This window comes from Parasphingorhabdus marina DSM 22363 (assembly GCF_900128895.1).
Taxonomy (GTDB): domain Bacteria; phylum Pseudomonadota; class Alphaproteobacteria; order Sphingomonadales; family Sphingomonadaceae; genus Parasphingorhabdus; species Parasphingorhabdus marina.
The window spans coordinates 1,542,502-1,585,200 of record NZ_FSQW01000002.1 but is presented as its reverse complement, the minus strand read 5'-3'; the positions used below and the strand labels follow the sequence as shown (position 1 = coordinate 1,585,200).

Sequence of the window (42,699 nt, the reverse complement as noted above, 5' to 3'; positions counted from 1 at the left end):
ACCCTATCGAAAGATCACCGAACCGAGCGCAGCGAGGCAAGGCCGACCGGCCGCCGCGCCTTATGGCGCGTAGCCAAGGCGACGGATGTCGCCGCCCGGCGTTTGAGGTTAAAAAAAATTCAATCCCCCGAAATTGCATCAATCTCGGCATTGGCCCGCGCGCGGAACTGGCGCTTGCAGGCCTTGAAGCCAGGCTGAGCACTCATTTCCTGGGCCTTGGTCACCGACATATCGATCAGGTCATCTGCCATGACCGTGGCTTCAACCATGCCGGCGCCGATCGCCTCGTTCGGAGCCAGCAACATGCTCGACAGAGCGAGGCGCCGCCGCCACGAGGGCTCGAGCCCATAGTCCAGCACCACTTGCGGCACCGGCGGAAACGGCAGGCCAGCTTTGGCCTCGGGCAGGCCGATCTTGTAATTGCCGGTGGCAGCATAGACCCAGTCGGCACAGAGCATCATGATGCCGCCCGCGCCGATCGAATTGCCGTTGACCGCCGCCACGAGGACACAGGGCAGCCGGTGGAGACCGGCGCAAAAGGCGTTGATTCCGGCGACGGCGCGTTTCTGCCCAGCCTCATCCAGAGCAGCGGCGACCTTGGTGTCCATCCCGCAAGTGAAATGTTCGCCGGCGCCGGTCAGCACCACGCCTTGCTTCGGCGGGTTTTGCGCCAGACCTTCCAGCAGGGCTGCACCTTCTTCCAGCAGCTCCGGATTCAGCGTGTTGCGTTCGCCATTGGTCAGCGTGATGATGATCGTGCCGTCACGATCTTCGGTTGTGAAATAAGTCATGTTCGTTCCTTTTCGTCACCCCAGCGAACGCTGGGGTCCAGAGCGTTTATGCACTGGCTATGAGTCTGTTCGCCAGAGATGCCAGCCTGCGCTGGCATGACGGCCCTATTCCTCGCTTTTTGTCCATTTGGCCATCCAGTCGAACACATTGCGATGCCATTGCACACTGTTCTTGCCTTTCAGTACCCAGTGATTTTCGTCCGGAAAGATCAGCAGCCGCGAGGGAATGTTCCGTTCCTGCGCATAGGTGAAGGGCATCAGCGACTGGGTATAGGGAATGCGGAAATCCTTTTCGCCATGGATGAACAGGGTCGGCGTTTTCCACTTTTCGATATGGTTGACAGGATTCCACTTTTCCGCATCGGGCCGGCTCCACCACGGACCGCCATGATCCCACTGGTCAAACCATAATTCCTCGGTGCTGAAGGCGAAGCTGCGCAGATCGAAAATGCCGGCATGATTGATGATACAGTCAAACTGGTCGGGCCAGTTGCCGGAGATCCAGTTCATCATGTAGCCGCCATAGCTCGCGCCCAGCGCGCAGGACCGGGTGCCGTCAATCTGCCGGTCAAGCTTGAGCGCCGCGGCATGTCCCAGTTTCAGGTCGGTCAGCGGTTTGCCGCCCCAGTCCTGATTGATCGAGTCCATGAATTCCTGCCCATATCCGGCACTGCCGTGGAAATCGATGGTGACAACCGCATAGCCCTGCGACGCCATCACCTTGGGATTCCAGCGCGACGACCAGCTATTGCCGAAGCTGCCCTGCGGTCCGCCATGGACCAGAAAGGCCATGGGCAGTTTTTTCTTGCCGGTTTTGGGCTTGATTATCTGGCCCCAGACCTGGGCGCCATTGGCGCCCTTGAAATCAAACCGGCGGATATCGACTTCGTCAATCGCGGCCAGTTCGGATCCGTTGACATTGGTGAGCTGACGCACTGTTCCGTCTGGCGTACGCCGATAGAGATCGGACGGCGCCTGCAGGCTGTTGAGCGTGTAGATGATTGACCCGTCTGCCAGCGGAATGACATTATTGGCATTGCCGCCACCGGTCAGCCGCGTGACCGCACCGCTTTCGAAATCGACCTGGAAGACCGGATGATCGAGCACGTCCTGCGCCGTGACATAGAGGCTCTTGCCATCGGCGGCCCAGGCAATGGAGCCGACCGAACGATCCCAGTCGGCGGTCAGCAGGCGGTCTTCCGAGCCATCGGATTTGTCGCTCTTGCCGCGGACCTTGAGCACCAGCCGGTCGGATTCATAACCGGGACGCTCCATCGCGGCCCAGGCGAGCCACAGTCCGTCGGGAGAGAAAACCGGCATCGTGTCTGTTGCCCGGTTGGCCTCGGTGAAATTTTTGGTCCGGCTGCCATCGGCCATGGTGCCGTAGATGTCCAGATTGGTCGATTTCGGCTCGTTGCGATCCGCGATCCGCATGGCGAAGAACACGCCTTCATCTTCCGGTGTCCAGGCGATCTCCTCACCCCCGCCAAAGGGTTTGGACGGGCTGTCGCCGACCAGATCCCCGTCGAGCGCGGCGCCATTGCCGGCAATTTTTCCGTTCATCAGGTCAAAAGCAAAAATCCGGCTGTAATTTCCTGGTGTTTCCCAGCTCGACCAGTGACGAACGAACAGCTCGTCATATTCCCGGCCGGTCCCCGGTCCCGGTTCGGCGCGATTGCCGTCATCTGCGCAGCCGAATGTCTCGCAATCTCGTGCAATATCGCCCCAAAGAGCGATTTTCTTGCCGGATCGAGAAATGTGGAAACCGGCAATGTCGGCGGTCAGGTCGCTGGCCTGAACCGGTTCGCCAGTCTGTCCGTCGGGGGATATATCTACCCGCCAGAGTTGTTCCTTGCCGCTGGCGTCGCTGAGAAAATAGAGAGACTTTCCATCCGGCGAAAATGACGGACTATGTTCGCTGGCATCGGCACGGTCGGCCAGTCGCCGGGGCAAAGCATTGCTCGAATTGAGATCCAGCAGATACAGCCCGGTGTTGCGCTGATAGCTTTCCGGATCGGTTTCGGTCACCTGATAAGCCGCCCAGTTTCCGTCAGGAGAAACTGCGGGAGAACCCAGCCGATTCAAAGTGGCCAGATCTTCTGCGGTCATCGGCCGTGCGGAAACAATGGAGGCGGAAAGAAGCGTCCCGGTCAGAAACAGGGCCGCCAGCGATGCGGGGATTTTTCTCTTCATCGGGCGGGTTTAGCATGGCTGCCCCCAAGATCAATTGGCCTGATCAGCCAGATCGGAAAACCGGAAGGGCGGGATCTATTTCTGGCTGATCCGGCGGATCTCTTCGGCGACCATTTCTTCCACCAGCTGCGGGAGATTGTCGTTGAGCCACTGCTCCAGCATCGGCCGCATCATTTCCCGCGTCAGGTCTTCCAGCGAAGTGCCGTTGACCGGCTTGACCGGTGCGGGGCTGCTGGCATTGTCCATCGCCACCAGAGCCGACAGGGACTGACGCATGGAATCGAGCTTTTGGTCATCGATCAGCCGTGCCTTTTTCCGGCGGTCACCAAAAACACCCCGAGCGGATGATGGGGTGGAGGCCTGAGGCGCGTCGGTCACTTCGTTGGTGAGCTCGAGAATCTCTTCCTCTTCCTCCAAATCGGCAGCGTCGTCCAAGGCAGATTCAGATTCTGTTGCCGATTGTTCGGGCTCGCGCTGGCGAACCGGAGTCTGACTCTCCTCTGCCGGGGCACGATCCATTTCGATCGCCTTGTCTTCTGCGATGATGCGTTTGATTGAGGAGAGAATCTCCTCCATCGACGATTCCTTGTTTTGATCTGTCATCTCGCAGAAACTCCCCGATACTCCGTCCGACACCCCTGTGCAGCGGCGATCTTTAGACCATTAACCATGTTTTGGGCAACCGGGACAATAGTGATTTATACCCTATTCGGGTTCGACCGGTCCTGGCAGGGGCGGGATATCTGCCGTTTGCGCCGGTGTATCGACAGTCCGGGTCGCCTTGGGCTCCGGATTCGGGTCGCTGTGAAAGTCATAGAAAATGTTCTTCACGCGCTTGTAATTGACTTCCGGATCATAAAGTGGCCCGCCTTCCAGGCCCAGATCCCGGGCTTCGGCCCGACCCATTGCTGCCAGCAAGGCAAAACCTGCGACATAACTGTTGCGCCGTGCCGTCACCAGATTAACCTGGGCATTGAGCAGTTCCTGTTCGGCATTCAGTATATCCAGGATGGTCCGGTTTCCGACACTGTTTTCTGCCCTGACTCCTTCCAGCGAAAGCGCACTCGCGGCGACGGCGCGTTCCGACGACTGGATGACACGCTCGGATGCGCGCCAGCTGGAATAGGCCGCTCGTGTCTGGGCGATAATATTGCGTTCGACCGCAATCTCCTGCTCGTAGCTTTGACCCGACCGGGCCTGTGCCTGACGGATCTGCGCCGCTGGGCGGCCGCCCTGGTAGATGGGCACCGTTGCCCGCACCCCGACTTCGGCCGAAGACTGCTCCTGGACAAAACTCGCACCCGGGACATTTCCGCCGAGCGTGTCGAAGAAATTCACATAATTGCCCTGGGCAAACGCCGTGATTCGCGGCTTGGTTGCGGCTCTGGCGGCCTTGATGTCAAATTCCGCCGCATCGCTCCGTTCCTTTGCCGCGAGCAGGTCCGGGTTGTATTGCAGGGCGAATTCGACCGCCTTGTCCGGGCTGTCCGGAAGATTGGGCAGGGGAGGCGGTGGTTCCAGTTCGCCCGGTGCCTTGCCGACCAGAGCGATATAGTTTTCCTTGCTCGTGATCAGATTGGCACGGGCGGTTTCCAGCTGGCCCTTTGCGACTTCCAGCCGGGATTCAGACTGGGCCACATCGGTCCGGGTCAGATCGCCGATCTCGAAGCGATCGCTGGTCGCCTCGAGATTGACCGACAAGACGCCGACATTGGCGCGATTGAGCCGGACAATGGCTTCGTCACGGATGACATCCATATAGACGGCGACGACATTGCTGAACAGGCTGGCTTCGGTACCGCGCAGGTCATACTGACCGGCTGAAACCCGCACCTTGGCAGCCCGAACGGCATTTTTGACCGCCCCGCCCGAATAGATCGGAACGTTGATATCACCTGCGGCAACACCTTGCCGCAGAGGGGCGGTGAAACTGTTGGAATTTCGGAGAAAATTCTCCTGATAAGTGAATTGTGACCCCGCATTGGGCAAGCCATCGGCCTTGGCGATCGGAACGGTTTCATCGAGCGCCCGCTGCCCTGCCTGTGCACCGGACAATGTCGGATTGGTCTGATAGGCGGCAACAAATGCCTCCCGCAACGTATCGGCGGAAGCCGGCACGGACAGGGTCGCCAGGATGGCGCCGCCAGCAAGCAGCAACGATCTGTTCAAGGGGAGCCTTTCCTTCCTGCGCTGTGTTGTCATGGCCTAAAATTCAAAACCTTGTGCCGTTTCAAATCCCGGCAGGACGATTCCTCCGCAGTCCGCGAAATACTGGTATCCCACGATATTGCCGGCCTTGCGTCCAAGTGCCAGTCGGGCGACACCGCGGTCGGCAATCGCCGCCACAAGACGGCCTTCCGGTTCAAGCTGCGCGACTAGTGCATCCGGCACCTGTTCAATGACGCCATCAACGACAATGACCGAATAGGGTGCACTGTCGGCACAGCCTGCATCCAGTTCACCCTTGTGCACGGTCACATTGGCAAGTCCCTCGAGATTTTCCTCGGCCTTCGTGACCAACCGCGCCGACTGCTCAACGGCGGTCACCTGTCCAACGATTCTGGACAAAACCGCAGCTGTGTAGCCTGTTGCAGCTCCGATCAGGAGCACCCGGTCGTCCGGACGCAATTCCGCGGCGGTCAGCAACCGGCCTGTCGAAAGTGGCGCGTTCAGAGATCGATTGTTCCCGACGCTGACCCCGCGATCCGAATAGGCCACGTTGCGAGATGCCGCCGGAACAAAGTCTTCGCGGGGCACTTCGCTCATCGCGGCGATGACTAGCGGGTCGCTGACATCTGTCGTCCGCAGCTGACTGACCACCATTGCCTTGCGCATTTCCCGGAAATTTTCCTGACCCACCGTGAATCCCTTGTGATTGAACTTCTACCCTATGCCACCTCTGTATTATTTAGGCAATACACTATGGCGGCTTATCGGGTGCTTCTAGCGCCAGTTCGCAGTATCGCCAAGACAGATTGCGGCGAAATCCGGCAGATAACTTCATTTCGGGCTGGTTGTGCCGGTGCCGAAACAGACAATAACCGGATCTGCGGCATGGATACGGGGTTGACATTGGCCCCAAAGAAAAGCAATTGCGCCCCCTCTCCGGCCCGATGGCGGAGTGGTGACGCAGCGGATTGCAAATCCGTGTACGCCGGTTCGATTCCGGCTCGGGCCTCCAGGAGACTTTCTTTTTCCGCCATAACACCAGCTGGACGCCCAGGCGTCTTGCCGCGCTTCTATATGAGGCCGATTTCCTTCGCCGCCTGAACAATTTTCCGGTTGTGCGATACCCCCAGCTTTCTTCGCATTTCGGCGATATGAAAGGAAACCGTCGGCATCGCAATTCCGAGTTTCGCGCCGATTTCCTTGTTGGTTTCTCCGTTCGCCATATAGTGCAATATGGCGGCCTGACGGGGTGACAGCTGTACCGGCGGTGCGCCGAGTCGTTGCAGCTGGCTGGCGATGGAGGGAGAGAGATAGGGGGTTTCGCCGTCAATCGCATTCAGCGCGGCGAGGATTTCGTCTCCTGGATCGGATTTCTGGACAATCCCGCTCGCGCCCATGTCCAGGGCAAACCGGAACTGTCTGGCGTCATTTTGCCCGGTCAGGATGATGACGCGCGTGTCCGGAATGGCGGCCAATTCTGCCAGCAAACTCAGACCGCTCATGTCTTCCAATATGATGTCCAGAAGGATGACATCCACGTCATGGTCTTTGAGCCAGGGCAGAACATCCCTGCCCTTGCCCAATGCGTGGACCAGTTCATACCGGTCTTGACTGGCGAGAACGAGCGCACAGCCAGCGCGCGTCAGTTCGTGATCGTCAACATGCAGAACCTTCTTCGTCATTTGCCGTACGCCCGGTTTTGCACATTCTGGACGGCGGGATGATCCAGCATGTCGGACCAGACCGGCTTGACCAGGCCAAGATCCGAGAAAGACCCGATCCAGCTGCGCATACTTGCCGAATTGTCGTGGGTTACAGGGATAATCTGTGTGTTGTCCTGCTTGCGGTCGCCACAAGACATGCACAAATGCTGATCCTCGAATTCCCGGCGACTGATTTCGTCAACATCCACCAATGCGATCTGCGAAACGATATTCTTCATGCCGTTCGCGGGGACAGGTTCCGCCCGTTTTGCATCGGACAGCGGCAAGCTGACCGTGATCGTGGTTCCTGATCCCTTGCGACTGTCTATTTCCAGTGTGCCGAAGAGCCTGGAGATGATCGTCCGGGAAGACAGGAGGCCAAAGCCGGACCCTTCTCCGTCCCGGATCTTCACCCGTCCTTCCTGTGGACCTCCCAGTCTGCTCAACAAGTCCGGGTCCATGCCGATGCCTGTGTCCCGGACCTCAAGAACTGCCTTGCGATGCTCGGTCCATGCCGTCAGCGTCACCTCACCCCGTTGCGTGAATTTGAGGCTGTTGCTCAGCAGGTTGGACAAGACCCGTGCGAGCAAGGCGCGATCGCTCACGATCCAGTGATCCGACCGGATATCGACTTTGAGCTCTATCTGCTTTTTGATGAATAACGGCCGATAAATCATCTCGATGGGCTGGATCAGTTCGGCGAACCGGAAACGGGTCAATGCGATGAAACTGGAGTTTTCGAACCCCGATATGGCACCGGATGTTGTCGTGGAAACAATATCCTGAAGGTAGGAGGCGGAAGATTTGAGCAGGTCTCCAAGATTGCTTGGCAAAGCGTCCGACGGCATTTTTTCCGTGACATTGGCGATGCTGTTCAGCGCCATCAGCACTTGCTGGCTGTCATGCCCGGAGGCATGAATAAGGTTGTCCTGGTCGTTGATCGTTGCAATGGCCGATGCCTTTTCCCGTTCGAGACGTATGGCATCTTCCTGGATTTCGATCTGTTTCTGCAGGCTCTTGTTGAGGCCCCGTTCGTAAACCAGCTTGTCAATATGCACGCGGCGGATGTGCAGCGCCAGAGCCAGGGTCGCGAACAGCGCTGAAAGCAGGGCGGCAATTCCGACATAGTGCCAGTTGAAAGGCAGTCCGGGGACAAGGGCAATTGTGGAAGACAGTGCATAGATGTTGAACAGCGCCCACCCGCCCCATGCGACGATCAGCGGCCAATATTGGCTGCCCATCCTGATGACGGCCAGAATCGCTATGCTGGGGAGCATGATTTGCGACATGGCAATCGACAAAACGGTGACCGTGTCCAGCCAGGCTGTATCGGTGGCCAGGTCATTCAGGGCCAGATATGTGCGCCGCAAGGATACAAATGCCCATAACAGCATCAGACCGATCAGCACCTTGTTGACGACGGGAAAATTGACAGAGGTTTTCAGGAAAACCCGTGCGAACTGGGCGCAGAAAAAAGCGTGAGCGCTTGGCAGAATAAGGCCGATGGCAAAAATCCAGATGCTTTTGTCATAGAGAAAGTAGAATGTTGTGTAGCCGGGAATATGCAGAATATAGGCGGTGAGCATCAGATCGGCGAGGCCCAGCCAGAGAAATTCTGGCCGACCCGTGGTGGAGTAGAAAATGACCATGATGATCGCCAGCGACAACAGGCCCAAAACACCGCCTGCGATCAGGGCAATGTTCCAGTATCGCTGTTCAATAAACGTCTCGTTTGTCTGGATCGCGAGCGGCAGCAAGGTCGAGTGCACACCCTGAAAACTCAGCGCAAACTCGCGTTCTTCTCCGGGCGCCAGTTCCAGGACATGCGTGAAAGAATGATAGAGGTGCAACAGCTCCCGGACCTGCTCCAGATTGGTGCCATCAATGAGCAGCCGTGTCTGGCCATTGACCCGCTCGGCAAGCTTGAAATCCTTCATCGCACCCCGACCGGTTGTCAGCAGCCAGGTGCCTTGCTTTGCGCTTGCATTCTGCACCCGAAAACGCACCAGGATGGTATTGGGTCCGCCAGGCCCGAACTGGATCTTTGACACGTTGAGTTCCAGCAGGTCGGGCGCCAGATTATCCCAGTTTTCGGAAGCGGCGTCCCCCGCAACATGTCGGGCATATCTGATATAAGGCGCGAGCGGAGGACCATCCGATCCTGCGTATAGCGGGATAACGGGAATCGCGATGGTGGATGTCGAGCGCAGTGTTGGGCTTGACTGAATCCCATTACGGTCAGGTGACGAGATTTGGGCAATCGCCTGACCGGGGCAGAGCAGCGCGGCAAGCATGAGTAAACCCAGGCAAAAATCCCACATTGCTTTCATAAATGACCCTCAGACATGACCCAATGCCTGCCTCTACCTCGATCCGACCCTAAACTAATTTGGGCTTCCCCGAAATCCCAATGTCCGTCAATTAGCCGGGGTGGAGGGGAGGATTTCCTCCCTGGAGGGTACAAATGGCAGTCTGTTTTTTCGAAATCAAAAACCCTGGCAGCGCTGCTGACCGGAGGAATCCGGCGGCGGATAAATATTCTTCAAAGGACATTTGCCAGCGTCCGTCAAAGGATCGGCACCACCCGTCGCGACCGATTTTATCAATCATTGCTTGTGCACTTCCGCTGACGACTTGTGATAACATCGTCCAGGGAACAGCAGGGGGCTTACGATGCTGATCCAGGCAAATCATCACTTTCATCCGGTTTACCGGTTCGAAGGGTTTGAACTTGATCTGCGACTTCAGGAATTGCGCCGGAATGGCGCTCCCGTGCATGTGGAACCGCAAGTCTTCGCATTGCTGGCGCTTTTGATTGCCAATGGCGATCGGATGATTTCCAAACAGGAATTGCTGGATCATGTCTGGGATGGCCGCACCGTGTCGGATTCCGCCGTGAACAGCCGGATCCGGTCGGCGCGAACAATTTTGGGTGATGACGGGAAAGCGCAGCGCCTGATCCGGACGGTGCACAATCGCGGATTTCGATTTGCCGGAAAACTGAGTGAGGATGTGCCATTGACGGACAGGCCATCAACCCGGCTACCGGAGCATATTGGCGGGCGGCGTCAGGTCTCTTCTTTGCGACCGGCAGTACCAGCAGCAGCGCGAGAAACCGCGCTGACGATCGCGGTCAAGCCCTTCCAGTCCTGTGCCGACAATGCCGATCAGAACAAATTTGCGGACGGGATAGAGGAAAGCATCATTGTTGCGCTGGCCAAGCTTCGGCGGTTACGCACAATTGTCTGGAATGCCGAACCCGCTGCAGAAAAATGCCAGGGCTTGTCGGTTGCCAATGATACCATCCCCTGTTTTCACTATTTGCTGGAAGGCACAATTCAGTATTCCGGTAATCGCATGCGACTGACCGCGAGGCTGATCGATGGAGCAACCGGACAACATGTCTGGGCAGATCGCTATAGTCGGCAAAAAAGCGATATCTTCGCTCTGCAGGATGAGCTGACGCGTCAAATAGTATCGGCCTTGCAATATCATGTGGCCTTCGGTGAACAATCGAAAATGTGGGCAACTGGCACCGAAAATTTCACGGCATGGGAAGCATTGATACGCGCAAGAGAATTGTGTCTGACACACCGCAGAAAGCTGGTGCTGGAGGGAAGAGAACTGGCGCAAAGGGCTCTCTCGATCGATCCCGGCTATACTGCGGCGAGTCACTGGTTAGCCTATTCCTTCTGGGCCGAAGCACAATATGGCGGCGGGTCTCGCCGGGAAATATTGCTGCAGGAAGCCAGGGTTGCAATCCATACCGGATTGGAGACAGAACCGAGTGACGCCAACCTGTTGTCGCTGTTAGCTCTGGTTCACACGAGCGCAGGTGATTATGACAGGGCGCTGTCGCTGGCGTGTCGTGCAATGGCTCTTGGACCCGGCAATGCGCATGTATTTTCCAATGCAGGGCTCGTTTTTCTTTATTGTGATCGTCCGGAAGATTCGGTGATGGCGCTGCGGAAATCGATGGAATTTGCCCCTCTGCATTGTGCCGGGACATCGGCCATTCTGGTGATGGCGCTCTGGTTATGCGACGAAACGGATGCGGCTCTTGCGGAGGCAAATTATGGGCTGCAAATCGCTCCGGACTATTTTGCCATACATTCAACCATGGCGGCGATATTGGCAGATCGCGGACAGATCGCCGAAGCCGGTGCGGTGGCGGATGAACTTTTGGGGATCAATCCGCATTTCACAATCTCCGGCTATGCGGCCAGCCAGTCCTACAAAAATCCTGAGACGCTTGAACATATTGTGGCCGCAATGGAAAAATCCGGACTCCCGTTGCGCCCCGGAACGAGGGGTCGGTGGACCATTTAGCGTATTTCTCGACCTCTTGTGCAGCTCTTCTGCAAGCATGGGACGTGGATATGTGCACAACTGACCACCAGGTTTGAAACTTGCAGGGTATTTGCATTGCCGGGGAGCCAGTCATGTTGTGAGGGGTTAGTTGGCACAACGCGAAAGTCTGGGATCAGCAACTGGAAAATGTGATATGACATTCAAACTTTTGGCATTCTTGCTTCTGTACCTCGCGCTGAATTTCGTGCTCGCTGCTCTGTATGTGCGGTTTTGGAGCGACGACCAGCTCTCCCATTTCTATCGAAAGCGGTTTGGTTTTTTTCCCTTCTTTCCGGTACTTCTATTGATGCGGGTGTGTCAGATCACCTTCCATTTGCTGGCCCGGACTATCCGGTTTTTTTTTGAACTTTTGTCCGGAAAACCAACATATCATCGCAGAAAATTTGGCTATTATGGCCCGGTGCGAAGCCCGTCACGTCCGCGTGTTGCAACAAAAAAAGTGATCAACCTGAAAACTGTCTTTCGCGCGAAACCTGCTGAAAAGCCGAGGCGCGTCAACGACAATGAAACCATCCGCCCCGTTATCCCGGCAAAGATGTCGAAATACTGATCCGGTATCTCCCCATGTGTTTCGGCCGAAGGGAACCGGCATGGCACGGACTCCTCCAATCTGATGCAATTTGCTATTCTGACAAGTGCCGTTCCGAGCGTGCGCCAGAATCTTTCGACGCCGATTTGGCAAGAGGCATAGAGGCGCACTGAAGATGATTTATCGATTTGAAGATTTTGAACTGAATACAAAGTTGCAGGAGCTTTTTCGGAACGGTGTTCCGGTGCAAATGCAGCCACAGGTTTATGCACTTCTTGAATTGCTGTTGTCTCACCATGACCGTGTTGTTTCAAAAGATGAAATCAATGCGGGGGTCTGGAACGGACGGATTGTATCGGAAGCCGTCGTAAACAGCCGGATTCGATCAGTCCGCCTGGCCGTGTCGGACAATGGCAAGGAGCAGCGGCTGATAAAGACCATGCATAATCGGGGGTTCCGATTTGTCGGGAATCCCGTCGTCATCAACCCCGATTCTGCTGATGCTCGTGATGGATTACAGACTATCGGCAAAACCGGCCCCTCCGCTTCGCTTGCTGTTTCGGCGCCCGACCACAGACTGGACGCTGAACCTTTGAAAACGGGTGGTGGCGGTCATGCTGCGATCGCGATCCTGCCATTCAAAAATATGTCCGATGACCCGGAACACAGCTTTTTTGCCGATGGGATATGCGAAGATATTATTACGGCGCTGACCAAAGTTCCAAGGCTGTTTGTTATTGGACGGCTGGCGCGTGCGGATGACCCGGAAGGGCAGGCGGCCACAGACTCTAACGGGCCGGACCTGTCCGACATTCAGGCGCTCGGCAGAGAGCTGGATGTCCAGCATGTCCTGGATGGCAGCGTGCGTCGATTTAATGATCGCTTCCGGATTTCGGTGCAACTGATTGATGCCATCACCGGCGATCATGTCTGGGCGGAGAAATATGATCGCGAGATGCGTGATATATTCGAACTGCAGGACGAAATGACTCGCGAGATCATCACGGCATTGCAGGTGCAATTGACCGACGGAGATGATGCGAGACTCTGGTCCGAGGGGACAAATAGCTACGAGGCCTGGGAAGCGGTTTTGAAAGCGCGCGAACTTTGCCTGACCCATCGTCAGGCAAATGTCCTGGAGGGACGGCAGCATGCGCAGCGCGCGGTGGAACTGGATAGCCGATATGCCGGTGCATGGAGCTGGATCGGATATTCATGGTGGTCCGAGGCTTTGGGAGGCTGGTCCGGGAACCAGACCTTTGCTCTGAATGCGGCGCGTGAGGCGGCTCAGCAGGGATTGGAGATTGATCCTGAAAATGCGGGCATTGTTGGTCTGTTGTCTCTGATCCTGGTCTCGCTTCGTCAGTTTGAGGAGGCCGACAGAATGGCAAATCAGGCGATCGAGAAAGGCCCAAATAACAATTATGCGCTGGGATGTGCAGGCGCCGTCAAAATGTACCGCAATGATCTGGATACCGCCGAAATTCTGCTTCGAAAAGCGATGCGCATGGCGCCCTTGTACAAGGCCGGTAATCCGGAAGTTTTGGGAGCCATTCTGCTGTTCCAAAGGCGCTATGAAGAAGCCATTGCAGCGGCCCACGAATGTCTGGGCCTCGATCCGGAATATTTCTTTGCGCACTGCACGCTGGCGGTCATTCATGCGGAACTGGGCCAGCCGGACAAGTCGCGGGAAGCGGGGCGGAATATTCTGCGGATCAATCCGGACTTCGCCGTCCAAACCTTTGCCATGCGTCAGCCGTTCGAACATCCGGAGATGCTGAACAGGTGTCTGTCAGGACTGCGGGTTGCCGGAATTCCCGAAAACGCCCCGATATCGGGATGACACGGTAATCCGACCGAACTTTTGGCCGGGGCAGATCTGTCATCGCGGGCAAATAAGGGAGAGAGCGAACCACATGCTGGTGGCCGCTCTCTCCAAAATCAGCGATCGCCGGACCAGTGACGTCGATCTGATTTGATGCGCCAGGTGTTGGCCGACAATGTGGGTTATCGATTTGCGACCACAAACTGACTCTGTTCCCATCGGATGATGTTGCAATCGCTTGGCACAATTGCGGAACAGGACATCACTATAATCCGTAGCAGCAATCGATGCTTGCAGATTTCCTGCATTTTCGCGAATTTTTTGATGGATATTGTCGAGTATGGAATGTTCCAGTTTCGATAAAAAATACAGCTGATCTGCAAGATTCCAGTCCATATTGCGCTCAAACGGGTGAAGGTCATGGGCGGATTAGGGGCGGTCGCAGCGATGGCGAGACAATTTCCAGATTTTTCATATTCGACCTTTCCGGGGCCGGCGGCAGACCGGGAATTCCCGGCATGACCGAACACCGGGTTCCTGCTGATTCTCGGACAGAGGGAAGTCAGGATAGCAAGACCGCCGTTTCACGGCTGGCACACGGGCCAGTCGGTGCTGCTTCTTCCCGCTCGGACTCAACGCAAAAATGTTTTTCCTATTTGCCGTCAGTCCTGGACTCCCGGAATAGTAATACGGTCTTTTACTGGATCGATGTCCTTCTGCAAAAAGTGCGGGATCATCAGGTTCCTTTCCCCCGGTCAAGCTATTGTCTGGCAATGCCAATGGTGGCCGGCTACCTGGCGGCGCGAGCCGTCACACCGCGCGGACATGAGCGCTCGCGAAACCAGCCCGGACCCGGCCTTGAAGATTTCGCTTCGGGCTTTGGGGCAGATCTTGCGGCAGCACTCGCGCAGGCTCCGGCTGGTGCAGACCCGCAAGCAGCTTATGGCAAGGCCTTTGCGACGGTGACGGAATATCTGCTGGATTGTTCCTGTGCGGTTGCATTTGACCGGTTCATTGGAAATCTGCCGGACCGGTCCGGTGTCACGGAAGCTATCGTCTGGGGTGAAATTGCCGGGCAGGCTGTGATGCGCTCCCGATCCGGTGACGATAGCGAACCGGGTCTGTCCGGATATAATCTTGGACGGTACCCGCGACCGCACCATCCATTGAAATGGCAAGCTGCCTGGCGCGAAGAATCCCGGGTACCGGAACTGGCATCACGGACCAATGTGGGTGGCATATTTCCCGGATTTGGCAAAATTGCGCTCTGGACATCCTGTCGCCAAACGCCATTGCGGGCCGATTTTTTTCATAACCCGGCCGGCCCGGATTTTGCCGAAGACTTTGACTTGCTCCGCAGCGTGGGCGGGGCACAAAGCATGGTGAGGACGCCTGACCAGACGCAATCGGCCCTGTTCTGGTCCGGAATTCCCGGTGGCGTGACCATTGCGGGTCATTTTCTGTTGATCGCAATCCTGGCCTTGCGCGATCGCGGTCTGGACTTTCTCGGCCTCGCCCGCGTGTTTGCACTCATCGGGATGGTGCAGTCCGATGTTACGGTTCAGGCCTGGGATAGCAAATATCACTTTGACATCATGCGACCCGAGACGGCCATCCGTTGCAGGGGAGGGGCTCTGGGCAATTCCGATCCTCGGGTGACGCTCGACAAGGACTGGTGCAGTGCCATCCCCACTCCTGAATACCCCGCCTACACGTCCAGCCATTCTGCCATCGCTGCCGCAGGAACAGAAATCTTGCGCCATTTGCTTCAATCCGACCGGATTCAAATTGCGCAGACTGCCCCGGATGCCGAGCTTTGGCTGGATGGTGCTGCGCCACAACGGCAATGGGCGAGCCTGAGCGAGATACTGGAAGATTGCGGCATGAGCCGGATATTTGGAGGAGTAAACTGGTTGCTGGATCATGAGAAAGCCGTCGAGTTTGCCTGCATCACCGCCCGAAATGCTTTGAGCAGATTTCTGCCTGACGAATTATAAACCTTTGAAAAAGCACATAATATAACGAAAATATAGAGATAAAATGCAAGCTTTTATCGCGATTCCCGGGCAACAGTCTTTTCGTGGTCAGGGGGCGTTGCTCTCGCGATCATGCGAATGGGGCTGATGCCGCCGTACGGGAGTTTCCCGAACGTGGCGTTTCGTCAAGGGGTATGCGCGCGTCACCCCATTTGCAGGTCGGAGCATTGTGCTCATCGGGTGTCAACAATTGCAAGGGTGAAAAAAGTCCAGCTTCTGTCGGTCAATGTTCATTTCTTGCAGGTGGAGGGGACTCCTTTCGGTGTTCCCCATGACGGCCGCCCTGCGGTGAAGAATTTGCGCGGCATGCGCATCAGAAAATGGGAGCACAGGGTCGCTATCATGGTTGCCTCCATGTGCCGAATCGCTCCCATAGACAGAGAGTCCAGGTACCCTCAACACACCTGGACTCTCTGTCGATTTGGTTCAGCTTTTACCCAATGGGTTTGCACCCGATCCATATTCAGATCCCTATACACAAGGCGGGCATCCGCCTGGCTGCGAAGCTTGCGAGCAGCATCGGCGCCTGCACAATCCTCGCCGATGGGTCACCTGCGATCGATGGCGGAAGGATGCGGCGATGGCCCGCCGTCCGGCCACGGTTTTCGCAGGTCTGTTTCAGGGCCGGGCGATTTTGCCAATGACAATTCGCTGCGGACGGTTCGGCCTGACGCCGTAAAGCGGGGAGTGAAAAGCCGTTTTCCCACGGCGAGCGATCGGCGTTCATTTCAACGAGACTTTGGTAGACTTTCAAGAGGTCACCCGGCGATCGGCCTGTTGCGAGGATTTGCATGATTCCTTCGCACTTGTCGGGCCTGCCCGAAACATCAGCTCACAAAAACTTGGTTCGCCCAAAGTTTTGCCTGTTTGCCAGTCCTTCCTTTTCTTTGTTAAGCGATCCTTGCACGCAGTTGGCTCGCCCGGAGCCGCTCAAAGAAAAGAGGACGTCCCACATGAATTACCCCGCCGCTTACTCACCCCCGAAGGTCTGGAAATGGAACAAGGAAAACGGAGGGCGGTTTGCCAATATCAATCGTCCGATTGCGGGACCAACCAGGGAAGTCGAACTTCCTGTCGGCAAGCACCCGTTGCAGCTTTACTCCATGGCCACTCCCAATGGGGTCAAGGTTACGGTCATGCTGGAGGAATTGCTCGCGCTGGGGCATTCCGGCGCAGAATATGATGCCTGGCTGATCAATATCGGGGATGGCGACCAGTTCGGAAGCGGTTTTGTCGATATCAACCCCAATTCCAAAATCCCGGCGCTGATGGATCACAGCACCAATCCGCCGACGCGTCTGTTCGAGTCTGGTTCTATCCTCCTCTATCTTGCGGAGAAATTCGGTGCCCTGCTGCCGACAGATCATGCCAAACGCACGGAAGCTCTGAACTGGCTGTTCTGGCAAATGGGCAGTGCACCCTATCTGGGCGGCGGTTTTGGGCATTTCTATGCTTATGCACCGCTGAAAATCGAATATTGTATCGACCGGTTCGCGATGGAAGTGAAGCGCCAGCTGGACGTGCTAGACCGGCATCTGGCGGACAATGAATATATGGCCGGGGACGAATACTCGATCGCCGATATCGCGATCTGGCCCTGGTATGGCGCGCTGGTATCGAACATTGTCTATGAAGCCGCCGAATTTCTGGACACCGCATCCTACAAGAATGTGAACCGCTGGACCGAACTGATCGGTCAGCGAGAAGCCGTGCAGCGGGGCAAGATGGTCAATCGCGCCTGGGGCGATCCCGAAGGGCAGTTGCACGAACGCCATGATGCGAGCGATTTTGAACTCCGGACACAGGACAAAATAGGAGAAGCAGCAGAGTGAATGGAATAGACCCCGCGACTTTGAGTGAAGCGATTGCGCTTCAGCCCACCTGGCTGAAAATCTGGATGTACAGCATGGGGGCGGTCAATATGGCCGCGATCCTGTTCCTGTTCAGACGCCGGGAAAAGTCGTGGGGTGTTCGTCTGGAAGCCTGGGCCATTCTCGCCGCCTTTTTTGCCGCCGCGGCGATGATGAACTTGCTCTATGCCGAATATGGCTATGTCCGGCTCCTCGGTCTGGCGCATCTGGTATTCTGGACACCGGCCTGGCTCTGGATATGGAGCCGGCGCGTGGAGCATGCGCCAGCAGAAACGCTGTTCGGCAAATATATCCTGCTCTATCTGACGATAAACGGCATCTCGCTGGTTATCGATGCGGTGGATGTTGTCCGCTATTTTACCGGTACGGCCTGACGACAATCAGGCGGCGAGCTTGCCAAAGGGGACAATCTTGTTCTCCATGTCATGTCCGATATCGGCGCGCCCCAGCCAGGGGATCCCGGTCCGGTCGCACCAGCGGCTGGCAATCTCCTCGGTTTCTTCACCGAATGGCCGGTTGTTTACCGGGACATCGCTGACCCGGCCGAGATACAGGCCGGCCAGACCGCTGTCCGCGAGATGAGTGGTGACATTGAACAGCGCCCGGTCGAAGGCATAGTGATATTCGGCAATCTCCTCGACCATCAGCACATGGCCTGAAAGATCAGGCAGCAGTGGCGTGCCAACCATCATCGCCAGTGTCATCAGATTGAACGCGGCATATGTCTGCCCCGGCTCGACATGGGGCTCCAGCGCACCCTTGTCCCGGTGGACGAGCCAGTCCAGTGCTCGGCGGACGGCGATATCCCCATTGTCGCGGCGAATATCAACCGGCATCGGGCCATGGGCCGGCGCACCGATTCCCGCTTTATAAAGCGCGCCGAGCAGATTGCCGCCGTCGCTATACCCCATATAGGTTTTCTCCCCCGCAGCCGAGGTCAGCCCGGCCAGGGCCGGTTCCGCGATACGTGCCGCGCCATAGCCACCGCGCGCAAACCAGATTGCATCGATTGCCGGGTCATTGGCGAGAGAGAGCAAGGCATCCGTGCGCAGGTCGTCGGGCCCGGCAAAATGCCCGGCAATGGCGAAACACTGGTCATGAAAGACCAGTTCGGCATCCGGATGGCTGTCCGCCGCAATCGCTGTCAGTTGCTGTGCTTCTTCCTCATATATCGGTGTGGAAGGCGCGCAGATCCCGATCCTTGTCTTTGCCATGCCGATTTTTGTCCCTCTGCGATTGCCAAAAAGCTGCAGACGCAATAGCGGGGGATGATGAGCAAAGACAAATCCTATTATTTCTGTGGCATTGGCGGATCGGGGATGTTGCCGCTGGCGATGATCGTTCGCGAGAGTGGCGCAGCCGTCGCGGGATCCGACCGGGCGCTGGACCAGGGGCGGCTGGCGGCGAAATTTGCCTGGCTCCAGGAAAAGGGCATCGGCCTGTTTCCGCAGGATGGGAGCGGTTTGACCAGCGGAGACCAGGTGCTAATCGCTTCCGCCGCGATCGAGGACACGGTGCCAGATGTCGCGCAAGCCAATGCACTGGGCTGCCAAAGGATGACCCGGGCGGAATTGCTGGCGGAGCAGTTCAACGCGGCAGCAAATAGTATCGCGGTGGGCGGCACCAGCGGCAAATCGACGGTTACCGGGATGATCGGCTGGATCCTGACCGAGGCGGGTCGTGATCCGACGATCATGAATGGTGCCGTGATGAAGAATTTCGTTGCCGATGATGCGCCTTTTGCCAGCTCGCGCGTCGGTCAGGGCGGCATCATGGTCAGCGAGGTGGATGAAAGCGACGGATCAATCGCGCTGTTCGATCCGGAAATCGCCGTGCTCAACAATGTCAGTCTCGATCACAAGAGCCTCGAGGAATTGCGGGTGCTGTTCGGCGACTTTGCGGGCAAGGCGCACCATGCCGTGTGGAACGCCGATGATGCGGAAACCGTGGCGCTGGTGAACGGTCTATCGCTGACTGATTCCCTGAGCTTCGGGTTTGGCGAAGGTGCCAATTTTCGCGCCACTGAAATAGTCGACGAACCGGTCAGCAGCCGGTTCGTTCTGGAGACAGGCGGGCAGGCGCTGGACGTGACGTTGCAGGTGCCGGGCCGCCACAATATTGCCAATGCCCTGGCCGCAATGACCGCAGCTTCGGCCGCGGGCGTGCCGGTTGCGAAAGCTGCCGAAGCCATTGCCGGCTTCACCGGTCTGGCGCGGCGGTTCGACATCGTTGGCACGCGCGGCGGGATCAGCGTGATCGATGATTTCGGGCACAATCCCGACAAAATCGCCGCGACGCTGAAGACCATGAAGGCCTTTCCCGGCCGGATCATTGCGTTTTTCCAGCCGCATGGCTTTGGCCCGATCCGCAAGATGGGAGCGGAACTGGCCGAGGTTTTCGCCGATCTGCTGGATGCGGATGACAAGGTGCTGCTGTCCGATCCGGTCTATTTTGGCGGGACAGTGGACCGCTCAATGGGCAGTGAGGCCATTGTCGACCGCATTACGAGCGGGCCGGAAGCGGTGCATATTGCCGAGCGCGAAGTCTGCGGAGACCGGATCGTGGAATGGGCCCGTACCGGTGACCGGATCGTGATCATGGGCGCACGGGACGATACGCTGAGCAGCTTCGCCGCCGGCATATTGGAACGCCTGGACGGTTGATCGGCAGTCGTGGCCCTGAGGATCCGCAACCGTGATGCCCGTCAGCTCTGGCTGAACAGCCAGGGCCTGGCGACCGCGCCGACCGGACCTCTCGACCTGCAGGCCATCATCCGCAAGCTGGGTTTTGTGCAGCTCGACACGATCCGCAACGTCACCCGCGCCCATCATCATATTCTCTGGAGCCGCAACCAGAATTATCGCGAGCCGATGCTCAATCGCCTGCTCGCGAAAGACCGGGCCGTGTTCGAGCATTTCACCCATGATGCGTCGGTGCTGCCGATCGAGTTTTTCCCGATGTGGCAGCGACAGTTCACCCGGCTTTCCGAGCGCCTGAGCCGCTCCGACTTCTACAGCACCGGGCTGGCCGAAGACGAGATCGCCGCGATCAAGGCGCGGATTGCCGATGAAGGGCCGCTTTCCACTCATGCCTTTGATACCAAGATTGAGGGCAAGAAAGAAATGTGGGCGCGGCCACCGCACAAAAAGGCGCTGGATCACATGTGGTATACGGGGGAATTGAGCACGTCTCACCGCGAGAATTTCATCAAATTTTATGATCTCACCGAACGGGTCATCCCGGACCATCATCGCGATGCGCAGCATGAAGACGCGCACCAGCTTGACTGGCTGTGCCGCAATGCGCTGGACCGGCTGGGCTTTGGTTCGCCGGGGGATATCCAGCGCTTCTGGGCGGCCGCCAGCGCGAAGGAAGTGCGGGACTGGACCGAGAGCCGGGCCCACAGGCTGGTGCCCGTCGAATTGCAGACGGCGGATGGCGAGTGGGTCAAGGCGCTGGCACCGGAGGATATCGAGACGCGCTTGGCCGAAAATGTCAAACCGACCTCGAGATTGCGGATCTTGAGCCCGTTCGATCCGGTCATCCGCGACCGGACGCGCCTGTTGCGCCTGTTCGGCTTTGACTACCGGATCGAGATTTTCGTGCCGGCGGCGAAACGCAAATGGGGCTATTATGTCTATCCGCTGCTGGAGGGTGATCGGATGGTCGGCCGGGTAGAACTGAAAGCCGACCGCAAGGCGGGCTGGCTGAAACTCCTTAATCTCTGGCCGGAACCGAAAGTCAAATGGACGCCCGCCCGCGCAGAAAAGCTCGAGGCGGAGCTCTGTCGGCTCGCCCGCTTTGTCGGCGCGGAATTTATTCGGGACTGACGGTTTCCTCAGACTGGCGCTGCATCGCGAATACTTCCGGATATTTGAGATACATGCCGGTCCACAGGATCACCAGCATGCATACCGGAATCCAGGGCGGATAGTTGCCGATCGCAATCTCGATCGCCGTCGCTCCGGCGAGATGCGCACTCATCAGCAGGAAACCGACCTTGCGCGTGTAAGGCACCAGGAACATGATGCAGTAAAAGATCACCGTGATTCCCAGCGGCAATTGCTCATTGCCCCAGCCGGCCTTGGCCAGTTGCGCCTGGATCTCCGGATTACCACTGAGATTTAGCCAGGCATCAAACAGAAACGCGGCAACGATCAGGCCGGTGAGTAACCAGAAACCGATATTGCGGATTTTGTCGGACATTATTTGTCCTCCTTGTCAGTCTAGAACGGGTTCAGGGTAAAGCCCTGCTGTTGCAATTGCGCATGGGCGGTCATGGCGGACAGATCCATGCGCACGCCGGGCAACAGATCGGCATTGCGGATCTTGTAGGCTGCCGCGCTTTGGCCGCACAGGTGGAACGTAACGCCTTTTTCCTGCAGCGCCGCGATTGCGGCAGCGCTGCCATTGGTCGCGCCTTCATTGCGCGCGCCATAAACGGCCTGATTGACGACATCACCGGCAGCCCCGCCATGCACAACGATCGCAAGCCGGATATTCTCGGCCGGTACACCGGCCTTCACATGCATGTTGATGAACCGTGCGGCACTTTCGATGGTGCGGTTGAGCTTGTCCGGATCCGCCTTTTTCGCGACGTCGAATGCGATCCGGAATGTGCTGTCCGCTGGCAGCGGGGTATCCGTTTGCACTTCGGCGGCAGGGCCGAAATCCGTGAATACCGGACCGGTTTCAAAGCCTTCGGGCTGTGCCGATGCCGGGGTAATGGCAACCATGATGCTGAGGCAGAAGGCGTTGGCAAAAGATTTCATGGCGGATCCTGTCTGTCGAGAGTTTCAGTTGCGTGGCATGCAACTCGCTTGTGGATCTTATCAAGCGGCTTCACATTGTGAAAGCATCCTGTCATCTCTATGTCACTGCCACAGACAAGCACACGTAACACACCCGTGACACCCTTAAAGGGGACGTAGGTATATGTTCGACGGTTTCGACGCCATATTGCTGGCCCGCATTCAGTTTGCCTTCACGGTCAGCTTTCATTTCATTTTCCCGGCCTTTTCGATCGGGCTGGCCAGTTATCTCGCGGTTCTCGAAGGCCTCTGGCTGAAAACCGGCAAGCAGATCTATATGGACCTGTTCAAATACTGGCTGAAAATATTCGCCGTTACCTTTGCCATGGGCGTGGTCTCGGGCATTGTCATGTCCTACCAGTTCGGCACCAACTGGTCGGTCTTCTCGGACAGGGCTGGGCCGGTTATCGGGCCGCTCATGGCCTATGAGGTGCTCACCGCCTTCTTCCTCGAGGCGGGTTTTCTGGGCGTCATGCTGTTCGGGATGAACAAGGTCGGCAAGAAACTGCATTTCACGGCGACGCTGATGGTTGCGATCGGCACCTTCATTTCCGCCTTCTGGATTCTCAGCGTCAACAGCTGGATGCAGACGCCAACAGGGCATGAAATCGCCCCCAATGGCCAGTTTGTGCCTGGTGACAGCTGGTGGCCGATCGTCTTCAATCCCAGCTTCCCCTACCGGCTGGTCCACACCGTCATCTCCGCCTATCTGACCACCGCATTTGTGGTCGGGGCGGTTGCTGCCTGGCACCTTCTGAAAGACCGGACAAACGCGCACGCGCGCAAGATGTTCTCCATGGCGATGTGGATGGCGGCTTTGGTCGCCCCGGTGCAGATTTTCGCCGGGGACATGCACGGCCTGAACACGCTGGAGCATCAGCCGGTCAAGATCATGGCGATGGAAGGCCATTATGACAGCCATCCCGAAGGCGCGCCGCTGATCCTGTTCGGGATTCCCAACAGCGCGGAAAAGCGGATTGATTATGCCATTGAAATCCCCAAACTGGGCTCGCTGATCCTCAAACATGATCCCGATGCACCGATGGACGGACTCGACACCGTACCGGATGCCGATGAGCCGCCGGTGGGGATCGTGTTCTGGTCGTTCCGGATCATGGTCGGTATCGGTTTTGCGATGATGGGCATCGGCCTGTGGAGCCTGATCGCGCGCTGGCGCAAGAAGCTGTACGACTGGACCTGGTTACACAAAGCGGCGCTGGTCATGGGGCCCTCGGGATTTGTCGCGGTCATTGCCGGCTGGATCACCACCGAAGTCGGGCGGCAGCCGTTCACGGTCTATGGCCTGCTGCGCACCGCCGAAAGTGCTTCGCCGCTTGCCGCACCGGCCGTGGCGGCCTCGCTGATCGCCTTCATCATCGTCTATTTTGCGGTGTTCGGGGTCGGCACCTGGTATATCCTGAAGCTGATGGGCAAGGTCCCGCAAGCGGGTGAGGCCGGCGTCGCCTCGACCGAGACCGGACCCGTCCGCACCGCCGGTATCGCGCCCGGACCAGCACAGGCCGATGCGCCAGCCTTCACGCCCAGACCGGAAGGAGCAAGCTGATGGACCTGACAATCATCTGGGCCTTCATCATCGCCTTTGCGGTTTTTGCCTATGTCGTGATGGACGGATTTGATCTCGGAATCGGCATCCTGTTTCCGGTTTTTGCGGTCGGCGACGAACGGGATCAGGCGATGAACAGCATCGCACCGGTCTGGGACGGCAATGAAACCTGGCTGGTGCTCGGCGGCGGCGGCCTGATGGCGGCCTTCCCGCTCGCCTATGCGATCATCCTGCCGGCGACCTATCCGCTGATCATCATCATGCTGCTCGGTCTGGTCTTTCGCGGCGTCGCCTTTGAATTTCGCTGGCGCGATCCGGATCACCGTGCCTTCTGGGACTGGGCCTTTACCGGCGGATCCCTTGCGGCGGCCTTTTCCCAGGGCATGGTGCTCGGCGCGCTGCTGCAGGGCGTGGAAGTCGCTGATCGCGCCTATGCGGGCAGCTGGTTCGACTGGCTCACACCCTATACGCTGCTGACCGGTTTCGGCACCGTCGCCGGCTATGCCTTGCTTGGTGCAACCTGGCTGATATGGAAAACCGAAGGTGGGGCGCAGGATCATGCCTATCGGCTGGCCAGGCCGGCCGCTGTCGCGACGCTGGTGCTGATGGCAGGGGTGAGTCTCTACACACCGTTTCTTGAAACCCAGTACTGGTCGCGCTGGTTCACCATGCCGAATATCCTGTTTGCCTCCCAGGTACCGTTGCTGGTGATGATCCTGAGCTATTTCCTCTTCCGCGGACTGTTCAAACGCCAGGAGGCTGCGCCGTTCCTGTTGTCGCTCGGCCTGTTCCTGCTCGGCATGGCCGGACTTGGAATTTCGATGTTCCCGTTCATCATTCCCAACCAGATCACGATCTGGGATGCCGCTGTGCCCGAAAGCAGCCAGATCTTCATGCTGGTCGGCGTGGTCATCACGGTGCCGCTGATCCTGATCTATACCGGCTGGGCTTACTGGGTGTTCCGCGGCAAGGTCGGCAGCGAAGGCTATCACTGATGGCACCGGACCCCGCCCCATCCGCTGACGACGCGCCGCTGTGGAAGCGGCTTGGCTGGATGGTGCTGATCTGGGTGGCGAGCGTCACGGTCCTTACCATTGTTGCCTACGGGATCCGCTTCTGGCTGAAATAGATCGCCAAGCGTCAAGCCGTATCTGCGCTCAGAGTTCGCGGATCAGCAAGGAAACCGGAGCCAGTCCACATCAGTGATTGATAATATCGGACCACTGCGCCACTCTGCCGGAAAGTGATTCTGGAGAGGGAGGCCATTCCATGAAAACCCGTGCTGCCGTTGCCTTTGAAGCGAAGAAACCGCTGGAGATTGTCGAGCTGGATCTCGAAGGGCCACAAGAAGGCGAGGTCCTCGTCGAGATCATGGCCACCGGGATCTGTCACACCGATGCCTATACGCTGGACGGCCTCGACAGCGAGGGCAAGTTCCCCAGTGTCCTGGGGCATGAAGGCGCGGGCATTGTCCGGGAGGTCGGGCCTGGGGTGACCTCGGTTGCGGTCGATGACCATGTCATTCCGGCCTATATTCCCGAATGTCGCCAGTGCAAAAGCTGCCTCAGCCGGAAAACCAATCTTTGCACCTCGATCCGTGACACCCAGGGGCAGGGTCTGATGCCCAACGGGACCAGCCGGTTCTCCTACAAGGGCGAGACCATCTATCATTATATGGGCTGTTCGACATTCTCGAACTTTGTGGTCATTCCCGAAATCGCGGCGGCCAAAATTGACCCGTCTGCCCCATTCGAAAGCGCCTGTTACTGCGGTTGCGGCGTGACTACCGGCGTGGGTGCGGTGATCAACACGGCGGATGTCGAGGCGGGCGCCACGGTGATCGTGTTCGGTCTCGGCGGTATCGGGCTGAACGTTATTCAGGGCGCGCGGATGGTCGGTGCAAGCCAGATTGTCGGCGTCGACATCAACAGCGACCGCGAAGAATGGGGGCGCAAGTTCGGCATGACCGACTTTGTGAACCCGAAGGACGTCAGCGGCGACATTGTCGCGCATCTGGTCGCGCTGACCGATGGGGGTGCGGACTACACGTTCGACTGTACCGGCAATACCGACGTCATGCGCCAGGCGCTCGAATCCTGCCATCGCGGCTGGGGGGAAAGCGTAATTATCGGCGTGGCCGAGGCCGGCAAGGAAATCGCCACCCGGCCGTTCCAGCTGGTCACCGGACGGGTCTGGAAGGGCACGGCCTTTGGCGGCGCCCGCGGCCGGACCGACATCCCGAAGATTGTCGACTGGTACATGAACGGCAAGATCGAGATTGATCCGATGATCACGCACAAACTGTCTCTGGAAGAGATCAACAAGGGTTTTGACCTGATGCATGCAGGCGAAAGCATCCGCAGCGTTGTGGTCTACTGAAACACAAAAGGAGAAAAATATGTTCAGTCACGTCATGGTCGGTACCAACGACATCGAAAAGGCAAAGGATTTCTACACGAAGGTGCTGGGGACGCTGGGGGCCGGGGAGCCGATGCCGAACGAATCGGCAACCGGGCACAAGCGCCTGTTCTGGATGCATGGTGGCGGCGTGTTCGGCGTGTCGGAACCAATTGATGACCAGCCTGCCTCATGCGCCAATGGCGCAACTATCGGTTTTGCCTGTGACTCGCTGGAACAGGTGAAAGCCTTTCATGACGCTGGTGTCGCAGCTGGCGGGACGTCGATCGAGGATCCCCCGGGGCTGCGCGAATCAAGCATGGGCAACCTCCATCTCGCCTATGTGCGTGACCTCGACGGCAACAAGCTCTGCGCGATGCACCGCGTCGCCTGAGCGACATGGAAACCGTCTCCACCAACCGCAGTCACGGGGGAGTGCAGGGCGTCTACCGCCATGCCTCTTCCGCGACCAGTACGGACATGACCTTTGCGGTCTATGTGCCGGATCATGATTCCGGTCAGAAGCTGCCCGCACTCTGGTACCTGTCCGGCCTGACCTGCACCCATGCCAATGTCATGGAAAAGGGCGAATATCGGCGGCTGGCGAGCGAGCTGGGCCTGATCATTGTGGCACCCGACACCTCGCCGCGCGGCGAGGGCGTCCCTGATGATCCGGGCTATGATCTGGGGCAGGGGGCCGGTTTTTATGTCGATGCCACGCAGGAACCCTGGGCCGAGCATTTCCACATGCGCAGCTATGTCGAACAGGAGCTGCCCGCGCTGGTCGCGGAGCAATTTCCGGTCGATGTCCAACGCCGGGGCATTTTCGGGCACAGCATGGGCGGACATGGTGCTCTCACCATCGCATTGCGCAATCCCGGCGAATGGAAGAGCGTATCCGCCTTCGCGCCGATTGTTGCCCCGGGCCAGTGCCCGTGGGGCAAAAAGGCGCTGGGCCGGTATCTCGGGGAAGACCAGTCTGCCTGGCGGGAACATGACGCCTGCGCGCTGATTGATGACGGTGCCCGGGTCACGGACATTCTGGTCGATCAGGGCGCAGCCGACCAGTTTCTTGGCGAACAGCTCAAACCAGATTTGCTGGTTGACGCCTGCCAGCGCGCCTCTATTCCTCTCACGCTCAACTTGCGCGAGGGTCATGACCACAGCTACTTTACCATTTCCACATTCATGGACGACCATTTGCGCTGGCATGCCGAACGGCTCTGACGGACGACTTTTCTATGCTCACTGATACCGATGACATTTTGCAGATGCGCGAGGCCGTGCGCGCACTGTGCGGAGATTTTCCCGGTAGCTACTGGCGCGACAAGGATCGGGAGCGCGGCTATCCCGGTGAATTTGTTGCAGCCCTCACCGAAGCCGGATTTCTCGCCGCCCTGATTCCAGAGGAATATGGCGGCAGTGGCCTCGGCCTGACCGAAGCGGTTGCGATACTCGAGGAGATCCACAAGTCTGGCTGCAATGCCGCGGCCTGTCATGCGCAGATGTACACAATGGGCACGATCCTGCGCGACGGCAATGCGGACCAGAAACAGCAATATCTTCCGAAAATCGCGACCGGAGAGCTGCGCCTGCAGGCCTTTGGCGTGACCGAGCCGGGCAGCGGAACCAATACGCTGGGTCTCAAGACCACCGCCGTGCGGGATGGCGATGACTATGTGATCAACGGCCAGAAGGTCTGGACCAGCCGGGCCGAGCATAGCGATCTGATGATCCTGCTGACCCGCACGACGCCGCAGGACCAGGTGCAGAAACGGACCGAAGGCCTGTCCGTTTTCATCGTCGACATGCGGGAAGCCGTGGGGAACGGTCTTACCATCAAGCCGATCCGCACGATGATCAACCATTCGACGACCGAGGTCTATTTCGATGATCTGCGCGTTCCGGCGCAGAACCTGATCGGTGAAGAAGGCAAAGGGCTGCGCTATATTCTCAACGGAATGAATTCCGAGCGCGTGCTGATCGCGGCGGAATGTATCGGTGATGCGCGCTGGTTCACCGACAAGGCCGCCGGTTATGCCAGCGAGCGCGAAGTGTTTGATCGCCCGATCGGGCAGAACCAGGGCGTGCAATTTCCTATTGCGCGCAGCTTCGCCCAGACCGAGGCGGCAGACCTGATGGTCCGCAAGGCCGCGGCGCTGTTCGATGCCGGGGAACCCATGGCGGCGGAAGCGAACATGGCCAAGATGCTGGCATCAGAGGCGTCATGGGCTGCCGGTGAGGCCTGCATGCAGACCCATGGCGGTTTTGCCTTTGCCGAGGATTATGACATTGAGCGGAAGTGGCGCGAAACCCGGCTGTATCAGATCGCGCCGATCTCGACCAATCTGATCCTGTCCTATCTGGCGGAACATGTTCTGGATCTGCCGCGATCCTATTGAACTAGAAGACGCCTTTCGCGCATTCATCCAGCCAGTTCGCAATCGCCGCCTCGCCTTTCTCGGTGAGCCGGGGCAATTGTGGTTCCGCGCCGGGATTTGACGCATTCTTCTCGATCAGGCCTTTGTCGGACAGGATATCCAGATAGCGACGGGCCACATCGGAAGGCCATTGATCGCTGACGATACCGGCACTTTCCCAATCATCTTGCTCGGCAGCACCCAGGATATAGGCCGCCAATAGAATGTCCCACGGCATCTCTCCCCAATCGAAACCGGGGATCATTTCCCGCCGCTTGCGATTGCTGGTCCAGATAAGCTTCGCCAGCTTCAGTCGCCGTGTCGCCGCCTCGTCCTGGTCGGGGATCGCCGCGTCAAATTCAAACATTTTGTCTGGCATGGAAATAGTGGCCCTCGATTACGGGGCGCGTATATTCGGGGCCAATCATGACCGGCCATATCATTGAGTCTAAATTTGCAGTTAATTGAGCAGCGCAGATGAACATGGCATCCGCTCGGTCCGGGCTGAATTCAGGATGGCGAATCGTCTTTCTCTTGCCCTTTTGTCGCAGCGTCAGGCAGATCTTCCAGAAGGGCTATGGCTTCTGCGACCCGAATAGCCGCCATTTTCTGATCATGCCGGTCGAGCTCCGCCAGAATGCGTTTCAGGTTCTCCATCAAGACCGTCTTTCCGCTCATTCTAATCGTCTTCCCATCAGGACACCAAATCCCTGTCCTTTGCCAATCTGAACTGGCTGGGGTTGAAACCCGCATGATGTTTGAAGAAGCGGGAAAAGTTCGCGGCTTCAGAGAATCCGATTTCACCTGCGAGAGTTTCAACGCTGATATCGGATGCCAGCAACCGCTCTTTTGCATAGTCCATGCGCAAGGCGTTCCAAGAAATATTGGGTGTCGTTTTCAAATGGGTCCGGAACAGTTTGAACAATTGTGGTCTGGAAACGCCAATTTCGCGAGCAATCAGATTGATATCCCGGTGGATCAGAAGATTGTGGGTCATGCAGGCCATGGCTTGCTCCACCTTGTCAATCGCCAGAGGCGCATTGGAGCTTCCCCGATTTTGATCTGCGGGTACGGCAAATTGCCTGAGTTCGACGGCGATTTTTTCGACCCAGAGATCGGTTTCCTCTGGCGCTGCCCGGTTTGTGGCAGCCGCTCGAAAGCAGGTAATCAGTTCAGCCAGCGCTTCACTGATGTCGATCCGGTTTTCCATGAAGGACTGATTTCTTGGGCGATCTCCAAACATGTCGATCAGCCAGGCTCTTTCAAAATACAGGACAAGATAGTCCCCTTCGTCCGAACGAAGCGTGTGGGAATGCTTTTCCATGGGATTGGCGAAAACAGCCGTACGGGAATCGAGAGTGACGGGTTCGTCATTGACGAAGATGATGTCGTCAATATGGCTGTCGAGCGCGAAAACGATCTGGCCTTCGGGATGGGCATGCGGAACAAGGTCGGAATTCAGTTGTAATATCGAGAATGACCCGAAATTGCCGTTCCCCCTGTAGATTATTTCTGCCATCCCGCCTTGCCTCCATCGCCGGGCATAGCATATGGAGCGGCAACGATGAAGACAGGGCCCAATGGCGGGTCCGGGTCGCAGAAAAAGTGGCCGCGTCTAACCCTCGCTTGCCAGCAATTCCCCAATCCACGGGAGATGTTCCCGGCCGATGAAGAGCTGATCGGCAATGCAATAGGCGGGGGCATCCACCACGCCCAGCGCTTCCGCAGCTTCTGTTGCAGTGGCCAAAGCCATGGCGCACTGTCCGGGATCGGCAGCAAAAGGCTCGGCAACCGACTGTGCGATCAAAGACGTGACAGTTGCCGGGTCGTCGAGATCCGCCCGGTCTTGCCAGTAAGCGGTGAATGCAGCCTCGACGTAGGCCGTGCGATCACCGGAGATCAGTTCCAGTGCTCCCAGCGCGAGTTCCGTGCCTTTTGGCTCGTCCGGGAACTGCAGCTCCAGCCTCTGCAGCGCTGCATATTTGCTGAAGATACGTCGCCGTGATTCCGCGCGGACCTTGCGGTGGGTTTCGCCAATGCTGGCCTTTTCCGGCAGATCGGGAATCGGTCGCTCAAATACCGGGAAGGCGCGCCAGTCAATGGGAGCATCATGCCTGTCCGCCAAGGCCTGAGTGGGACCGATGGCCAGCCAGGCTGCAGGAGACTTGAAATCGACATGGACCGTCAGCATGGCGTGATCTCATATGCGATGTCCGGCGCATTCCCGGCAGACCCGGACAGTTTCCAGCGGATCCAGGGAATATGCTCGCGGCCGAACAGGATTTCGCCATCGATCACAAAGGTTGGCACGCCATAAATGCCCGCCGGATGGAACTGGGCCTGCAGCGCGTCATGCGCCGCCCGGCCTCCGCCCAATGCATATTCGGCAAAGCCATCGCTCGCCACCCCGGCTGTCTCCAGACAACTCTCCACGACCGAAACATCCTCAATGTCCAGTTCGCGCCGCCAGAACGGCGTGTAGACAGCTTCGAGATAGTTTTCGAGGCGATTGCGCGCGGTTTGCGTAACCCACATGATCCCGATATTGGCGATGCTGGAATCCCAGATCTTCTCGGTGCCCTTGAGCACCAGTCCCTGCCGTTCGGCATAGCGCCGGGCGTCGCGATAGGAATAACGGATCGCGTTCCATGTTTTCTGGCTGCGCCCTTCGGAAGCCACGACCTTGCCTTTTTTCTTTTCGGCCGAGCCCAGATAACTTGGGATATCGAGTGTCAGCGGGCGCCAGTCAAAAGTCAGGCCCAGCTCTTTCTCGAGCGCCAGGATCGGCCGAATGGCGACAAAGGCATAGGGGCTTTTGACGTCGACATAGACGATCAGCGGGGCATCGCTTTCGAGCGGTTTCACGAAACTCTCCCTCGCGATAGCCGTCTAGTAGCCAATCGCCTGACCGTCTTTCCGCATCTCGGTAGCCCCGTGATAGACGCCGGTTTCGGAATCCCTTACAATCGCCTGATAGCCGCCAAACATGATGCCGTTCGACACGCGGCGCACATTGTGGCCCATGGCCTTGAGCTGCGCGACAGCCTGGTCGGAGATCCCCGGTTCGACATTGAGCGTGCCGAGGAGGTCGGCGCCGGTGCCTGCCATATCATTGGTCGGTTGCCGTCCGCCATCATGATTGATCCGCGCGGCATCGCCGGCTTCCTGCAGGTTCATGCCATAGTCGACGATGTTGATCATCACCTGGACATGGCCCTGTGGCTGCATCCCGCCACCCATCAGGCCGAAGGACATATAGGGCTTGCCGTCCTTTTTCATGAAGGCGGGGATGATTGTCTGGAACGGGCGCTTGCCCGGTGCATAGACATTGGGATGGTCGGGATCGAGCGAGTAGAGCTCGCCGCGGTCCTGGAACATGAAGCCGAGGCCATCGGCGACCAGACCACTGCCCATGCCGCGATAATTGGACTGTATCAGCGAGACCATCATCCCGTCCTTGTCGGCCACGGTCAGATAAGTGGTGTCGCCTTCGCCTTCCAGTTTTGGTTCCCCCGGACCAAATTCGGGTGCCGCCTTGTCCGGATTGATCAGTGCGAAGCGCTCCTTGCCATAGGTGTCGCTGAGCAGCCAGTCGAGCGGCGCGGGTGACATTTCGGGGTCGGCATAGAAGCGCGCGACATCCTCAAAGGCCAGCCGCTTGGCTTCGGTGATATAATGGAGCACGGTGGCGCTTCCGCGCGGATATTGGGCGAGATCGATATTCTTCAGAATATTCGCCATTTGCAGCGCGGCGAAACCCTGGCTGTTCGGTGGCAGTTCGCACAGTTCATAGCCTTTGCGATACTGCACGCAGCCGGGCTCGACCCACAGGCTGCTATGTGCCGCGAAATCCGCATAGCGCAGATTGCCGCCAATCCGCTTGAAATAGGCGTCCATGGTGCGGGCAATCTCGCCCTTGTAAAACGCATCCCGTCCGCCAGACGCAATCATGCTCAGCGTGTTGGCGAGATCGGGGTTTTTGAACATTTCGCCCGTCTTCGGTGCGCCATTGGCGAACCAGGTGGCCCGGGCATTGGCAAACTCGACGATCATTTCCCGTCGCCGTTCGAACGCATTCAGGTTGCGCTGAAAATAATGCGCGATCACTGGCGCTACCGGATGACCTTCGCGGGCATAGGTGATGGTCGGGGTTAAAATGTCAGCCATCGCCATCTTCCCGAACTTGCCATGCAGCTCAAACCAGCCATCCACGGTTCCGGGCACTGTCACCGGCAAGGGGCCAAGCGGCGGGATCGATGTCCGGTCACCCAGCTGTTTGCGCAGTTCTGCATAGGACGTGCCCATCGGGCTTTTGCCTGAAGCGTTGAGACCGTGGAGCTTTTGCGTTTTCGGATCCCAGATAATGGCGAACAGATCGCCGCCTATGCCATTGCCTGTGGGTTCCATCAGCCCCAGCGCGGCATTGGCGGCAATCGCCGCATCGACCGCATTGCCGCCTTTCTTGAGAATATCGATCGCGATCTGGCTGGCCAGCGGATGCGCGGTCGCGGCCATGCCGTTGGCGCCATAGACCGGGCTGCGCGACCAGATCTCGCCAACCGGACGACCACCGGCACCTATTTCGCGCACCGGCTCGGAAGCGCCTGAGGCAGTTTCCTGCGCCTGAGCGGGGGTGAGGGTCATGGCGACAACGGCCATCGGGCAGAGCAGTTTTTTGAGCATGAGCATATCCGGGTTTATGTGGGAATCCGGTTGCCACTGTAATCACTATGCTTGACTTTCCAAGCTTTCTCTCTATGTTGCATTGCAGCAAAGACGGAGAGCCGTCTTGCGATGCATCAGCGTGAGAAACCTGCCGACAGGATCGGTTTGTTTCGGTAGCATCGCCCCATGCTTCATTTTTTCCGGCAGCCTGATCACGCGGGTCGTCTTAACGACTTGCCCTTTTTGCAGCATCCCCTGCGGATGTGCCTGCATGAAGGCTGCTTACATATAAGGTATTATTTTTGACTCAATTTACTGATTTCGCACTGGCGAAACCGATCAAGCAACGCGTCGCCGAAAATGGCTACACAACCCCGTCCCCGATCCAGCAGCAGGCGATCCCGCCGGCGCTGGAAGGCAAGGATATTCTCGGCATCGCCCAGACCGGCACCGGCAAGACCGCGGCCTTCTCGCTGCCCTCCATCCATCATCTGCTGAACAACCGGCGCAAGCCCGGCCGCAACGAATGCCGGATGCTGGTGCTCGCCCCGACCCGGGAGCTGGCGCGGCAGATTGCCGACAGCATGATCGGCTATTCGAAAGGCCTCGGCCTCTATGTCACGTCGGCCTTTGGCGGTGTGCCAATCAACCGGCAAAAGCGTATCCTGCAGCGCGGCGTCGATGTTCTGGTGGCGACACCGGGGCGTTTGCTCGACCTGCACGACCAGCGCAGTCTGGATCTCGGCAAGGTCGAGATTCTGGTGCTCGACGAAGCCGACCAGATGCTCGATCTCGGCTTTATCGTGCCGCTCAAGAAAATCGTTCCGCTGCTCCCCCGCAAGCGGCAAAGCCTGTTTTTCTCGGCGACCATGCCCAAAACGATTTCGCAGCTGGCCGACCAGTTCCTGACCAATCCGGTGCAGGTTTCGGTCGCGCCGCAATCAACCACTGCCGAGCGGGTGAACCAGAAGGTCACCTATATCGAGCAAGCCGACAAGCAGCGCCTGCTCAAGGATTTCGTCAACCAGGAGAATCCCGACCACATGCTGGTCTTTACCCAGACCAAACATGGCGCCGACAAGGTGGTGAAAAACCTCAATGCGGTCGGCATTCACGCCGCAGCCATTCATGGCAACAAGAGCCAGCCGCAGCGCGAACGGGCGCTGGGCGATTTTCGCAAGGGCAAGATCAACATTCTGGTCGCCACCGACATTGCCGCGCGCGGCATTGATGTCGACGGCGTCAGCCATGTGATCAATTTCGACATGCCCAATGTGCCCGAGCAATATGTCCACCGCATCGGCCGCACCGCGCGAGCGGGAGCTTCGGGCATCTCCTTCTCGATGGTCGCACCGGACGAGAAGCAGTTCCTGCGCGATATCGTCAAGCTGACCGGCGTGAAACCGGATATCGTGCCGCTGCCCGAAGGCTATGACGAGCCGTCCCGCGAAGAAGTGGCACCGCGCATCTATGGCCAGAAGCCCAAGCGCTATAGCGCCAAACCGACCCGAGGCGGCCCACCGAAAAACAAGCACAGCAACCGCAAGGGACGTCCCGGCGGTGGTGCGAAAAAGAAGGGTGGACCGAAGCACTGGAACAACGCCGCCAAATCCTTCAAGCGCCGCCAGGCCCGCAAGGCCGACGCCTGAGCGGACAGGATACAGAAGAACGAGTCTCCTCGGCGAGGGCCGAAGGCGGACAGTTTGTTGTGGGGAAGCCAGACAGGGTGACTTGTCTGGCTATAACCTAGTGACAAAGTTGGCACAGCTTGAATCAGGCAACTTCACCACATTAGAAAGTGTGATGATCCTTAGTCAACTGGATCATAAACTGGCAGTTGCAGCCCGGCCCCATTAAAAGGCTCTCGTGAATCCAATTTCAGTAGCAAACCTGTCGAAGTCATAGATTCCCACTGTAGACTCATTGAGTTCATATGAAACACGAACTATCGGTACGAACCCCCGAAAAGTTAGATGCCGAAACGACCCACTAAGCGAAGCACTGTACTGGTTATCAACACGTCGACGAGGGAACAGGAAAAGCCTCCTGTCCGCCTCCAGGCGGCTATATCCAACAGATCCTACGACCGTGGCTCTGCCGATTTCACGATAGGCATAGGCATTTATTGTACCTGAAGTCGAAGCGAAACCAGGATCACGCAAACTTTGGCGCACACCACCAGCAGAAAACCCGATTCCCAGTTTGGCGGACAGTGATTGCTCGTACGAAACGGACGCGGCGTAAACTTCTCCGTCTTGGAGATCATTGATTCTGTTGTTGTTGATGCTGATCGAAAGATCAAGATTCGACTGCGCTTTGGGACCCATTGGATGTCGAAAATTGATTGCTGCGCTGACCGAATCCACAAAGGGATCTCCACCAAACCAGCGATAGCTGAAACCGACGCTGGGTCGTATTTGATCTTTGCCGGATCGGATCTCCGGTCCAACTCGAACGCCGAGCGAAATATCATTAAACTGACTTTGTTGGTAAAAATCACCATCGCCAGATACTCTGAACAGAATGTTCGATTGCGAGGACAAGGGCAGGCGAAAATATGCCTGACCTCTGGTTGACAGACCGATTCCCGATTTGGCTCGCGCATCTTCGGACAGGTCGAACCGAGCGATTATCGTATCCAATGTGCTTGATCGCGTAGCTCGATTTATATTGGTATCCGGGACAAGCGCGATCTCTATCGACGCGCCATAGGGCTTTAGCGATCGCAGAGCTGTGGCATAAATATCGACTAATCTCGCGATATTGTCAGGCAAACCATCTGCTTGGGCCTTACGGAGTTCCCGATCGGCACCTGCCGAATCACCCAGCCGTATTAGGATACTAGCCAGCTCCAACCTGACACGAACAGCATGAGGTTTTTCATCCAGTATCTGGCGAAGAAGAACGGCTGCGGCGGTTTCGCGAGATTGTGCTGCAAGCATCAAGGCCAGTCGAAACCTAGCTTCTGTGCGTATTTCCAAATCCGGATTCGATGCAAGCGCGCGATAGGCTTTCTCGGCAGCATCAAATTCCTGCCGAATGCGTGCAGCTTCAGCAAAGGCAAACAGCTGACCAGGAGACAGATTCACGGTTTGACGGTCCAATGAGTCAGCAGCCACTTCAGCATCCGGGGAATTATGCGCCGCTACTGGTTCCGCACAGCATAATACCCAGTTGACCACGACTATGTGCAAGCCCGATATCAGATTATTCCACAAGGGAATGGTCCTCATAGATTCAGCCTTTAAGATATTCTTGATTAGGACCAGATTGTCCCGGGCCGACAATGTTCCGGTGGAAATTTTTAAAGACTGGCAATTCGGAACTCATGTTTCGCTATAGAGTTTCGATCCAGACCCTGGGACAGTTTACTTGCCCGCTCCAAATGCTCCGACAACGTTACCCGTGTTGCCAAAACCGTTAGGAGGTCGAAACTGCGCGGAAAAAATCCCAGCCACTTCATCCGCAGCCGGTCCAAAGAACCGACCGAATACTTGACCATTAACACCCACGTTAGTTTCAAGCGCCACGGTGAACCTGGGATCTGACACAACAGTGGTGCTAACCTGTGCGTTTGCAAAGGACCATTCACCAAGATCTGTTCTGGCACCGGAATGTTCAATAACAAATGGATGGAGATTTCCAGTCAAGCTGCTGGTACCAAAATCAAAGACAAACAAACTGGTGCCTTCCACCTCCAGCACTCTACTTCCCTCAAGACCATAATTTGCGGTACCATGAAGAGTACCCCGATAAGTTGCTGTACCAAAGGCCGGAATCGCAGCGGGATTAGTTGGTATGCCAAAATAGAACCAACTGTTGGCAATAGCCGTTTTTTCAATATCCGTGGCAGGCTCAGTTCGTCGAAAATTGCCGAAACTGCTATAAGTCAGGGAAATTTCACTGTTGGATCCAGCAGGACGGTAGAGTCTCAGTTGATCATGGACTTCTCCATTCGTGCTGACATAGCTCACGAACCGACCATCACTGGTGGTGTCGTCGGCTATGGCTCCCGTGAATAGCGGTTCGGTCCCACCAGCATTGTCATTTATCGACAATTTGTAGCTGTTTTCCGACGCATTGTAGGTGAGCAGATCCGGAGCATATCTGACATCCGGGTTCCATGGGTTTTCATCGGTGACCCCGGTGGCGTTCAGGATATCTATGACTAGACTGTTTGACAGAATACGAAATTCCTGATCCGCTGTTAGCGGTGCAACTGACATGTTCGTGGTTGCCGGGTCAACACGACTACCCAGCAACACGCCCACCACACTGCCACTGCCCAGACTCGATGTGCCGTTCAATCCAAAGGCTCCGCCCAATTCTTGGGATTGAGGCCCATACAACCTCCCCGAGAGTGCGCCCGATACCGCGTAACCTGATCCCTGATAAAGTTGCAAAGTACCGTCAAATGCATTTCTGGTGGATGCAAGCTGAGCTGAAGCAGACCAATCACCGCTGGCAACCGGTAATTTGGTTTCTGTGCTGAGTTCACGAGCGAGACCCGACGCAGCTATGTTGCCGGTTGCAAATTCTACCGTTGCCAATCCGGTTCCCGAAAGATCAGTGAAGCCGTCTTGCCAGTACCCGGTTGCAATCAGACGTGCTGCAAAGGTCGCAGACCCAGTACGAGGAGTAGCATTATCAGGAGTTTCGACCCCAAACGTAAAGGCATCACCGGTCAATAAACTACCGGAATCGCCCCTTTCCCACACCGCACCGCCGACATATTCATAACCGTTCACCGGTGTGGTTGTTGCCTGAGTGATGATCAGATTGTCTACGATATCTCCGGTTCGTTTTCTGAAAATCAATGCTGTGAAGTTGCTATCGTCGTTATCTTTGTCATTGAAGCCAAAGGTTTGGTTCCTGTTCCCTGATGTCAAAGTATAGCTTCGGTTAGCGGGGTTATAGACGATCGTCATCGCAGATGGGCCTGCAGATGTATCAAGCGATCCATTCGAAGCGCGTGTTACCGAAGAAGATGCACTGTCATTGGTGAAACTCTCCTCAACCGTGGCGCCAGCCAGACTTGTGTTGGTCACCGGTGGAGGGGGAGGAGGAACGGCCGTGATACCCCCGCCAGATGACGACCCGCCACCGCAAGCTGAGATCAATCCGGTCGCAAGAACTATGCCGTAAAACTTTAACTTGTAGATTTGATTTCTCCAAAGCTCAGAAACTAGCTTTTTGTTTCAGTAAAACTAGATCACCACTTTTCTTGCGGGTTTGCAAGCATGTTTACCTACTTGTATTTGGCAGATCATACTTAGCTGTTTCTTGCAAGGGAAATGGCTTAGGACGAGTCAACCGATGTTCAGTTGGTCCAGTTCGGACAAAACGTCCGATCTCTTGAAACAGGCATAGAGTGTTTCAGGAATCAATTTGAGGGTCAATTCCTGGCAGTTCAATGATATTATGCTTCTTCCCAATACCCGCTTTCGGGATTGAGCGGACCTTTGGTGGTATCAAATTCCAGTGGCCATATTTGATGTTTGACCCTCCTTGGCGTGAAGGAGGGGGCCGGGACGCACGAGTTGGCGCTCTGGACTCCCGCCTGTGCGGGAATGACAAACCGGGGTGGATCTTATTCGGAGATCAGCGCGCCAGATTTTGCCAGGGCAGCGATCTCGTCCTCCGTCATGCCCAGCCAGTTCTGCAACGCGCTCACATTATGTTCGCCGCGCTTCGCCGTCCGGGCGTTGCTGTCGATGCCGCTCGCGGACTTGGAGAAGCGATAGGGTGACTGCACGGTCCGCCGGGCATTGCCGTCATCATCGGTCACGTCGACGATCGTGCCGAGCGCCTTGACGCTGGTCTGTTCGTAGACCTCCGGGCCAAAGGCATGCACTTCGCCCCAGGCGAGATTGAGCCGGTCGAGCGTGGCGGTCAGCGCGTCAAAGCTGGCATGCCCGCTTATATGCGTCTCCATGGCCTCGCGGCGCAGGCGGACCTTGGTCGGAATGTCGGCACCTTCTGGCGTCGGGTCGGCAAGGCCATCCTTTGTCGAGAACATGATCCACAGCCATTTCATGTCCCCGGTGATCAGGATCTGGCGCTTTTCAGGCGCCTCCCAGACCAGCGTTTCCGGGGCCTTGGGCCAGATGTTGTCAAGCGCGAAATGCGCATAGTCATCGGCCGAATGCAGGACATTAAGCATCGCGAGATCGATATGCTGGCCTTCGCCGGTCTGGTCGAGCATGCGCAGTGCCGACAGGATGGCGATGATTCCGTGGAGTGAGGAATAGCTGTCGGCCATGGCAAACTGGATATCGGTGGGATGGCCGCCGCTCATCTCCGCCTGGCGCGCGATCAGCCCGGTTTCGGCATGCAGGACCGGCGCGTAGGCGGCACGGCCGCGTTCGGGACCATTCTGGCCGTAGCCGGAAATGGACAGCATCACGAGGCGCGGATTGACGGCGGACAGATCTTTCCAGCCAATGCCGAACCTGTCCATGATCCCGGGCCGGAAATTTTCCACAACAATATCGGCCTTGGCCGCCAGCCCGTGGATCAGTTCCTTCGCGCCCTCGGCCTTGAGGTCGATACAGATATTCTGCTTGCCGATATTGAGTTGCAGATAATTGCCGCTGACACCGCTCTCGCGCTTGGCCAGCTTGCGCGTGACATCGCCTTCGGGCGGCTCGACCTTGAGCACTTCGGCGCCGAGATCGGACAGCATCCGCGTGGCATAGGGCCCCGCGACAACACGCGAAAAATCAAGGACCTTCAGTCCTGCGAGCGGAAATCCGGACATGCGCGTCGGGTTCTAGAGCTTCATCTGCTGTTTCATGGTTTTTTCCGTACCCGCTCCATAAGGCGGCAGGAAACCGGCAATTTTGGCAATGTTCAGTTTGGACTGGCGATAGACCGCCTTGGCATGGCTGAATTCCTTGAAGCCGTCGGGTCCTGTATAGGCACCCATGCCCGAGGGACCAACGCCGCCAAAGGGCAGGTCATGCTGGGCGATGTGGAAGATCACGTCATTGACCGTCACGCCGCCGGATATCGTCTTGTCGAGCAACTTGCGCTTGTCGGATTCGGTTTCGCCGAAATAATAGAGCCCAAGCGGCCGGTCATGGTCGTTCACATATTCCACCACTTCGTCGAGATTGCGATAGGTTTTCACCGGCAGCACCGGTCCGAAAATTTCCTCCTGCATCACGCGCATGTCTTCGTTGACATTCTGCAGGACCGTGAGCGGCATCTTGTTGCTGTTGGTATTGGCAAAATCCTCGCCGCCGGGATTGACCTCGGTCGGCTTCGCACCCTTGGCGACAGCATCGTCGATCAGCCCTTGAAGCCGCTCCTTGTGACGGCCGTTGATAACCGAAGTATAGTCATCATTGGCGATCAGCGTCGGATATTGCTCGGCAACGCTGGAAGCAATGCCGTCGACCACAGCCTCCTCCTTGTCGGCCGGAACCATCAAATAGTCCGGCGCGAGGCAAATCTGTCCGGCATTCATCATCTTGCCCATGGCAATGCGCTGGGTGGTCTTCTGGATATCGGCATCCGGACCGACGATCGTCGGCGACTTGCCGCCCAGCTCCAGCGTCACCGGGGTCAGGTTCTGCGCCGCGGCTGCCATGACATGCTTGGCGATCCCGCCACCGCCGGTAAAGATCAGGTGATCCCAAGGGATTTCCGAAAAAGCCTTGCCGGTTTCGGGACCGCCAGTGATCACGGTCATTTCTTCGGGAGCGAAATATTTGGCGACCAGCTGTTTCACCAGTTCTCCGGTCTCCGGACAGAATTCGGAAAATTTGATCATCACCCGGTTGCCGGCGCCAAAGGCGCCGATGGCGGGGTCAAAGGCCAGATTGATCGGGAAATTCCACGGGGAGATCACGCCAACCACGCCCTTGGGCTGATACTCCACCTGGCCACTGGCTCCCAGCAGACCCAGGGGAAAGTCGGTCTTGCGCTTCTCGGGGCGCATCCATTTCTTCAGGTTCTTCTTGTGGTCCTTGGCATGGCCGACGACGGACATGAGATCGGTCATGACCGTTTGCACCGAACTGCGATGGCCGAAATCGTTGGACACTGCCTCGCAAAGCGCATCCTTGTTGTCGATGATCATCTGGGCCGTGCGGTTGATCCGGTCCATGCGCGTTTCATAGGTGACCGGCAATTCGGCGTGGAACGCATCCCGCTGTGCCTGGAACAGACGTTCGATTTCTTCCCTGGGGACTTCGCCCGCTGCTGCTTCCAGTGCTTCCATTTTGCCTCTCCTTTGCCGGTACGCCTCGGGCTGTGGCCCGTTATTGGTTTCAATTGACCACTTAAACCAGTTTTTGCCGGTTTGTCGAGGCTCAACCGGAGTCGCGGGTGGCGATCATTTCGGCGAACGCGAGAGTCTGTTCCGCCTGGCGAAGGTGCAGGATTTCGGTCATCTTGCCGTCCACTGTGATCACCCCTTTGCCGGTATTGGCCGGATCGGCAAAAGCGGCGACAATCGCTCGTGCTTCGGCGATCTGATCCCCTCCGGGCGCAAATATCCGGTTGGCAATGGCAATCTGCGACGGATGAATCAGGGTTTTGCCGTCAAATCCATATTTTCGCCCCTGCCGGCACTCGGCCTCAAGACCCTCCGGATCCTTGAAATCATTATAGACGCTGTCCAGCACCGCCATGCCATGGGCACGGGCAGCCATCACTGTCTGGGCCATGGCCGGCGTGAACAGGGCACGATCCTGTTCGGCCCGCATTTCCTTGGCGAGATCGTTGAAACCCATGACGAAAGCGGAAAGCCGGCCGCGTTCGGCCTGGGCCGCGATCTCTCCGATATTGAGGACCGCGAGGGGCATTTCGATCATCGCCCAGAGCCGGGTAGTGTTCTCGGCATTTGCCTTGGCCATGCGTTCGGTCAGGGTGACGATATCCGCCGCGCTCCGGATCTTGGGAACAAGAATCGCCGCGGCGCCGCTGGCGCAGACCTGTTGCAAGTCATCGGCAAACCATTCGGTGTCCATCCCGTTGATCCGGACGACCAGCTCCCGTGGCCCGTAGTCACCCGAGGTGACGGCCGCACAAGCCTGTGCACGGGCTTCGGACTTGGCTTCGGGAGCAACCGCATCTTCCAGATCGAAAATGATCGTATCGGCGGAAAGTGTTTTGGCCTTTTCCAGCGCCCGGGCATTGGATGCCGGCATGTACAGGCAGGAACGGCGCGGGCGGTGGTCGATATCGGTCATGCTCCGGCCATATCAAATTCTGCCCGAGCGGCAAGTATCAAGTCCGGGATTCGCGGCGCTTCCACCCGAATCGCGGGTCCGGCTTATTCCGCTGATTAAACCCTTTGTTAACCATAGGGATTTAAGCCAATTTTAATGGCTTTTTACGCGCGGG

38 protein-coding genes and 1 tRNA gene are annotated in these 42,699 nt (G+C 57.4%); 17 read left to right on the top strand and 22 right to left on the bottom strand.

Annotation, left to right across the window (positions count from 1 at the left end; genetic code table 11):
• Nucleotides 1-119: 119 nt before the first annotated feature.
• The 5 genes from BUQ90_RS17355 to BUQ90_RS17335 form a co-directional block, all read right to left on the bottom strand.
• Nucleotides 120-791, bottom strand: coding sequence for an enoyl-CoA hydratase/isomerase family protein (locus BUQ90_RS17355; RefSeq protein WP_074206324.1), 672 nt, complete (start codon nt 789-791; stop codon nt 120-122).
• Nucleotides 792-896: 105 nt separating this feature from the next.
• Nucleotides 897-2,984, bottom strand: a complete 2,088-nt coding sequence (locus BUQ90_RS17350; RefSeq protein ID WP_074206323.1) for a S9 family peptidase — start codon at nt 2,982-2,984, stop codon at nt 897-899.
• Between the two features lie 75 nt (nt 2,985-3,059).
• Nucleotides 3,060-3,587 (bottom strand): DUF2497 domain-containing protein, encoded by a 528-nt coding sequence (locus tag BUQ90_RS17345; RefSeq protein WP_074206322.1) that lies wholly within the window; start codon nt 3,585-3,587, stop codon nt 3,060-3,062.
• 102 nt (nt 3,588-3,689) lie between these two features.
• Nucleotides 3,690-5,186: a TolC family outer membrane protein gene (locus BUQ90_RS17340; protein WP_074206321.1), complete on the bottom strand. Its 1,497-nt coding sequence runs from the start codon at nt 5,184-5,186 to the stop codon at nt 3,690-3,692.
• 3 nt (nt 5,187-5,189) lie between these two features.
• On the bottom strand, nt 5,190-5,819 hold the full coding sequence (locus BUQ90_RS17335; RefSeq protein WP_074206320.1) for a protein-L-isoaspartate O-methyltransferase family protein: 630 nt from the start codon (nt 5,817-5,819) through the stop codon (nt 5,190-5,192).
• A gap of 272 nt (nt 5,820-6,091) precedes the next feature.
• Between BUQ90_RS17335 and BUQ90_RS17330 the strand changes: the two genes are divergently transcribed.
• Nucleotides 6,092-6,165 (top strand) — tRNA-Cys (locus BUQ90_RS17330).
• A 58-nt stretch (nt 6,166-6,223) separates the two neighbouring features.
• On the opposite strand, the gene BUQ90_RS17325 is transcribed toward BUQ90_RS17330, so the two are convergent.
• Both BUQ90_RS17325 and BUQ90_RS17320 read right to left on the bottom strand, forming a co-directional pair.
• Nucleotides 6,224-6,835: a response regulator gene (locus BUQ90_RS17325; protein ID WP_074206319.1), complete on the bottom strand. Its 612-nt coding sequence runs from the start codon at nt 6,833-6,835 to the stop codon at nt 6,224-6,226.
• A complete protein-coding gene (locus BUQ90_RS17320; RefSeq protein ID WP_074206318.1) occupies nt 6,832-9,150 on the bottom strand; it encodes a sensor histidine kinase in 2,319 nt (772 codons plus the stop codon). Before BUQ90_RS17320 ends, BUQ90_RS17325 begins: the two co-directional genes overlap by 4 nt.
• Before the next feature lie 379 nt (nt 9,151-9,529).
• Between BUQ90_RS17320 and BUQ90_RS17315 the strand changes: the two genes are divergently transcribed.
• From BUQ90_RS17315 to BUQ90_RS17305, 3 genes are all read left to right on the top strand, one after another.
• Nucleotides 9,530-11,185, top strand: a complete 1,656-nt coding sequence (locus BUQ90_RS17315; protein WP_074206317.1) for a winged helix-turn-helix domain-containing protein — start codon at nt 9,530-9,532, stop codon at nt 11,183-11,185.
• A gap of 175 nt (nt 11,186-11,360) precedes the next feature.
• Nucleotides 11,361-11,777: a hypothetical protein gene (locus BUQ90_RS17310; protein ID WP_074206316.1), complete on the top strand. Its 417-nt coding sequence runs from the start codon at nt 11,361-11,363 to the stop codon at nt 11,775-11,777.
• Nucleotides 11,778-11,931: 154 nt separating this feature from the next.
• Nucleotides 11,932-13,599 (top strand): winged helix-turn-helix domain-containing protein, encoded by a 1,668-nt coding sequence (locus BUQ90_RS17305; protein WP_074206315.1) that lies wholly within the window; start codon nt 11,932-11,934, stop codon nt 13,597-13,599.
• A 39-nt stretch (nt 13,600-13,638) separates the two neighbouring features.
• Here the strand turns inward: BUQ90_RS17305 and BUQ90_RS17640 are convergent, their stop codons facing one another.
• Nucleotides 13,639-13,977, bottom strand: coding sequence for a hypothetical protein (locus BUQ90_RS17640; RefSeq protein ID WP_143182913.1), 339 nt, complete (start codon nt 13,975-13,977; stop codon nt 13,639-13,641).
• 383 nt (nt 13,978-14,360) lie between these two features.
• Here BUQ90_RS17640 and BUQ90_RS17295 point away from each other — a divergent pair, with 383 nt between their 5' ends.
• The 3 genes from BUQ90_RS17295 (at nt 14,361) to BUQ90_RS17285 (ending at nt 17,862) form a co-directional block, all read left to right on the top strand.
• Entirely contained in the window at nt 14,361-15,578 is a 1,218-nt protein-coding gene (locus BUQ90_RS17295) for a vanadium-dependent haloperoxidase (protein ID WP_074206313.1), read from the top strand.
• A gap of 992 nt (nt 15,579-16,570) precedes the next feature.
• Nucleotides 16,571-17,449: a glutathione-dependent disulfide-bond oxidoreductase gene (yghU, locus tag BUQ90_RS17290; RefSeq protein WP_074206312.1), complete on the top strand. Its 879-nt coding sequence runs from the start codon at nt 16,571-16,573 to the stop codon at nt 17,447-17,449.
• Entirely contained in the window at nt 17,446-17,862 is a 417-nt protein-coding gene (locus BUQ90_RS17285) for a hypothetical protein (RefSeq protein WP_143182912.1), read from the top strand. Before yghU ends, BUQ90_RS17285 begins: the two co-directional genes overlap by 4 nt.
• Before the next feature lie 6 nt (nt 17,863-17,868).
• Here BUQ90_RS17285 and BUQ90_RS17280 read toward each other — a convergent pair whose 3' ends face one another.
• Complete coding sequence (locus tag BUQ90_RS17280; RefSeq protein WP_074206310.1) at nt 17,869-18,702, bottom strand: LD-carboxypeptidase; 834 nt, start codon at nt 18,700-18,702, stop codon at nt 17,869-17,871.
• Nucleotides 18,703-18,759: 57 nt separating this feature from the next.
• Here BUQ90_RS17280 and BUQ90_RS17275 point away from each other — a divergent pair, with 57 nt between their 5' ends.
• Both BUQ90_RS17275 and BUQ90_RS17270 read left to right on the top strand, forming a co-directional pair.
• Nucleotides 18,760-20,151, top strand: coding sequence for a glutamate ligase domain-containing protein (locus BUQ90_RS17275; RefSeq protein ID WP_074206309.1), 1,392 nt, complete (start codon nt 18,760-18,762; stop codon nt 20,149-20,151).
• A gap of 9 nt (nt 20,152-20,160) precedes the next feature.
• A complete protein-coding gene (locus BUQ90_RS17270) occupies nt 20,161-21,318 on the top strand; it encodes a winged helix-turn-helix domain-containing protein (protein ID WP_074206308.1) in 1,158 nt (385 codons plus the stop codon).
• Here the strand turns inward: BUQ90_RS17270 and BUQ90_RS17265 are convergent.
• Entirely contained in the window at nt 21,305-21,694 is a 390-nt protein-coding gene (locus BUQ90_RS17265; RefSeq protein WP_074206307.1) for a hypothetical protein, read from the bottom strand. The two genes, BUQ90_RS17270 and BUQ90_RS17265, sit on opposite strands and share 14 nt — an antisense overlap.
• Nucleotides 21,695-21,714: 20 nt before the next feature.
• Entirely contained in the window at nt 21,715-22,260 is a 546-nt protein-coding gene (locus BUQ90_RS17260) for a DsrE family protein (protein WP_074206306.1), read from the bottom strand.
• Between the two features lie 163 nt (nt 22,261-22,423).
• On the opposite strand from BUQ90_RS17260, the gene BUQ90_RS17255 reads away from it, so the two are divergent.
• The 7 genes from BUQ90_RS17255 to BUQ90_RS17225 all read left to right on the top strand — a co-directional run bounded on the left by BUQ90_RS17255 (nt 22,424) and on the right by BUQ90_RS17225 (nt 28,662).
• Complete coding sequence (locus tag BUQ90_RS17255) at nt 22,424-23,863, top strand: cytochrome ubiquinol oxidase subunit I (RefSeq protein ID WP_074206305.1); 1,440 nt, start codon at nt 22,424-22,426, stop codon at nt 23,861-23,863.
• Complete coding sequence (gene cydB, locus BUQ90_RS17250) at nt 23,863-24,858, top strand: cytochrome d ubiquinol oxidase subunit II (RefSeq protein ID WP_074206304.1); 996 nt, start codon at nt 23,863-23,865, stop codon at nt 24,856-24,858. Before BUQ90_RS17255 ends, cydB begins: the two co-directional genes overlap by 1 nt.
• Complete coding sequence (locus BUQ90_RS17245; RefSeq protein ID WP_074206303.1) at nt 24,858-24,992, top strand: DUF2474 domain-containing protein; 135 nt, start codon at nt 24,858-24,860, stop codon at nt 24,990-24,992. The genes cydB and BUQ90_RS17245 overlap by 1 nt, the downstream gene beginning before the upstream one ends.
• 140 nt (nt 24,993-25,132) lie before the next feature.
• Nucleotides 25,133-26,242 (top strand): S-(hydroxymethyl)glutathione dehydrogenase/class III alcohol dehydrogenase, encoded by a 1,110-nt coding sequence (locus BUQ90_RS17240; protein WP_074206302.1) that lies wholly within the window; start codon nt 25,133-25,135, stop codon nt 26,240-26,242.
• A 19-nt stretch (nt 26,243-26,261) separates the two neighbouring features.
• On the top strand, nt 26,262-26,654 hold the full coding sequence (locus BUQ90_RS17235) for a VOC family protein (RefSeq protein ID WP_074206301.1): 393 nt from the start codon (nt 26,262-26,264) through the stop codon (nt 26,652-26,654).
• A gap of 5 nt (nt 26,655-26,659) precedes the next feature.
• On the top strand, nt 26,660-27,487 hold the full coding sequence (gene fghA, locus BUQ90_RS17230; RefSeq protein ID WP_074206300.1) for an S-formylglutathione hydrolase: 828 nt from the start codon (nt 26,660-26,662) through the stop codon (nt 27,485-27,487).
• Nucleotides 27,488-27,501: 14 nt separating this feature from the next.
• Nucleotides 27,502-28,662: an acyl-CoA dehydrogenase family protein gene (locus BUQ90_RS17225; RefSeq protein ID WP_074206299.1), complete on the top strand. Its 1,161-nt coding sequence runs from the start codon at nt 27,502-27,504 to the stop codon at nt 28,660-28,662.
• 1 nt (nt 28,663) lies between these two features.
• On the opposite strand, the gene BUQ90_RS17220 is transcribed toward BUQ90_RS17225, so the two are convergent.
• The 6 genes from BUQ90_RS17220 to ggt all read right to left on the bottom strand — a co-directional run bounded on the left by BUQ90_RS17220 (nt 28,664) and on the right by ggt (nt 33,363).
• On the bottom strand, nt 28,664-29,059 hold the full coding sequence (locus BUQ90_RS17220) for a hypothetical protein (protein ID WP_074206298.1): 396 nt from the start codon (nt 29,057-29,059) through the stop codon (nt 28,664-28,666).
• A gap of 131 nt (nt 29,060-29,190) precedes the next feature.
• Entirely contained in the window at nt 29,191-29,358 is a 168-nt protein-coding gene (locus tag BUQ90_RS17735; protein WP_159437138.1) for a hypothetical protein, read from the bottom strand.
• A 16-nt stretch (nt 29,359-29,374) separates the two neighbouring features.
• Complete coding sequence (locus BUQ90_RS17215) at nt 29,375-30,199, bottom strand: helix-turn-helix transcriptional regulator (RefSeq protein WP_074206297.1); 825 nt, start codon at nt 30,197-30,199, stop codon at nt 29,375-29,377.
• Nucleotides 30,200-30,295: 96 nt separating this feature from the next.
• Nucleotides 30,296-30,871, bottom strand: coding sequence for a DsbA family protein (locus BUQ90_RS17210; RefSeq protein WP_074206296.1), 576 nt, complete (start codon nt 30,869-30,871; stop codon nt 30,296-30,298).
• Nucleotides 30,865-31,545: a DsbA family protein gene (locus BUQ90_RS17205; protein WP_074206295.1), complete on the bottom strand. Its 681-nt coding sequence runs from the start codon at nt 31,543-31,545 to the stop codon at nt 30,865-30,867. The genes BUQ90_RS17210 and BUQ90_RS17205 overlap by 7 nt, the downstream gene beginning before the upstream one ends.
• A 24-nt stretch (nt 31,546-31,569) precedes the next feature.
• Nucleotides 31,570-33,363 (bottom strand): gamma-glutamyltransferase, encoded by a 1,794-nt coding sequence (gene ggt, locus BUQ90_RS17200; RefSeq protein ID WP_239447462.1) that lies wholly within the window; start codon nt 33,361-33,363, stop codon nt 31,570-31,572.
• Between the two features lie 284 nt (nt 33,364-33,647).
• Here ggt and BUQ90_RS17190 point away from each other — a divergent pair, with 284 nt between their 5' ends.
• Nucleotides 33,648-34,994 carry a DEAD/DEAH box helicase gene (locus BUQ90_RS17190; RefSeq protein WP_084192775.1) on the top strand — a complete coding sequence of 449 codons (1,347 nt, stop codon included), beginning with the start codon at nt 33,648-33,650 and terminating at the stop codon, nt 34,992-34,994.
• 204 nt (nt 34,995-35,198) lie between these two features.
• Here the strand turns inward: BUQ90_RS17190 and BUQ90_RS17185 are convergent, their stop codons facing one another.
• The 5 genes from BUQ90_RS17185 to BUQ90_RS17165 form a co-directional block, all read right to left on the bottom strand.
• On the bottom strand, nt 35,199-36,563 hold the full coding sequence (locus BUQ90_RS17185; RefSeq protein ID WP_159437137.1) for a surface lipoprotein assembly modifier: 1,365 nt from the start codon (nt 36,561-36,563) through the stop codon (nt 35,199-35,201).
• Between the two features lie 150 nt (nt 36,564-36,713).
• Complete coding sequence (locus BUQ90_RS17180; protein ID WP_084192773.1) at nt 36,714-38,273, bottom strand: transferrin-binding protein-like solute binding protein; 1,560 nt, start codon at nt 38,271-38,273, stop codon at nt 36,714-36,716.
• A 662-nt stretch (nt 38,274-38,935) separates the two neighbouring features.
• A complete protein-coding gene (locus BUQ90_RS17175) occupies nt 38,936-40,105 on the bottom strand; it encodes a CaiB/BaiF CoA transferase family protein (protein ID WP_074206291.1) in 1,170 nt (389 codons plus the stop codon).
• 12 nt (nt 40,106-40,117) lie between these two features.
• On the bottom strand, nt 40,118-41,572 hold the full coding sequence (locus tag BUQ90_RS17170) for a coniferyl aldehyde dehydrogenase (protein ID WP_084192772.1): 1,455 nt from the start codon (nt 41,570-41,572) through the stop codon (nt 40,118-40,120).
• Between the two features lie 91 nt (nt 41,573-41,663).
• Entirely contained in the window at nt 41,664-42,545 is an 882-nt protein-coding gene (locus BUQ90_RS17165; RefSeq protein WP_074206290.1) for an HpcH/HpaI aldolase/citrate lyase family protein, read from the bottom strand.
• Nucleotides 42,546-42,699 lie beyond the last annotated feature (154 nt).

What these genes read in the sequence shown, in the direction of transcription:
- BUQ90_RS17245 (WP_074206303.1), top strand. Translation starts at nt 24,858, where the DNA reads ATGGCACCGGACCCCGCCCCATCCGCTGACGACGCGCCGCTGTGGAAG.
- fghA (WP_074206300.1), top strand. Translation starts at nt 26,660, where the DNA reads ATGGAAACCGTCTCCACCAACCGCAGTCACGGGGGAGTGCAGGGCGTC.
- BUQ90_RS17240 (WP_074206302.1), top strand. Translation starts at nt 25,133, where the DNA reads ATGAAAACCCGTGCTGCCGTTGCCTTTGAAGCGAAGAAACCGCTGGAG.
- BUQ90_RS17260 (WP_074206306.1), bottom strand. Translation starts at nt 22,260, where the DNA reads ATGAAATCTTTTGCCAACGCCTTCTGCCTCAGCATCATGGTTGCCATT.
- BUQ90_RS17310 (WP_074206316.1), top strand. Translation starts at nt 11,361, where the DNA reads ATGACATTCAAACTTTTGGCATTCTTGCTTCTGTACCTCGCGCTGAAT.
- BUQ90_RS17640 (WP_143182913.1), bottom strand. Translation starts at nt 13,977, where the DNA reads ATGGACTGGAATCTTGCAGATCAGCTGTATTTTTTATCGAAACTGGAA.
- BUQ90_RS17170 (WP_084192772.1), bottom strand. Translation starts at nt 41,572, where the DNA reads ATGGAAGCACTGGAAGCAGCAGCGGGCGAAGTCCCCAGGGAAGAAATC.
- BUQ90_RS17315 (WP_074206317.1), top strand. Translation starts at nt 9,530, where the DNA reads ATGCTGATCCAGGCAAATCATCACTTTCATCCGGTTTACCGGTTCGAA.
- BUQ90_RS17355 (WP_074206324.1), bottom strand. Translation starts at nt 791, where the DNA reads ATGACTTATTTCACAACCGAAGATCGTGACGGCACGATCATCATCACG.
- BUQ90_RS17180 (WP_084192773.1), bottom strand. Translation starts at nt 38,273, where the DNA reads ATGACGATCGTCTATAACCCCGCTAACCGAAGCTATACTTTGACATCA.
- BUQ90_RS17280 (WP_074206310.1), bottom strand. Translation starts at nt 18,702, where the DNA reads ATGGCAAAGACAAGGATCGGGATCTGCGCGCCTTCCACACCGATATAT.
- BUQ90_RS17275 (WP_074206309.1), top strand. Translation starts at nt 18,760, where the DNA reads ATGAGCAAAGACAAATCCTATTATTTCTGTGGCATTGGCGGATCGGGG.
- BUQ90_RS17295 (WP_074206313.1), top strand. Translation starts at nt 14,361, where the DNA reads ATGGTGGCCGGCTACCTGGCGGCGCGAGCCGTCACACCGCGCGGACAT.
- BUQ90_RS17255 (WP_074206305.1), top strand. Translation starts at nt 22,424, where the DNA reads ATGTTCGACGGTTTCGACGCCATATTGCTGGCCCGCATTCAGTTTGCC.
- BUQ90_RS17305 (WP_074206315.1), top strand. Translation starts at nt 11,932, where the DNA reads ATGATTTATCGATTTGAAGATTTTGAACTGAATACAAAGTTGCAGGAG.
- BUQ90_RS17320 (WP_074206318.1), bottom strand. Translation starts at nt 9,150, where the DNA reads ATGCTTGCCGCGCTGCTCTGCCCCGGTCAGGCGATTGCCCAAATCTCG.
- BUQ90_RS17335 (WP_074206320.1), bottom strand. Translation starts at nt 5,819, where the DNA reads ATGCGCAAGGCAATGGTGGTCAGTCAGCTGCGGACGACAGATGTCAGC.
- cydB (WP_074206304.1), top strand. Translation starts at nt 23,863, where the DNA reads ATGGACCTGACAATCATCTGGGCCTTCATCATCGCCTTTGCGGTTTTT.
- BUQ90_RS17215 (WP_074206297.1), bottom strand. Translation starts at nt 30,199, where the DNA reads ATGGCAGAAATAATCTACAGGGGGAACGGCAATTTCGGGTCATTCTCG.
- BUQ90_RS17225 (WP_074206299.1), top strand. Translation starts at nt 27,502, where the DNA reads ATGCTCACTGATACCGATGACATTTTGCAGATGCGCGAGGCCGTGCGC.
- BUQ90_RS17235 (WP_074206301.1), top strand. Translation starts at nt 26,262, where the DNA reads ATGTTCAGTCACGTCATGGTCGGTACCAACGACATCGAAAAGGCAAAG.
- BUQ90_RS17175 (WP_074206291.1), bottom strand. Translation starts at nt 40,105, where the DNA reads ATGTCCGGATTTCCGCTCGCAGGACTGAAGGTCCTTGATTTTTCGCGT.
- BUQ90_RS17210 (WP_074206296.1), bottom strand. Translation starts at nt 30,871, where the DNA reads ATGCTGACGGTCCATGTCGATTTCAAGTCTCCTGCAGCCTGGCTGGCC.
- BUQ90_RS17325 (WP_074206319.1), bottom strand. Translation starts at nt 6,835, where the DNA reads ATGACGAAGAAGGTTCTGCATGTTGACGATCACGAACTGACGCGCGCT.
- BUQ90_RS17265 (WP_074206307.1), bottom strand. Translation starts at nt 21,694, where the DNA reads ATGTCCGACAAAATCCGCAATATCGGTTTCTGGTTACTCACCGGCCTG.
- BUQ90_RS17350 (WP_074206323.1), bottom strand. Translation starts at nt 2,984, where the DNA reads ATGAAGAGAAAAATCCCCGCATCGCTGGCGGCCCTGTTTCTGACCGGG.
- BUQ90_RS17165 (WP_074206290.1), bottom strand. Translation starts at nt 42,545, where the DNA reads ATGACCGATATCGACCACCGCCCGCGCCGTTCCTGCCTGTACATGCCG.
- ggt (WP_239447462.1), bottom strand. Translation starts at nt 33,363, where the DNA reads ATGCTCAAAAAACTGCTCTGCCCGATGGCCGTTGTCGCCATGACCCTC.
- BUQ90_RS17345 (WP_074206322.1), bottom strand. Translation starts at nt 3,587, where the DNA reads ATGACAGATCAAAACAAGGAATCGTCGATGGAGGAGATTCTCTCCTCA.
- BUQ90_RS17340 (WP_074206321.1), bottom strand. Translation starts at nt 5,186, where the DNA reads ATGACAACACAGCGCAGGAAGGAAAGGCTCCCCTTGAACAGATCGTTG.
- yghU (WP_074206312.1), top strand. Translation starts at nt 16,571, where the DNA reads ATGAATTACCCCGCCGCTTACTCACCCCCGAAGGTCTGGAAATGGAAC.
- BUQ90_RS17220 (WP_074206298.1), bottom strand. Translation starts at nt 29,059, where the DNA reads ATGCCAGACAAAATGTTTGAATTTGACGCGGCGATCCCCGACCAGGAC.
- BUQ90_RS17735 (WP_159437138.1), bottom strand. Translation starts at nt 29,358, where the DNA reads ATGAGCGGAAAGACGGTCTTGATGGAGAACCTGAAACGCATTCTGGCG.